55 protein-coding genes (2 of these 55 only partly in view) are annotated in these 55,983 nt (G+C 68.8%); 35 read left to right on the top strand and 20 right to left on the bottom strand.

Features of this window, described 5'->3' with window-relative positions; all coding sequences use genetic code 11:
• The 5 genes in view from ASF63_RS18530 to ASF63_RS18510 are tightly spaced (at most 34 nt apart) and all read left to right on the top strand, a layout consistent with a single transcriptional unit that may run on beyond the window.
• Positions 1–112, top strand: the end of a protein-coding gene (locus tag ASF63_RS18530) for a glutamine synthetase family protein (RefSeq protein ID WP_056517667.1). Its footprint begins 1,244 nt before the window's first position; only the last 112 of its 1,356 coding nucleotides appear in the window; its start codon lies beyond the left edge, outside the window; the stop codon is at positions 110–112.
• A complete protein-coding gene (locus tag ASF63_RS18525; RefSeq protein ID WP_056517665.1) occupies positions 93–845 on the top strand; it encodes a gamma-glutamyl-gamma-aminobutyrate hydrolase family protein in 753 nt (250 codons plus the stop codon). The genes ASF63_RS18530 and ASF63_RS18525 overlap by 20 nt, the downstream gene beginning before the upstream one ends.
• A complete protein-coding gene (locus tag ASF63_RS18520) occupies positions 842–2,203 on the top strand; it encodes an aldehyde dehydrogenase family protein (protein ID WP_056517664.1) in 1,362 nt (453 codons plus the stop codon). Before ASF63_RS18525 ends, ASF63_RS18520 begins: the two co-directional genes overlap by 4 nt.
• A 31-nt stretch (positions 2,204–2,234) precedes the next feature.
• Positions 2,235–3,014 (top strand): 3-oxoacyl-ACP reductase, encoded by a 780-nt coding sequence (locus ASF63_RS18515; protein ID WP_056517662.1) that lies wholly within the window; start codon positions 2,235–2,237, stop codon positions 3,012–3,014.
• 34 nt (positions 3,015–3,048) lie between these two features.
• Positions 3,049–3,777 carry a FadR/GntR family transcriptional regulator gene (locus tag ASF63_RS18510; RefSeq protein WP_056517661.1) on the top strand — a complete coding sequence of 243 codons (729 nt, stop codon included), beginning with the start codon at positions 3,049–3,051 and terminating at the stop codon, positions 3,775–3,777.
• A gap of 98 nt (positions 3,778–3,875) precedes the next feature.
• On the opposite strand, the gene ASF63_RS18505 is transcribed toward ASF63_RS18510, so the two are convergent.
• On the bottom strand, positions 3,876–5,264 hold the full coding sequence (locus ASF63_RS18505; protein ID WP_056517659.1) for an aspartate aminotransferase family protein: 1,389 nt from the start codon (positions 5,262–5,264) through the stop codon (positions 3,876–3,878).
• Between the two features lie 36 nt (positions 5,265–5,300).
• Positions 5,301–6,782: a CoA-acylating methylmalonate-semialdehyde dehydrogenase gene (locus tag ASF63_RS18500; protein WP_056517655.1), complete on the bottom strand. Its 1,482-nt coding sequence runs from the start codon at positions 6,780–6,782 to the stop codon at positions 5,301–5,303.
• A gap of 98 nt (positions 6,783–6,880) precedes the next feature.
• Between ASF63_RS18500 and ASF63_RS18495 the strand changes: the two genes are divergently transcribed.
• Complete coding sequence (locus ASF63_RS18495; RefSeq protein WP_235560865.1) at positions 6,881–8,419, top strand: PucR family transcriptional regulator; 1,539 nt, start codon at positions 6,881–6,883, stop codon at positions 8,417–8,419.
• Between the two features lie 15 nt (positions 8,420–8,434).
• Here the strand turns inward: ASF63_RS18495 and ASF63_RS18490 are convergent, their stop codons facing one another.
• The 6 genes from ASF63_RS18490 to ASF63_RS18465 form a co-directional block, all read right to left on the bottom strand.
• Positions 8,435–9,829, bottom strand: a complete 1,395-nt coding sequence (locus ASF63_RS18490) for an aspartate aminotransferase family protein (RefSeq protein ID WP_056517651.1) — start codon at positions 9,827–9,829, stop codon at positions 8,435–8,437.
• Positions 9,826–10,293, bottom strand: a complete 468-nt coding sequence (locus tag ASF63_RS18485) for an Lrp/AsnC family transcriptional regulator (protein ID WP_056517648.1) — start codon at positions 10,291–10,293, stop codon at positions 9,826–9,828. The genes ASF63_RS18490 and ASF63_RS18485 overlap by 4 nt, the downstream gene beginning before the upstream one ends.
• A gap of 88 nt (positions 10,294–10,381) precedes the next feature.
• Entirely contained in the window at positions 10,382–11,542 is a 1,161-nt protein-coding gene (locus ASF63_RS18480; protein ID WP_056517646.1) for an acyl-CoA dehydrogenase family protein, read from the bottom strand.
• Positions 11,539–12,297: an alpha/beta fold hydrolase gene (locus tag ASF63_RS18475; RefSeq protein ID WP_056517642.1), complete on the bottom strand. Its 759-nt coding sequence runs from the start codon at positions 12,295–12,297 to the stop codon at positions 11,539–11,541. The genes ASF63_RS18480 and ASF63_RS18475 overlap by 4 nt, the downstream gene beginning before the upstream one ends.
• Positions 12,298–12,351: 54 nt before the next feature.
• Positions 12,352–13,278, bottom strand: a complete 927-nt coding sequence (locus ASF63_RS18470; RefSeq protein WP_056517639.1) for a sugar kinase — start codon at positions 13,276–13,278, stop codon at positions 12,352–12,354.
• Entirely contained in the window at positions 13,275–14,483 is a 1,209-nt protein-coding gene (locus ASF63_RS18465; protein WP_200934049.1) for an MFS transporter, read from the bottom strand. Before ASF63_RS18465 ends, ASF63_RS18470 begins: the two co-directional genes overlap by 4 nt.
• Before the next feature lie 389 nt (positions 14,484–14,872).
• Here ASF63_RS18465 and nrdH point away from each other — a divergent pair, with 389 nt between their 5' ends.
• From nrdH to nrdF, 4 genes are all read left to right on the top strand, one after another.
• The gene (gene nrdH, locus ASF63_RS18460) at positions 14,873–15,106 is read left to right on the top strand and encodes a glutaredoxin-like protein NrdH (RefSeq protein ID WP_042537838.1); all 234 of its coding nucleotides are present in this window, start codon (positions 14,873–14,875) and stop codon (positions 15,104–15,106) included.
• A gap of 6 nt (positions 15,107–15,112) precedes the next feature.
• Positions 15,113–15,574 carry a class Ib ribonucleoside-diphosphate reductase assembly flavoprotein NrdI gene (gene nrdI, locus ASF63_RS18455; RefSeq protein ID WP_056517635.1) on the top strand — a complete coding sequence of 154 codons (462 nt, stop codon included), beginning with the start codon at positions 15,113–15,115 and terminating at the stop codon, positions 15,572–15,574.
• 20 nt (positions 15,575–15,594) lie between these two features.
• On the top strand, positions 15,595–17,715 hold the full coding sequence (gene nrdE / locus ASF63_RS18450) for a class 1b ribonucleoside-diphosphate reductase subunit alpha (protein WP_056517749.1): 2,121 nt from the start codon (positions 15,595–15,597) through the stop codon (positions 17,713–17,715).
• 80 nt (positions 17,716–17,795) lie between these two features.
• Positions 17,796–18,776 carry a class 1b ribonucleoside-diphosphate reductase subunit beta gene (gene nrdF, locus ASF63_RS18445; protein ID WP_045253201.1) on the top strand — a complete coding sequence of 327 codons (981 nt, stop codon included), beginning with the start codon at positions 17,796–17,798 and terminating at the stop codon, positions 18,774–18,776.
• Between the two features lie 68 nt (positions 18,777–18,844).
• Here nrdF and ASF63_RS18440 read toward each other — a convergent pair whose 3' ends face one another.
• The 3 genes from ASF63_RS18440 to ASF63_RS18430 form a co-directional block, all read right to left on the bottom strand.
• The gene (locus ASF63_RS18440) at positions 18,845–19,285 is read right to left on the bottom strand and encodes a hypothetical protein (protein WP_056517632.1); all 441 of its coding nucleotides are present in this window, start codon (positions 19,283–19,285) and stop codon (positions 18,845–18,847) included.
• Between the two features lie 73 nt (positions 19,286–19,358).
• Positions 19,359–20,705, bottom strand: a complete 1,347-nt coding sequence (locus ASF63_RS18435) for an MFS transporter (protein WP_082478361.1) — start codon at positions 20,703–20,705, stop codon at positions 19,359–19,361.
• A gap of 5 nt (positions 20,706–20,710) precedes the next feature.
• A complete protein-coding gene (locus tag ASF63_RS18430) occupies positions 20,711–21,151 on the bottom strand; it encodes a MarR family winged helix-turn-helix transcriptional regulator (protein WP_056517626.1) in 441 nt (146 codons plus the stop codon).
• Positions 21,152–21,233: 82 nt separating this feature from the next.
• Here ASF63_RS18430 and ASF63_RS18425 point away from each other — a divergent pair, with 82 nt between their 5' ends.
• The 12 genes from ASF63_RS18425 (at position 21,234) to ASF63_RS18375 (ending at position 31,746) form a co-directional block, all read left to right on the top strand.
• On the top strand, positions 21,234–21,971 hold the full coding sequence (locus ASF63_RS18425) for a copper homeostasis protein CutC (protein WP_056517623.1): 738 nt from the start codon (positions 21,234–21,236) through the stop codon (positions 21,969–21,971).
• Between the two features lie 80 nt (positions 21,972–22,051).
• Complete coding sequence (locus ASF63_RS18420) at positions 22,052–22,906, top strand: alpha/beta fold hydrolase (protein ID WP_056517621.1); 855 nt, start codon at positions 22,052–22,054, stop codon at positions 22,904–22,906.
• Between the two features lie 265 nt (positions 22,907–23,171).
• Positions 23,172–23,912, top strand: coding sequence for a DUF1684 domain-containing protein (locus ASF63_RS18415; RefSeq protein WP_235560864.1), 741 nt, complete (start codon positions 23,172–23,174; stop codon positions 23,910–23,912).
• A gap of 50 nt (positions 23,913–23,962) precedes the next feature.
• The gene (locus ASF63_RS18410; protein ID WP_056517615.1) at positions 23,963–25,012 is read left to right on the top strand and encodes a lipoyl protein ligase domain-containing protein; all 1,050 of its coding nucleotides are present in this window, start codon (positions 23,963–23,965) and stop codon (positions 25,010–25,012) included.
• The gene (locus ASF63_RS18405) at positions 25,009–26,046 is read left to right on the top strand and encodes a site-specific DNA-methyltransferase (RefSeq protein ID WP_082478367.1); all 1,038 of its coding nucleotides are present in this window, start codon (positions 25,009–25,011) and stop codon (positions 26,044–26,046) included. Before ASF63_RS18410 ends, ASF63_RS18405 begins: the two co-directional genes overlap by 4 nt.
• A gap of 63 nt (positions 26,047–26,109) precedes the next feature.
• Entirely contained in the window at positions 26,110–26,961 is an 852-nt protein-coding gene (locus ASF63_RS18400; RefSeq protein WP_157534444.1) for a hypothetical protein, read from the top strand.
• Entirely contained in the window at positions 26,958–27,557 is a 600-nt protein-coding gene (locus ASF63_RS18395) for a hypothetical protein (protein ID WP_056517609.1), read from the top strand. Before ASF63_RS18400 ends, ASF63_RS18395 begins: the two co-directional genes overlap by 4 nt.
• Before the next feature lie 40 nt (positions 27,558–27,597).
• Positions 27,598–29,064 (top strand): carboxylesterase/lipase family protein, encoded by a 1,467-nt coding sequence (locus ASF63_RS18390; protein WP_056517605.1) that lies wholly within the window; start codon positions 27,598–27,600, stop codon positions 29,062–29,064.
• A 102-nt stretch (positions 29,065–29,166) separates the two neighbouring features.
• Entirely contained in the window at positions 29,167–29,793 is a 627-nt protein-coding gene (locus ASF63_RS18385; RefSeq protein ID WP_056517601.1) for a DUF1349 domain-containing protein, read from the top strand.
• A 400-nt stretch (positions 29,794–30,193) separates the two neighbouring features.
• Complete coding sequence (locus tag ASF63_RS19515; RefSeq protein ID WP_235560863.1) at positions 30,194–30,337, top strand: hypothetical protein; 144 nt, start codon at positions 30,194–30,196, stop codon at positions 30,335–30,337.
• Between the two features lie 74 nt (positions 30,338–30,411).
• A complete protein-coding gene (locus ASF63_RS18380) occupies positions 30,412–30,858 on the top strand; it encodes a hypothetical protein (protein ID WP_157534443.1) in 447 nt (148 codons plus the stop codon).
• Positions 30,859–30,966: 108 nt separating this feature from the next.
• Complete coding sequence (locus ASF63_RS18375; protein WP_235560862.1) at positions 30,967–31,746, top strand: CPBP family intramembrane glutamic endopeptidase; 780 nt, start codon at positions 30,967–30,969, stop codon at positions 31,744–31,746.
• 156 nt (positions 31,747–31,902) lie between these two features.
• Here the strand turns inward: ASF63_RS18375 and ASF63_RS18370 are convergent, their stop codons facing one another.
• The 3 genes from ASF63_RS18370 to ASF63_RS18360 are packed head-to-tail and all read right to left on the bottom strand — an operon-like array spanning position 31,903 to position 34,149.
• Positions 31,903–32,250, bottom strand: coding sequence for a cupin domain-containing protein (locus ASF63_RS18370; protein ID WP_056517595.1), 348 nt, complete (start codon positions 32,248–32,250; stop codon positions 31,903–31,905).
• On the bottom strand, positions 32,247–33,653 hold the full coding sequence (locus ASF63_RS18365) for an NAD(P)/FAD-dependent oxidoreductase (RefSeq protein WP_056517738.1): 1,407 nt from the start codon (positions 33,651–33,653) through the stop codon (positions 32,247–32,249). The genes ASF63_RS18370 and ASF63_RS18365 overlap by 4 nt, the downstream gene beginning before the upstream one ends.
• Before the next feature lie 28 nt (positions 33,654–33,681).
• A complete protein-coding gene (locus ASF63_RS18360) occupies positions 33,682–34,149 on the bottom strand; it encodes an Lrp/AsnC family transcriptional regulator (RefSeq protein WP_056517594.1) in 468 nt (155 codons plus the stop codon).
• 100 nt (positions 34,150–34,249) lie between these two features.
• Here ASF63_RS18360 and ASF63_RS18355 point away from each other — a divergent pair, with 100 nt between their 5' ends.
• The gene (locus ASF63_RS18355; protein ID WP_056517735.1) at positions 34,250–35,683 is read left to right on the top strand and encodes a gamma-aminobutyraldehyde dehydrogenase; all 1,434 of its coding nucleotides are present in this window, start codon (positions 34,250–34,252) and stop codon (positions 35,681–35,683) included.
• Between the two features lie 10 nt (positions 35,684–35,693).
• On the opposite strand, the gene ASF63_RS18350 is transcribed toward ASF63_RS18355, so the two are convergent.
• Positions 35,694–36,221, bottom strand: a complete 528-nt coding sequence (locus tag ASF63_RS18350; protein WP_056517591.1) for a GNAT family N-acetyltransferase — start codon at positions 36,219–36,221, stop codon at positions 35,694–35,696.
• A 100-nt stretch (positions 36,222–36,321) separates the two neighbouring features.
• Between ASF63_RS18350 and ASF63_RS18345 the strand changes: the two genes are divergently transcribed.
• The 3 genes from ASF63_RS18345 to ASF63_RS18335 are packed head-to-tail and all read left to right on the top strand — an operon-like array spanning position 36,322 to position 39,688.
• Positions 36,322–37,461 (top strand): ROK family transcriptional regulator, encoded by a 1,140-nt coding sequence (locus tag ASF63_RS18345; RefSeq protein ID WP_056517588.1) that lies wholly within the window; start codon positions 36,322–36,324, stop codon positions 37,459–37,461.
• Entirely contained in the window at positions 37,458–38,366 is a 909-nt protein-coding gene (locus tag ASF63_RS18340) for a polysaccharide deacetylase family protein (protein WP_056517585.1), read from the top strand. Before ASF63_RS18345 ends, ASF63_RS18340 begins: the two co-directional genes overlap by 4 nt.
• The gene (locus tag ASF63_RS18335; protein ID WP_056517582.1) at positions 38,363–39,688 is read left to right on the top strand and encodes an MFS transporter; all 1,326 of its coding nucleotides are present in this window, start codon (positions 38,363–38,365) and stop codon (positions 39,686–39,688) included. The genes ASF63_RS18340 and ASF63_RS18335 overlap by 4 nt, the downstream gene beginning before the upstream one ends.
• A gap of 49 nt (positions 39,689–39,737) precedes the next feature.
• Here ASF63_RS18335 and galE read toward each other — a convergent pair whose 3' ends face one another.
• The 3 genes from galE to galT form a co-directional block, all read right to left on the bottom strand.
• Complete coding sequence (galE, locus tag ASF63_RS18330) at positions 39,738–40,715, bottom strand: UDP-glucose 4-epimerase GalE (protein ID WP_056517580.1); 978 nt, start codon at positions 40,713–40,715, stop codon at positions 39,738–39,740.
• Between the two features lie 61 nt (positions 40,716–40,776).
• On the bottom strand, positions 40,777–41,973 hold the full coding sequence (gene galK / locus ASF63_RS18325) for a galactokinase (protein WP_056517577.1): 1,197 nt from the start codon (positions 41,971–41,973) through the stop codon (positions 40,777–40,779).
• Complete coding sequence (gene galT / locus ASF63_RS18320; RefSeq protein WP_082478365.1) at positions 41,970–43,214, bottom strand: galactose-1-phosphate uridylyltransferase; 1,245 nt, start codon at positions 43,212–43,214, stop codon at positions 41,970–41,972. Before galT ends, galK begins: the two co-directional genes overlap by 4 nt.
• Positions 43,215–43,381: 167 nt before the next feature.
• Here galT and ASF63_RS18315 point away from each other — a divergent pair, with 167 nt between their 5' ends.
• The gene (locus ASF63_RS18315) at positions 43,382–44,332 is read left to right on the top strand and encodes a LacI family DNA-binding transcriptional regulator (protein WP_056517575.1); all 951 of its coding nucleotides are present in this window, start codon (positions 43,382–43,384) and stop codon (positions 44,330–44,332) included.
• A gap of 2 nt (positions 44,333–44,334) precedes the next feature.
• Here ASF63_RS18315 and ASF63_RS18310 read toward each other — a convergent pair whose 3' ends face one another.
• Both ASF63_RS18310 and ASF63_RS18305 read right to left on the bottom strand, forming a co-directional pair.
• Positions 44,335–45,423, bottom strand: coding sequence for a substrate-binding domain-containing protein (locus ASF63_RS18310; RefSeq protein ID WP_056517572.1), 1,089 nt, complete (start codon positions 45,421–45,423; stop codon positions 44,335–44,337).
• Positions 45,420–47,222, bottom strand: a complete 1,803-nt coding sequence (locus tag ASF63_RS18305) for a heparinase II/III domain-containing protein (RefSeq protein WP_235560861.1) — start codon at positions 47,220–47,222, stop codon at positions 45,420–45,422. The genes ASF63_RS18310 and ASF63_RS18305 overlap by 4 nt, the downstream gene beginning before the upstream one ends.
• 145 nt (positions 47,223–47,367) lie before the next feature.
• Between ASF63_RS18305 and ASF63_RS18300 the strand changes: the two genes are divergently transcribed.
• The 8 genes from ASF63_RS18300 to ASF63_RS18265 form a co-directional block, all read left to right on the top strand.
• Complete coding sequence (locus ASF63_RS18300; RefSeq protein ID WP_235560860.1) at positions 47,368–49,317, top strand: DUF2264 domain-containing protein; 1,950 nt, start codon at positions 47,368–47,370, stop codon at positions 49,315–49,317.
• A 41-nt stretch (positions 49,318–49,358) separates the two neighbouring features.
• A complete protein-coding gene (locus ASF63_RS18295) occupies positions 49,359–50,639 on the top strand; it encodes an ABC transporter substrate-binding protein (protein WP_056517569.1) in 1,281 nt (426 codons plus the stop codon).
• A 69-nt stretch (positions 50,640–50,708) separates the two neighbouring features.
• Positions 50,709–51,647 (top strand): carbohydrate ABC transporter permease, encoded by a 939-nt coding sequence (locus ASF63_RS18290; RefSeq protein ID WP_056313394.1) that lies wholly within the window; start codon positions 50,709–50,711, stop codon positions 51,645–51,647.
• Positions 51,644–52,549, top strand: a complete 906-nt coding sequence (locus ASF63_RS18285) for a carbohydrate ABC transporter permease (RefSeq protein WP_200934048.1) — start codon at positions 51,644–51,646, stop codon at positions 52,547–52,549. Before ASF63_RS18290 ends, ASF63_RS18285 begins: the two co-directional genes overlap by 4 nt.
• Positions 52,550–52,552: 3 nt before the next feature.
• On the top strand, positions 52,553–53,239 hold the full coding sequence (locus tag ASF63_RS18280) for a DUF624 domain-containing protein (RefSeq protein ID WP_056517566.1): 687 nt from the start codon (positions 52,553–52,555) through the stop codon (positions 53,237–53,239).
• Complete coding sequence (locus ASF63_RS18275) at positions 53,236–54,210, top strand: hydroxyacid dehydrogenase (RefSeq protein ID WP_200934047.1); 975 nt, start codon at positions 53,236–53,238, stop codon at positions 54,208–54,210. Before ASF63_RS18280 ends, ASF63_RS18275 begins: the two co-directional genes overlap by 4 nt.
• A gap of 170 nt (positions 54,211–54,380) precedes the next feature.
• Positions 54,381–55,544 (top strand): Gfo/Idh/MocA family protein, encoded by a 1,164-nt coding sequence (locus ASF63_RS18270; protein WP_056517563.1) that lies wholly within the window; start codon positions 54,381–54,383, stop codon positions 55,542–55,544.
• A gap of 2 nt (positions 55,545–55,546) precedes the next feature.
• Positions 55,547–55,983: the beginning of a dihydrodipicolinate synthase family protein gene (locus tag ASF63_RS18265; RefSeq protein ID WP_056517560.1), read on the top strand. 778 nt of this gene lie beyond the right edge of the window; only the first 437 of its 1,215 coding nucleotides appear in the window; the start codon lies at positions 55,547–55,549; the stop codon falls past the right edge of the window.

Below are 55,983 nucleotides of genomic sequence, written 5' to 3'. Positions count from 1 at the left end.
GTTCGGCGACGACGTGGTCGAGCACTATCTGAACCAGGCCCGCATCGAGGTGGAAGCCTACGACGCGGCCGTCACCGACTGGGAGCGCATCCGTGGCTTCGAGCGCCTCTGACCCCGCGCCGCTGATCGGCGTCACGACCTATCTCGAGCGCGCGCAGCAGGGGGTGTGGGATGTCAGGGCCGCGTTCCTGCCGGAGCAGTACCTCACGAGCGTGACCTCCTCCGGCGGCATCGCCCTTCTTCTCCCGCCCCAGGATCCGGATGCCGCGGACGCGGCGATCTCGGGGATGGACGGACTCGTGCTCTCGGGTGGCGCGGACGTCGCCCCCGAGCTCTACGGCGAGGACCGGCATCCGCTCACCGACCCCGCGAGGGTGGACCGTGACGCGTGGGAGCTCGCGCTCTTCCAGGCGGCCGAGCGTCGTGGCATCCCGGTGCTCGCCATCTGCCGCGGTCTGCAGCTCGTGAACGTCGCCCGCGGCGGCACTCTGCAGCAGCATCTGCCCGAATCGCTCGGTACCGAGAAGTACCGCATCGGCGGGGGAGTCTTCGCCGAGAACGACGTCGCGGTGTCGACCGACACACGCCTCGCCGACATCATCGGCGAGACCGAGATGCGGGTGCACAGCTACCACCACCAGGGCGTCGATCGCCTGGGCGAGGGGCTGGTCGCGGCGGCGCACTCCGACGACGGACTCGTGCAGGCCTTCGTCGACACGTCAGTCGGTCATATCGTCGGCGTCCAGTGGCACCCCGAGGAGAACGCCGAGGACCGGCGGCTCTTCACCGATCTCGTCTCACAGGCCCGCGCGTTCGCCGCGCGGCGGAAGGAGGACGCCCGATGAGCGCGTTCACAGTCATCAACCCGTCGACCGGCTCGGCGATCCGCGAGGTCGCGCGCGCCGACATCGGAGAGACGGATGCCGCGATCGCTCGTGCCGTCTCGGCTCAGCGCCGGTGGGCGGCACTCGCACCCGTCGCGCGGGCCGATGCGCTGCGTGCCTTCGCGCGCACGGTCGGGGCCGCGGTCGAAGAGCTTGCCCAGCTCGAGGTGCTGAACTCCGGGCATCCGATCGGCTCCGCTCGGTGGGAAGCCGGTCACGTCGCCCAGGTGCTCAACTACTACTCGGCCGACCCCGAGCGTCTCTCGGGTCGACAGATCCCGGTGGCGGGCGGACTCGACGTCACCTTCCACGATCCGTACGGCGTGGTCGGGGTCATCGTGCCGTGGAACTTCCCCATGACGATCGCGGCATGGGCGTTCGCGCCGGCGCTCGCCGCAGGCAACGCCGTGGTGCTGAAGCCGGCCGAGCTCACGCCTCTGACGGCCATCCGCCTCGGCGAGCTCGCCCTCGAAGCGGGCCTCCCCGAGGGGCTCTTCGAGGTCGTCACAGGCTCTGGCTCGGTCGTCGGGCAGCGACTCGTCGAGCATCCGGATGTGCGCAAGGTCGTGTTCACCGGCTCGACCGAGGTCGGCATCGAGGTGGCCGCCGGATGCGCCAGAGCGCTCAAGCCCGTCACGCTGGAGCTCGGCGGCAAGAGCGCCAACATCGTCTTCGCGGATGCCGATCTCGAGAAGGCCGTCGCGGCCGTTCCCGGGTCGGTGTTCGACAATGCCGGGCAGGACTGCTGCGCGCGCAGCCGGCTGCTCGTGCAGCGCTCGGTGTACGACCGGTTCCTCGAACTGCTCGAGCCGGCGGTCAAGGCGTGGCGGGTGGGCGACCCGTCGAGCGCGGATACCGACATGGGGCCGCTGATCTCGGCGGCGCACCGCGACACGGTGTCGGGGTTCCTCGACGATGCGAACATCGCGTTCCGGGGCAGCGCGCCCCAGGGCGACGGCTTCTGGTTCGCCCCGGCCGTGGTGCTGGCCGATCCGTCCGACCGGATCGCCCAGCAGGAGGTGTTCGGGCCTGTCGTCGCAGTGATGCCGTTCGACGACGAGGCCGATGCGATCCGTCTCGCGAACGACACCGCCTACGGTCTCGCCGGCTCGATCTGGACCGAGAGCCTCGGTCGCGCGGTGCGCGTCTCGCGCGGAGTGCAGAGCGGCGTGCTGTCGGTGAACTCGCACTCCTCGGTGCGCTACGCGACGCCGTTCGGCGGCATGAAGGCCTCGGGCCTCGGGCGGGAGCTCGGACCGGACGCCGCCGAGCACTTCACCGAGACGAAGAACGTCTTCTTCGCGACCGACGAATCCTGACCCGCATCCCCACCTGCAACGGAGAACACACATGACCATCGATCTGACCCAGCGCCTCAAGGACCGCGTCGCCATCATCACCGGCGGCGCGAGCGGCATCGGCTTCGCCACCGCCCAGCGGTTCGCCGCAGAAGGCGCGTTCGTCGTCATCGCCGACGTCGACCCCGCCACGGGAGAGAAGGCTGCCGCGGAGGTGGGCGGTGCATTCCGTCCGGTCGACGTCGCCGACGAGGGCAAGGTCAACGCGCTCTTCGACGGGGTCGCCGAGGAGTTCGGCCGCATCGACATCGCCTTCAACAACGCGGGCATCTCGCCCGCCGACGACGACTCGATCGAGACGACCGAGCTGCCGGCCTGGGATCGCGTGCAGGACGTCAATCTCAAGAGCGTGTACCTGTGCAGCCGTGCGGCGCTTCGCCACATGGTGCCGGCGGGACGGGGATCGATCATCAACACCGCATCCTTCGTCGCGCTGCTGGGGTCGGCGACCTCGCAGATCAGCTACACCGCGTCGAAGGGTGGAGTGCTCGCGATGTCGCGCGAGCTCGGCGTGCAGTTCGCGCGACAGGGGGTGCGCGTCAATGCCCTGTGCCCCGGACCGGTGAACACCCCGCTGCTGCAGGAGCTGTTCGCCAAGGATCCCGAGCGGGCGCAGCGCCGACTCGTTCATGTGCCGATGGGGCGCTTCGCCGAGCCGTCGGAGCTGGCCGCCGCGGTGGCGTTCCTCGCCTCGGACGACTCGTCGTTCATCACCGCGAGTGCCTTCGTCGTCGACGGCGGCATCACCAACGCCTACGTCACCCCGCTGTGATCCGCGCTCATGTCGCTGTGACAGGCTGAGAAGCATGAGCGAGCACCCTTCCGACGGCGATCTCGTCGAGGTGCGCCGGGCCGTCTACCGGCCCCTGCGCCGAGGCAACGCGCTCGAAGATGCGGTCGCTCGACTCGTGCAGACCATCCGCCTCGGCGTCGTCGCGCCGGGGGAGTCCCTACCGCCCGAACGAGAGCTCGCGGCATCGTTCGGCGTCAGCCGCGACACCGTGCGGGAGGCCATCCGCGAGCTCGCGGACACCGGATACCTGGTGCCCAAGCGCGGGCGGTACGGCGGCACGTTCGTCGCCGACCCGCTGCCGCAGCCCTCGGATGCCGGGGCCGTGACCGCTGCCGAGTTCGACGACGTGCTGGGCCTGCGGCGGGTGCTCGAGACCGGGGCGGTGCGCGCGGCCGCGAGTCGGACGCTGGATGCCGCGACCCGCGCCGACCTGTGGGCGCGGCACGAGGCCGCGCTGCCCGCCGGGCCCGAGGAGTATCGGCGCCTCGACACCCTGCTGCACCTCGCAATCGCCGAGGCTGCCGGCATCCCGTCGCTCGTCGCTCTCGTCGCCGAGAATCGGGCCGACGTCAACGCGTGGCTCGACACGTTCCCCTTGATGCCGCGCAACATCCAGCATTCGGGCGAGCAGCACGAGCGCATCGTCACCGCGATCCTCGCCGGTCGCCCCGACGCCGCGGAGGCCGCGATGCGCGATCACCTCGCAGGTTCCGAAGCGCTGCTGCGCGGATTCCTGATCTGAATCCGAGCGGGTCACGAGTTCGACCCGCACCGCTCCGGCGCGGGTCGTGCCACACGACCGGGATCTGCCGCTGGCGCGCGTCCCCGGTCGTGCCGCAGTCAGCTCGCTGCGGCCTCGTCGGCGACTGACAGAGCCTCATCGAGCACGGCGAGACCGCGCACCAGGTCGTCTTCGGTGATCACGAGCGGCGGTGCCACATGCATCCGGTTGAAGTGCGTGAACGGCCAGACGCCGGCCTTCTTCGCGGCGGCGGCGAAGGCGGCGACCGGCGCAGCATCCGCTCCGCTCGCGTTGAAGGGCACCAGGGGCTCGCGCGTCTCCTTGTCGCGCACGAGCTCGACGGCCCAGAAGAGGCCGCGACCGCGCACCTCTCCGACGCTCGGGTGGGTGTCGACCCAGCGGCGCAGCATCGGCTCGACGATGCGCTCGCCCAGGTCGCGCACGCGCTCGAGGATGCCATCGCGGCGGAACACCTCGAACGTCGCGACGCCCGCGGCGCACGCGAGCGGGTGGCCCGAGTACGTCAGTCCGCCGGCGAACGGCGTGGTGTCGAACGCCTTCGCGATGCGCTCCGAGATCACGACGCCGCCGAGCGGCACGTAGCCCGAGTTCACGCCCTTGGCGAAGGTGATGAGGTCAGGGCGCCCGTCGTACGCGTCGATGCCGAACCACTCGCCGAGACGGCCGAAGCCGACCATGACCTCGTCGGCGATGTAGACGATGCCGTAGCGGTCGCACAGCTCGCGCACGCCCTGCAGGTAGCCGGGCGGCGGCACGAGCACTCCGTTCGTGCCGACTACGGTCTCGATGATGATCGCGGCGATCGTCGCGGGTCCTTCGAGCTGGATCGTCTGCTCGAGGTGGGCGAGTGCGCGCTCGGACTCCTGCTCCGGGGTCTCGGCGTGGAACGGCGAGCGATAGAGGTAGGGGCCGAAGAAGCGCACGGCGCCCGAATCGGGAGTGCCGTTGGCCCAGCGCCGCGGGTCACCCGTCAGCGAGATCGCGGTCGAGGTCGACCCGTGATAGCTGCGGTACATCGACAGCACCTTGTGGCGGCCCGTCGACTGGCGGGCCATGCGCACCGCGTACTCGTTGGCCTCGGCGCCGCCGTTCGTGAAGAACACCTTCTCGAACCCCTCGGGCGCGACCTCGACGATCAGTCGGGCGAGCTCGCCCCGCACGTCATTGGCCATCGCCGGCTGGATGGTCGACAGACGCCCGGCCTGCTGCTGGATCGCGGCGACGAGATCGGGATGCTGGTGGCCGAGGTTCAGGTTCACCAGCTGACTCGAGAAGTCGAGGTAGGCGTTGCCGGCGTAGTCCCAGAACGTCGAGCCCTCGCCCGCCGCGACGGGAAGCGGGTCGATCAGGCCCTGGGCGCTCCAGGAGTGGAAGACGTGGCCGCGGTCATCCGCACGCACCTGCGCCTCGGCCTCGGGGGCCGGGAGCGGATGCGATGCGCCGCGCCGGTCGATGAAGTTCGTCATGTCTCGTGTCTCAGTTCTCGGTGTCTGCTCGGGAGCTCAGTGGTTGCTCGGGAAGCCCAGGTCGATCTGCGAGGGCGTGTGGTCGGGCCAACGCGTGGTGACCACCTTCGACCGAGTGTAGAAGTGCACCGACTCGGGGCCGTAGATGTGCGAGTCGCCGAACAGCGAGTCCTTCCAGCCGCCGAACGAGTACGCGCCGATCGGCACGGGGATCGGCACGTTCACGCCGACCATTCCCACCTCTATGTCGAACTCGTACTGGCGGGCGGTGCCGCCGTCGCGCGTGAAGATCGCGGTGCCGTTGCCGTACGCATTCGCGTTGACCAGCTCGACGGCCTCGGCGTAGGTCTCGACGCGCACGACCGAGAGCACCGGTCCGAAGATCTCGTCGTCGTACACCTTCATGCCGGGGGCGACCCGGTCGATCAGGCTGACTCCGATGAAGAAGCCCTCCGAGTCGAACTGCTTCGTCGTGCCGTCGACCACGACCGTCGCGCCCTCGGCGGCGGCGCCCGTGACGTACGAGGCGACGCGGTCGCGGTGCTCGCGGGTGATGAGCGGACCCATCTCGCTCGCGGCATCCGTGCCCGCACCGATCGAGAGGCCGTCGATGCGCGAGGCGATCGCGGCCACCAGGTCGTCGGCGATGTCGCCCACTGCGACCAGCACCGAGACCGCCATGCAGCGCTCGCCGGCCGAGCCGTAGGCGGCCGAGATCGCTGCATCCGCTGCGGCGTCGATGTCGGCATCGGGCATGACGACCATGTGGTTCTTCGCGCCGCCGAGCGCCTGCACACGCTTGCCCGCGTTCGCGGCGCGCTGGTAGATCGAGCGGGCGATGGGGGTCGAGCCGACGAAGCTGATCGCGTTCACACGCGGCGACTCGAGCAGAGCATCGACGGCCTCCTTGTCGCCGTGCACGACGTTGAGCACGCCGTCGGGAAGGCCCGCCTCATGGAAGAGCTTCGCGATCCAGACGGCCGCCGAGGGGTCCTTCTCGCTCGGCTTGAGCACGACCGTGTTGCCGCACGCGATCGCGGAGGCGACCATCCACAGGGGCACCATCACGGGAAAATTGAACGGAGTGATCGCGGCGACGACGCCGACCGGCTGCTTGACCGAGTGCACGTCGACACCACGCGAGACCTGCTCGCTGCGCTCGCCCTTCAGCAGGTGCACGAGACCGGCGGCGAACTCGACGTTCTCGATGCCGCGCGACACCTCGCCCGCGGCATCCGAGAGCACCTTGCCGTGCTCCGAGGTGACGATCGCCGCGAGCTCGGGCGTGCGCTCCTTGAGCAGCTGACGCAGACGGAAGAACACGTCGGCGCGCTTGATGAGGCTCGTCTCGCGCCAGGCGGGCAGAGCGGATGCCGCGGCGGTGATCGCGTGGTCGACCTCGGCGGTGGAGGCGAAGGCGACGTGCTTCGAGACCTGACCGGTTGCCGGGTCGAAGACCTCTCCCGTGCGCGCCGCGTCGGCGGTGTCTGCTCCATTGATGAGGTGACGGACGATCACGGGACTCCTTCGGGATGTGGGATCCGCATCGAACACTCTGACCGAGGGGCGATACGCTGGCTTCCTCCCATGATCACAGAGCACAAGGAGCATCTGCGGTGTCAGAACGTAGTGAGATCGGCGGCAATCGGACAGATCGTCCGACGGGCGCCGTCTTCCTGACGGTGGCTGATGTGCTCGCCGAGGCTGCGGTACAGCAGGGTGAACCCGACGTGCTCGTCGGCGGTGCGGCGCTCGATGCCGCGGTGCGCTGGGTGCACGTCTCCGACAGCGTAGGCGTCGCGCGACTGCTCGACGGCGGTGAGCTGCTGCTGACCACAGGCGCCGGGTGGCCTGTGGACGATGCCGAGCTGAGGGACTTCGCGTCGAGCCTGCATCGGGCGGGCATCGCCGGCATCGTGTTCGAGCTGAAGACCGCTCGGCAGGCGGTGCCGCAGCCGGTCGTCGACGTCTGCGCGACCGTGGGACTCGCCCTCATCGCCCTCACCCGCGAGGTCAAGTTCGTCGCCGTGACCGAAGCCGTGCACCATGCGCTGATCGCCGCGCAGACGCAGGCGCTGCGCGAACGGCAGCGTCTGCACGAGCTCTTCACCGCACTGAGCCTGCAGGGGGCTCCCGCCGACGTCGTGGTCTCCGAGACCGCTCGCGCACTCGGAGCCCCGGTCGTGCTCGAGAACCTCGCGCGCGAGGTGATCGCGACGGAGGGGCTCGAGATGCCGATCGCCGAGGTGCTTGAGAATCGCAGCGCTGCCGAGACGGTGCCCGTGCAGGCGCGCGGGATGCGCTGGGGCACGCTCCTCGCGCTGCCGGGCCCTGCGCATCCCGCCGGTCGGGTCACGGTGCTCGAGCAGGGCGCGACGGCCCTCGCCTTCGGATGCATCGCCGACGGCGGCGACGCGGAATGGTCGCTGCTGGCTCAGCGCGGAGTGATCGACGACCTGCTCGGTGCGCGCTTCGCGAAGGCCGAGGACATCGACGCCCGGCTGCGCGCCGGAGGGTTCGCGCTCCGAGGCCGCCACTGCCACGGGATCGTGGCACGGGGCAGCGGCTCGATCAGCGAGCTCGCCTACCGCGCGCGGCAGGCCGGCTTCGCGGTGATGGCCGCCCGCGTCGACGGCGATGACGTCGCGCTGCTGTCGGCGCCCGCATCCGCCGGGCTCTCCGACGAGGTGCTGCTGCGCGTCGCCGGCCCCGACCGGGCGGTCTTCGTGGGGCCGGTCGCCGATGACGTGATCGGCCTGCTCGGCTCTCTGCGTGCGGCGCGCGATCTGGCCGACAGCGAGCGGGCCGAGTCGGGTGCCCGAGTGCGCCGCGTCGACGACCGCCCGCTCGAGCGGCTCGTCGCCACGCTGCGCGACGATCACCGACTGCACGAGCACAGCGAGCGGATGCTGGCGCCGCTGATCCGTCATGACAGGGAGCGCCGCGGCGACCTGCTCGATGTGATCGCAGCTCTCGTCGCGCACCCTGGCAATCGCTCGGCCGCAGCGGCGGCCAGCCACCTGTCGCGGTCCGTGTTCTATCAGCGCCTCACGCTGATCGGCGACCTGCTGGGGGCCGACCTCGACGACGGCGAGACGATCGCGGCGCTCCACCTCGCACTGCTGGCGAGGCGGCGCACCGCGGCATCCGGCTGAGACGATCCGGCTGGGTCAGAGCACCGACTGGGCGTCGGAGAGGACGCTCCGCAGGATCTGCCCGATCTCGCGGAACTCGGCAGGACCGACCGTGAGCGGCGGCGCGAGCTGGATCACGGGGTCTCCGCGGTCGTCGGCGCGGCAGTAGAGCCCGGCCTCGAAAAGCGCGGGGGAGAGGAAGCCCCGCAGCAGCCGCTCCGACTCGTCGTCGTCGAACGTCTCGCGCGTCGCCTTGTCCTTCACGAGCTCGATGCCGAAGAAGTAGCCGTCACCGCGCACGTCTCCGACGATGGGCAGGTCGAGCAGCGTCTCGAGCTCGGCTCGGAACAGCGGCGAGTTCTCGCGCACGTGCTCGTTGAGCCCCTCCTCGTCGAAGATCGCGAGGTTCTCGAGTGCGACCGCCGCCGACACCGGATGTCCGCCGAAGGTGTAGCCGTGCGGGAACGAGACGTCGCCCTTCGAGAACGGCTCGTAGATCCGGTCGCTGATGATCGTCGCGCCGATCGGCGAGTATCCGCTCGTCATGCCCTTGGCGCACGTGATCATGTCGGGCACGTAGCCGAGACCGGTGCACGCGAACGTGTGGCCGAGCCGACCGAACGCGCAGATGACCTCGTCGGAGACCAGCAGCACGTCGTGGCGGTCGCAGATCTCGCGTACCCGGGCGAAATAGCCGGGAGGGGGCGGGAAGCATCCGCCCGAGTTCTGCACCGGCTCGAGGAAGACGGCAGCGACCGTGTCGGCTCCCTCGAACAGGATCATCTCCTCGATACGGTCGGCTGCCCAGCGTCCGAAGGCCTCGAGGTCGTCGCTCGGGCCGCCCATCTCGGCCGCGCGGTAGAAGTTGGTGTTCGGCACCCGGAAGCCGCCCGGCGTGACCGGCTCGAACATCGACTTCATCGCCGGGATGCCGGTGATCGCGAGGGCGCCCTGCGGAGTGCCGTGATAGGCGACCGAGCGCGAGATCACCTTGTGCTTGGTGGGCTTGCCCTGCAGCTTCCAGTAGTGCTTCGCGAGCTTGAACGCGGTCTCGACCGCCTCGCCGCCGCCCGTCGAGAAGAACACGCGGTTGAGGTCGCCGGGGGCCTCGTCGGCCAGTCTGTCGGCGAGCTCGATCGCCGCGGGATGCGCGTACGACCAGAGCGGGAAGAAGGAGAGCTCGGATGCCTGCTTCGCCGCGGCCTCGGCGAGGCGCCGGCGACCGTGCCCGGCGTTGACGACGAAGAGTCCCGAGAGGCCATCGAAGTACTCCTTGCCCTTCGAGTCCCAGATGCGGTGGCCATCGCCCTTGACGATGATCGGCACGCCGCTCTTCTCCATGGTCGACTGCCGGGTGAAGTGCATCCACAGGTGGTCCTTGGCCATCGCCTGGAGTTCGGCCTCGGACGGAGTCTGGCGTTGCGTGCTCATCTGGTCCCCCAGTTGTAGAGCTGCTTCTGCAGCTTGGCGTAGATGAAGGTCTCGGTCGACAGCACCCCGTCGATCGGGCGGATGTGGTCGTTGATCATCGCGAGCAGGTCTTCGTCGTCTTCGCACACGACCTCGGCGAGGATGTCGAAGGATCCGACCGTGATCACGACGTAGTCGATCGCGGGGATCTCGGCGATGGCCTCGGCGACGACGCGGGTGTCGCCGGAGACGCGGATGCCGATCATGGCCTGCCGGGGAAAGCCCAGTTGCATCGGGTCGGTGACAGCGACGATCTGCATCACGCCGGACTCCGTGAGGCGCTGCACCCGCTGCCGGACGGCGGCCTCGCTCAGGCCGACCTCTCGCCCGATGTCGGAGTACGAGCGTCGGCCGTCCTCCTGGAGCAGCTCGATGATCGTCTTCGCGACATCATCCAAAGGGGGGTGCTTCTTCGAGGACGGCATGATGCGATCCTCGCACCGGAGTGGTCTCTCTTCAACCGATTCCGCAGAATTTTCGAAGCGGCAGCCGGGAAACCGCAGAATACCGGGGCTAGGAGTCGAGTGGTCCCAACCATGCGCTCGCCGCGGTCGCATGCGCCGACTCGGGGTCGGAGGGGTGGAACGCGCCCGCCAGGACGTCGCGGTACAGCCGTGACAGCTCGTTCGACGAGAAGTACGAGCCGCCGCCCGCGACGAGCATCGCCTGGTCGACGACGTGCTTCGACATGGTGATCGCCCGATGCTTGACGCCCGAGAGCAGAGTGAACCAGCGGGCGCCGTTGTCGACCTTCTCATCGACGTCTCGGGCGAGCGCGGCGATCTGCGGAGGCAGGGCGTCGTAGGCGAGCCCCATATCGGCGATGCGCCAGCGGATGTCGGGGTCCTGGCTGTAGGCGGCGCCCGTCTTCTTCGAGCGGCGCTTCTGGGCGGTCTCGACCGCGAGGTCGAGCGCGCGCCGGGCGATGCCCGTGTACACCGAGGCGAGCAGGATCTCGAAGACCGAGAAGATGCCGAAGACGATGGGGTCGGGGTTCGGGCCCGGGTCGATGCGGCGCACCACGTGCGCGGCATCCGCCGTGGCTCCGTCGAGTCGAGTCGTCCTGCTCTGCGTGCCCCGCATGCCGAGGGTGTCCCAGTCGTCGCCCGTGACGACCGCATCGGTGCGCTCGACGAAGGCGAACACGAGCTTCGGGGCGTCGGCGCTCGTCGTGTCGAGGCCGTGCAGCCCGAGCTTCGTCCACACCGGCGCGAGGGAGGTGAAGATCTTGGTGCCGGTGAACGCGTAGCCGCCGTCGGCAGTGGGAACGGCATCTGTGTCGCTTCCGAACAGCACGAGGTCGTTGCCGCCCTCGCTGATGCCGAACGCGAAGACCTCTCCCGCGACCGCGCCGTCCTGCACGAACTCGAGGCCGGGCACGCCGCGGTCGGAGAAGACCTTGGCGACGCCCGTCCAGACGAGGTGCATGTTGATCGCGAGCGCCGTGGCCGGGGCGGCGGTCGCGAGGCGCTGCTGCAGGATCGCGGCCTGGGCGAGCCCCAGACCCGCGCCGCCGCGCTCGGCCGGCACGAGGATCGAGAGGTAGCCCGCGTCGCGGAGCTCGTCGAGGTCCTGCTGGGGGAAGGTGTTATCGCGGTCGTGGATCGGCGCCCGGTCGCGGATGCGCTCGAGCAGGTCGTCCGGGAGGAAGGCGGTCGGATCGAACGTGCTCATGCGAGTGCCTCTTCCAGCTGTCGGATGGTCTCCTCCGGCTTGTCGCGGTGCAGCGAGTGCCCCGATCCCGCGACCACCGACATCGTGATAAGCGGGTTCGATGCGAGCACGCCGGCCGCGACGTCACCGGTGAAGATGCTGTACACCGCGGGATCGGAGGCGATCACATGCGTGGGGACGGTCACCCGTGCGGCATCCGCCGTGACGTCCCAGGGAGTGTTCTGCCGGCTCGTCTGCTCGACCGCCCAGGCGCTCGTGCGGTGCACCGCGTCGACCTTGAGCTCCCAATCCTGCGGATGCCAGTGCGGATGCTCCTGCTGAACCAGCTCGACCCTGTTGTCGGCGAACGCGCGCTCCTGGCTCTTGCGCACGATCGTGGCGTCGCGACCGCCGACGAGGATCGCGGGGTCGAGGAGCACCAGTCGGCGAGTCCACTCGGGGGCGGATGCCGCGGCCACCGTGGCGGAGGCCCCGCCGAGCGAGTGGCCGACCACGGCATCCCACGGTCCGCCGCCCTCGGGCAGCGTGGAGGCGAGGTCGGCGCCGTACGCGGCGACCGAGTAGTCGAGAGCGCGTGGCGCATCGCCGTGGCCCCGCAGATCGATAGCGGTCGCGTGCCAGCCCATGTCGGCCAGAGCGGTGCCGAGGCGCCACATGAGTGCGCCGGACGAGCCGAGTCCGTGCACGAGGAGGACGCGGCGATCAGACGCCGGGTGTCCCCAGGAGATGCGAGGCAGCGAGAGCGGTGCGGGCATGCTCTCAGCCTACGACCGGGTTGCGCGGAGCAGCCCGGTCGCGCTCACGCGAGGTCAGATCAGCGGAGGCAGATCGCCGTGCGTCGTGAGCACCACGGCGGCGGCGGCGTGCCCTGCAGAGAGGCGGTCGGCGAGGCCGGCGCCGTCGAGGGTCGCGGCGAGGAAGCCCGCGGCGAAGGCGTCGCCGGCGCCGACCGGCTCGACGACATCGACCCGGGGAGCCGGCACGAACACCGGCTCGGCGTCGCCGTGGAACGCGGTCGCACCGACATCGCCGTCTTTGACGATCAGCAGCCCGCAGTGCGGGAGGCGCGCGCGGATCTCGGAAGGCGTCGCAGTGCCCCAGATGCGCTCGGCCTCGTCGCGTCCGACGAACGCGATGTCGGCGGCATCTGCGAGCCTGGCCAGCGTCTCGGCGGCGTCCTGCATGGTCCACAGCGCGCGACGGTCGTTGACGTCGAACGAGACGAGCGCGCCGGCGGCACGGGCGTCGATGTAGAGCTGGTCTACCATCGCTCGGCACGACGCTGAGAGTGCGGGGGTGATGCCGGTGGTGTGGACGATCCGGACGCCGGCGAGCTGTGCGGGGTCGAGAAACCCCGGACCCATCAGCGAGGCCGCCGACCCGCGGCGGTAGTAGTAGACGGAGGAGGACTCGACGCCCGGGTCCTTGAACATGACGCCGGTGGGAGCGTCCGCATCGGTCGTGACCCAGAGGTCGACGCCCCGGCGCGCGAGCTCGGTCGAGATGCGGATGCCGATCGGGTCGTCGCCGAGGCGCGACGCCCACGCGGCCCGGTGTCCTGCCGACACGAGTCCGACCGCGACGTTTCCCTCGGCGCCGGCGAGTCCCAGCGCTGCCGTCTCGGTCTCGGCGAGCGGTGCGCCGAGGGCCGTGACGAGTCCCATGGACTCGCCGATGCAGACGACCTCGGGGGCGATGGTCGAGTCGGCGGATGCGGGGGAGGAGACAGAGCTCATGAAGGGGTGACCGCCAGGGGTTCGGTGTCGGGGTGGGGGCTCGCGTCGCGATGACGCAGATCGGGGAACGAGCGGACGAACACGATCGAGACGACGAGTCCGGCCGCCGCGAACAGGGTCGCTGCGAGGTAGGCGCCACGGGGATCCGTCGCGTCGACGAGGAACCCGGCCACGGCCGATCCGGCGGCCGCGCCGATGAGCTGACCGGTGCCCGCCCAGCCGAACGCCTCGGCGGTCTCGCTGAACTTGACGCTCGCGGTCGTGATGGCGAACAGCACGGCCAGCGCCGGGGCGATGCCGATGCCGGCGACGATCAGCGTGCCGCCGAGCCAGAACTCGTTGAGCGAGAACATCGTGAGGGCGAGGCCGACTGTGACGATCGTGAGGCGGCGGGCCATCGCCCAGGGGCCGATCGGGATGTGGCCGAACGAGAGGCCTCCGGCGAGGCTGCCGACGGCGAACACCGCGAGCACCAGACCCGCGGCGAGGCTCCCGTGCTCGAACGTCGCGACGACCCCGACCTCGACGGCCGAGCAGGCGCCGATGAGCAGGAATCCGATGACGGTGGCGAGCAGCACCGGCGGCTTGAGGACGACCTTGCCGAGCGCGCTGCGGCTGCGCGGGATGCGCACGCGGCCGACCTCGGGGGAGAGGATGAACCACGCTCCGCCGCCGACGAGCACCGCGGCGACGAGGAGCAGCCCCTCTGCTGTACCCACCTGCGTCGACACGAGCGTGATCACGACAGGCGCCAGCACCCAGATGATCTCCTGCAGAGAGGCGTCGAGCGAGAAGAGAGGAGTGAGCTGTTTGGAATTCACGAGCTTCGGATAGATGGTGCGCACCGCAGCCTGCACCGGCGGAGTCGAGAGCCCGGCGATCATGCCGAGGATCATGTAGCCGGGAACGTTCAGGGGGAGCAGGGCGAGACCCAGCACCGCGACCACGCACACGCTGAGCGTGAGGGTGAGCACTCGGCGCATGCCCCAGGCGCCCATCCATCGACTCGTGATCGGGCCGGCGACGGCCTGGCCGACGCTGGTCGCGGCGAGCACGAGGCCTGCCGACCCGTAGGAGCCGGTCTGCTGCTCCACATGAAGCAGGATGGCGAGCGAACTCATGCCGTTGGGGAATCGAGCGGTCAGCTGTGCCGCGATCATGCGCGCCACCCCGGGCGTGCGAAGAAGGTCCCGATATCCCGCCACGGGTCAACGCTACCGGGAGCCGGCGGCGGCCGTCGAAGCGGCTCCTCGGCGACACGCCGCGACACGCCCAAACGGAGTTTCCACAGAAAATCCGATGTCGGAGGCCGGTCGTATCGTGCCACCTGTGGATGGATCTCTCACAGGTCGTTCCCAGCCGCGATTTCTCGCGGTTCGGAGGTGCCTCCGAGGGGCCTGAGCCTGTGGAAGAAACGGTGGAGAACCTGTGTTGTACCAGTGGAGAGCGGTGGAAAACTACACGTATGTAACTACTACCCCTAGTGGTCACCCTGAATGTCCGTACCTATATGTAGTATTGAGATCCCGGTGAGGGTCTACCGGAAAACAGCCTGATTCAGATGCAGGCCAGAGATTTGAGGGGAAGCGAAAAGATGTCGATCACGGTCTACACAAAGCCGTCCTGCGTTCAGTGCAACGCCACCTACCGCGCGCTCGACGCCAAGGGCATCGAGTACGAAATCCTCGACCTGTCGGAAGACGCAACCGCGCTCGAGCAGGTCAAGGCGCTGGGCTACATGCAGGCGCCGGTCGTCGTCACCGACGAGGGCCACTGGTCGGGCTTCCGCCCCGACAAGATCGACGAGCTCGCCTCGCGTCTGGCGTAATGAGCCATGAGCGCCGTCGCGACCGCCGCGCCGCTCCTGGTCTACTTCTCGAGCGCCTCGGGTAACACCGCGCGCTTCGTCGAGAAGCTCGGGCTCCCGGCCCGACGCATTCCCCTTCTCCGACAGCAGGAAGAACTCGTCATCGACGAGCCCTTCGTGCTGGTCACTCCCACCTATGGCGGGGGTGAGGGGCGCGGCGTCGAACGAGGCGCGGTGCCCAAGCAGGTCATCCGGTTCCTCAACGACGAGCGCAACCGGCAACACATCCGCGGAGTCATCTCTGCGGGCAACACCAACTTCGGCGACTCGTTCTGTCTCGCCGGTGACATCATCAGCCGCAAGTGCAACGTGCCTCACTTGTATCGGCTCGAGATCTTCGGCACACAAGACGATGTTGATCGCGTGAGCGACGGATTGGAGCGACGGTGGGTACCGCAGTTGACGAGCAGGCAGGAACCGACTCAGTGACAGACACGGTGGCGTTCAAGATGAACCCGACCTACGAGGGCCTGGACTATCACGCCCTCAACGCGATGCTTAACCTGTACGACGCGAACGGCAAGATCCAGTTCGACGCCGACAAGCGGGCGGCACGCGAGTACTTCCTGCAGCACGTCAACCAGAACACGGTGTTCTTCCACTCGCTCAAGGAGCGCCTCGACTACCTGGTCGAGAAGGAGTACTACGAGCCGGCCGTGATCGAGCAGTACTCGCTCGAGTTCATCCAGCAGCTCAACGACCTCGCCTACGGCAAGAAGTTCCGCTTCGAGACCTTCCTCGGCGCCTTCAAGTACTACACGAGCTACACGCTCAAGACGTTCGACGGCAAGCGCTACCTCGAGCGCTTCGAGGACCGCGTCGTGATGACGGCTCTCGGCCTCGCGGGCGGCGACGAGAAGCTCGCGGTCGCCCTGGTCGAGGAGATCATCTCCGGCCGCTTCCAGCCCGCCACCCCGACCTTCCTCAACTCGGGCAAGGCCCAGCGCGGCGAGCTCGTCAGCTGCTTCCTGCTGCGCATCGAAGACAACATGGAGTCGATCGCCCGCGGCATCAACTCCGCTCTGCAGCTCTCCAAGCGCGGCGGCGGCGTGGCGCTGCTGCTCTCGAACATCCGCGAGGCCGGTGCGCCGATCAAGCAGATCGAGAACCAGTCGTCGGGCATCATCCCCGTGATGAAGCTCCTCGAAGACAGCTTCAGCTACGCCAACCAGCTCGGAGCCCGTCAGGGTGCAGGAGCGGTGTACCTCAACGCGCACCACCCCGACATCATGCGCTTCCTCGACACCAAGCGTGAGAACGCCGACGAGAAGATCCGCATCAAGACGCTCTCGCTCGGCGTCGTCGTGCCCGACATCACGTTCGAGCTCGCCAAGAACGGCGAGGACATGTACCTCTTCTCGCCGTACGACGTCGAGAAGGTCTACGGCGTTCCCTTCGGCGACATCTCGGTCACCGAGAAGTACCGCGAGATGGTCGACAACCCGCGCATCAAGAAGACCAAGATCAACGCGCGCGAGTTCTTCCAGACCATCGCCGAGATCCAGTTCGAGTCGGGCTACCCGTACATCATGTTCGAGGACACGGTGAACAAGGCCAACCCGATCAAGGGCCGCATCAACATGTCCAACCTCTGCAGCGAGATCCTGCAGGTGAACACGCCGACCACGTACAACGACGACCTCTCGTACGACCAGATCGGCAAGGACATCTCCTGCAACCTCGGCTCGATGAACATCGCGCTGTCGATGGATGCCGATGACCTGGGTCAGACCGTCGAGACCGCCATCCGGGCGCTGAGCGCGGTCAGCGACCAGAGCCACATCCGCTCGGTCCGCTCGATCGAAGACGGCAACGACCGCTCTCACGCGATCGGGCTCGGCCAGATGAACCTGCACGGCTTCCTCGCTCGCGAGCACGTGCACTACGGCTCCGAAGAGGGCATCGACTTCACGAACATCTACTTCTACACGGTGCTGTTCCACGCGCTGCGCGCCTCGAACAACATCGCGATCGAGCGCAAGCAGGCCTTCGACGGCTTCGAGGACTCGACGTACGCGTCGGGGGAGTTCTTCGACAAGTACATCGAGCGCGCCTGGGAGCCCGAGACCGAGAAGGTCAAGGAGCTCTTCGCGGGCAAGCACATCCCGACGCAGGCCGACTGGGTGGCGCTGAAGTCGTCGATCCAGGAGCACGGCATCTACAACCAGAACCTGCAGGCGGTGCCGCCGACCGGCTCGATCTCGTACATCAACAACTCGACGTCGTCGATCCACCCGATCGCGTCGAAGATCGAGATCCGCAAGGAAGGCAAGCTCGGTCGCGTCTACTACCCGGCGCCGTTCATGACGAACGACAACCTGGAGTACTACCAGGACGCATACGAGATCGGCTACGAGAAGGTCATCGACACCTACGCCGCCGCCACCCAGCACGTCGACCAGGGCCTGTCGCTGACGCTGTTCTTCAAGGACACCGCCACGACGCGTGACATCAACAAGGCTCAGATCTACGCATGGCGCAAGGGCATCAAGACGATCTACTACATCCGTCTGCGTCAGATGGCACTGGAGGGCACCGATATGACGGAATGCGTCTCCTGCATGCTCTGAGGCGTCTCGTCTCTGCGTTTCGTCTCGCTCCGCTCGCTCAACGAACACCTTCGCTCAACGACCGACTCTAGGACTGCAACATGACTCCTCACCCCCCGATCAAGCTGGTCGACAGCGTTCAGGCGATCAACTGGAACCGCATCATCGACGACAAGGACCTCGAGGTCTGGAACCGTCTGGTGAACAACTTCTGGCTGCCCGAGAAGGTACCGCTGTCGAACGACATCCAGTCGTGGAACACGCTGACGCCAGACGAGCAGCTGCTCACGATGCGCGTCTTCACAGGCCTGACCCTGCTCGACACGATCCAGGGCACAGTCGGCGCCGTCTCGCTGATCCCCGACGCGATCACCCCTCACGAAGAGGCGGTGTACACGAACATCGCGTTCATGGAGTCGGTGCACGCGAAGAGCTACTCCTCGATCTTCTCGACGCTCGCGTCGACGAAGGAGATCGACGAGGCGTTCCGCTGGTCGACCGAGAATCCGAACCTTCAGAAGAAGGCTCAGATCATCATGGATTACTACCAGGGCGACGACCCCCTCAAGCGCAAGATCGCCTCGACACTGCTCGAGTCGTTCCTGTTCTACTCGGGCTTCTACCTGCCGATCTACTGGTCGTCCAAGGCGAAGCTCACGAACACGGCCGACCTGATCCGCCTCATCATCCGTGACGAGGCCGTGCACGGGTACTACATCGGCTACAAGTTCCAGAAGGGTCTCGAGAACGAGACCGAAGAGCGTCGCCAGGAGCTGAAGGACTACACCTTCAACCTGCTGTTCGAGCTCTACGACAACGAGGTGCAGTACACGCAGGACCTCTACGACGGTGTCGGCCTGACCGAGGACGTCAAGAAGTTCCTGCACTACAACGCCAACAAGGCGCTGATGAACCTCGGCTACGAAGCGATGTTCCCCTCGACCGTCACGAACGTGAACCCGGCGATCCTGTCGGCGCTCTCGCCGAACGCCGACGAGAACCACGACTTCTTCTCGGGCTCTGGCTCCTCCTACGTCATCGGCAAGGCCGAGGCCACGGAAGACGACGACTGGGACTTCTGAGTCTCGCTGAACGACACGAAGGGGGCGGATGCTGCGGCATCCGCCCCCTTCGTCGTGCAGTCCGCCGGTCAGGCCGGAGCGTCGTTCGGGTCGAGTGAGCGTAGCGCGTCTTCTTCGACCTCGTTGTCGGCCGTCAGCTGGTCCTCCGTGTGCTTGTCCCCGCCGAGCGCCGCGTCGCGGTCGGGGCTCGCGTCACCCTGGATGGCACCGCGCGGCGATTCGCCGTGCGAGCTGTCGCCCTGGATCGCGCCGCCCTGGGCTGCGCCCTGAGCGTTGCCGTCTTCGGCCTCGCCCTGGATGGCGCCTCGGGCTGCGTCGCCGTGCGAGCTGTCACCCTGGATCGCGCCGCCCTGCGCTGAGCCCTGAGCGTTGCCGTCGAGTTCGTCGGGCTCACGCCGCGCACCCGCCGTCGACTGTCCGTCGGGCGCCGTGTTGTGCTCGGGGTTCTGTGCGGGCGAACCCTCAGCGGGCTCTTCGGCGTGCGGGGTGCGTCCTGTGTTCTGGTCCATGCGGCGAACGTACGTCTGCCCCGGCCATGCGTGGAGGGCATTGACAAACCGCATCCACACGCTCAGAACGGGGTCAGTCCTTCTTCGACGTGCGGATCGGCGTCGTGACGGCCGCCTCGTCGCTGAACTCGACCGGGTCGGCCTTCTTGTCGAGCATCTCGGCTTCGTCGACGACGTTCAGCGGCCTGGTCTCATCGAGCGTCATCAGGAATCGGCTGTTCTCGGACCGGTGCAGACGACCGGAGGTGAAGACCCAGATCGCGCCGATCGCGCAGGCGACGAACCCGGCGGTACCGCCGAGCATGATCGCGCTGCGAGGGCCGAACGTGTCGGCGACCCATCCCGCGATGGGGGCTCCGACCGGGGTCGACCCCATGATGACCGCCATGTAGAGCGCGAGCACGCGGCCCCGGAGAGCCGGAGCCGTCGTCATCTGCACGTAGCCGTTCGCTGTCGTGAGCAGGGTCACGATCATGAACCCGGTGAACGTCAGGGTGACGGCATAAGAGATGTATGTCGGCATCGCCGCCGATATGAATGCGGCGATGCCGAATCCTCCGGCCGCCAGGATCACGACGCGCACCCTGGCGCGGTCGCGACGGGCAGCGAGCAGTGCGCCGGCGAGAGAGCCGATCGCGAGCACCGAGCTCAGCACGCCGTACCCGTCGGCGCCGGCTCCGAACTCGAGCGCCATGGTCGAGGCGAAGATCGGGAAGTTCATGCCGAACGCGCCGATCAGGAACACCGTCACGAAGACGACGCGAAGATCGCTGCGCCCCCACACGTAGCGGAAGCCTTCGGCGAGCCCGCCGGGGCGGCGGTTCTTCAGACGCGGCGCCAACTGGCCGGTGCGCAGCAGGAGCAACGCGACCAGCATCGCGAGGAACGTGACGGCATTCGCGATGAACACCCAGCCCGATCCGATCGCGACGATCAGCAGGCCACCGACCGCAGGGCCGATCATGCGGGCGAGGTTGAAGGATGCCGAGTTCAGGGCGACCGCGTTCGACGTGTCGCCCGACGAGACCATGTCGGAGACGAACGCCTGCCTGGCCGGTGCGTCGAACGCGTTGACGACGCCGAAGCCCGCGGCGAAGCAGAACATCATCGGCAGGGTCATGACGCCGTTGAGCAGCAGGACGCCCACGGCGATCGCGAGCAGCAGCAGCGCCGACTGCGTGGCCATCAGGATGCGCCGGCGCTCGAACCGGTCGGCGACCCAGCCGGTCAGGCTCACGAGCACGAGCGGCGGCCCGAACTGCAGCGCCATCGTGACGCCCATGGCCGCGGCGTCGTTGTCGGTGAGCTCGGTGAGCACGACCCAGTCCTGGGCGGTCGCCTGCATCCACCCGCCGATGTTCGAGACGAGGGCGCCGGCGAACCAGATGCGGTAGTTGATGTTCGAGAACGAACGGAACATCACGCTCATCGGTCGACCACCTTTCGCATAAGGGCGCTGGCTTCGCGCAGCGTCGCAAGTTCTTCCTCCGTGAAGTCGAGTTCGCCGAGCATGTCGGCCAGCAGCTCGTCACGACGCTTGATGGTCTGCGCGACGATCTCGGTGCCCGCGTCGGTGATGTCGACCTGCACGCGTCGCCGGTCTTCGGCATCCGGAGTGCGGACCACGTAGCCCTGCTCCTCGAGGCCGTTGATCATGTTCGTCATCGACGGTGCGGTGACGCGCTCGCGCTCGGCGAGGGCCGTGATCGTGCGGCGGCCGTGCATGCGCAGCGTGGCGAGCACGGCGAGCTGCGCATCGCTCATCGCGTCGACGGCTCGGGCGCATCGAAGGCGCCGTGCGAGTCGAAAAGTCGCCATGCGCAGGTCTGTCGCGGTGAGGTGGAGGGATTCATCAGACGCAGACATTACTTAGACAGTCTAAGTAATTTTCGGCAGAATCGGAAGTCGGATGCCGAGGCCGGCCAGAACCACAGGCCAGAATGGACGGGTGACCCGAACCCCCGCCATCGAAATCGCCGTCCAGGATCCTGCCGGAGTCCGCATCGCCGGAGTCGTCGGCGCCGCCCGCGTCGAACTCGCGCAGGCGCTGCCGCTCGGTGGCCTGACGCCCTCGCTCGCCACGATCGAACTGGCGGTCGAGGCCGCCCGCACCGCGGGGCCCGAAGTGCACGTGCTGATCCGCCCCCGTGCCGGCGGATTCCACTATGACGCTGACGAGATCGCCCTCTCGGAGCGCGATGTCCGCGCAGCGATCGAGGCCGGCGCCCACGGCGTCGTTATCGGCGCTCTCGATGCGGAGGGTCGCCTCGACCTCGACACGATGGCCCGGATGCGTGACGCCGCGGGCGGAGCATCCGTCACCCTCCATCGGGCGATCGACGTGACCGCCGACCCCGTCGCGACGCTCGTCGCCGCGCGCTCGCTCGGCCTCCGCCGCGTGCTCACTTCGGGTGGCGCCTCGGCAGCGATCGACGGCATCGACACCCTGCGCGCCCTGGTCGCCGAGGCCGCCGGTGAGATCGAGATCATGGCGGGCAGCGGAGTGGATGCCGCCAGCGCCGCCGCCCTCGCCGCGACCGGCGTCGACGCGCTGCACTTCTCGGCCAAGCGCACCGTGCACGAAGACGGCGGCGTGCGCATGGGCTCGGCCTCCGACGGTGTGGGCGGCTACGAGATCACCGACCTCGCGATCGCCCAGGGCCTCATCGCCGCGCTCGGCGCCTGACGCGCGCCGCGGACGGTGCCCGACGTGCGCCGCGGACGCGGGGCCTGACGCACGCCGCGCACTCTCAGTAGGGTGGGGGCGTGACGGATACCCGAGAATTCACGGATGCTGACGGCATCGCCATCGTCTACGACGTCCACGAGGCGGCGGGGGATGCGCGAGGAGTCGTGCAGCTGCTGCACGGTGTCGGCGAGCACGCGGGTCGCTACGGCGCGCTGATCGCGGCCCTCACCGAGGCGGGCTTCCACGTCTACGCCGACGATCACCGCGGACACGGCCGCACCGGCATCCGACAGCACGGGGGTCCGGCGAAGCTGGGCCGACTCGGCAAGGGCGGTCTGATCGCCGCCAAAGATGCCGTCTGGCAGCTCACCGGCATCATCAAGGACGAGCATCCTGATCTTCCGCTCGTGCTGCTGGGACACTCGTGGGGCTCGTTCCTCGCGCAGATGCTCGTGAACGACCACCCCGAAGCGTGGGACGCCGTGATCCTGTCGGGCTCGGCCCTTCGGATGCCCGGCTCGCTCAACGCCGCACCGTTGAACGCCCGCTGGGCAGCCGACGATGCGACGGGGCTCGAGTGGCTGAGCCGCGATCCCGCGGTATGGAAGGCGTTCGACGAGGACCCCCTCACCACCGACGTGCCGCTGCTGAAGCTGTTCGGCCCGATCGAGGCCGCGAAGCTCTACGGTCGACCCCGCAAGGACCTCGGCCGCGACATCCCGATGCTGCTCCTCGTGGGTCGCGACGACTCGGTCGGCGGCCCTCGGAGCGTGCACAAGCTCGCCGACGAGTACCGCACGCGCTCCGGGCTCACCGACATCACGACGCTCGTCTATCCCGATGCGCGTCACGAGATCTTCAACGAGCTGCAGCAGGACGAGGTCCGCGCCGACATCCTCTCGTGGCTCGACTCGCACATCCCCGCGCGCTGAGCCCCGCGCGGCGGAGCGGGCTTCTGTCCGGTCGTTGAGCGAGCAGCGAAGCAGCGAGACGAAACGTGGCGAGTGCGCGCAATCGGCTCACTGCGTTTCGTCTCGGTCGGCTTCGCCGTCCTTGCTCAACGACCGGGGTCGGGCGTCCTCTCGCGCGTCCGCGTGTTACGCCCCGTGAACGGGTGTTACAGCGGGTGAATCCGCGTGACGTCGACCCGACATATCGGTCTCTCCTGCGCATAGATTCGCGGCGAGAGGGAGGTGCGTGGTGGGTTTCGAAGACGAGTGGCGGGCGTGGCACGAGTCGCGCGAGCGGTATGCCGGCGCGGAGTACGGTCCGGCCGCGCTCGAGTCGACGAACTGGCTCATCACCGAGCCCGCTGCCGTGGAGGGGGTTCCGGGGCTGTGGGCGCTCACGGGAGACGGAGGGATCCGCGGCACTGATCTCGGCACCTCTGGCTCGGTCGTCACCCTGCGTGGCAGCGAGTCGCTGAGGCTCGGACGCCGCGAGCTGCGCGTGTTCGACCGCCGCGGCACGGTCGCCCTGCGGGTGTTCAACCCGAGGCGCCCCGAGCGCGAACGGTTCAGCGCGATCGACGCGTATCCGCCTCGGGAGGGCTGGCGGATCGCTGCGGTGTTCGAACAGACGCCGGGGGAGACGATCGCTGTCACGTCGATCGACGGACACGTCCACGATTCGGACCTCGCGGGCAGGCTGCACTTCACCCTCGACGGCGTCGCCGTGACACTCGCGGCCACTCGCACTCCGCAGGGTGCTCTGACGGCGGTCTTCGCCGACGGGACGAACGGCACCGAGACCTATCGGTTCCGCTTCCTGCCGATCGAGGAGCCGGCCCCAGACGGATCCGCATTCATCGACTTCAACCGTGCCTACCTGCCGCCGTGCGCGTTCTCGGACCAGTACGTCTGCCCGCAGCCGCCCGCCGGCAACCGCTTCTCGGCGCCGATCCGCGCCGGAGAGCGTGCGGTGGTACTCGGGCGCTGAATCCGCGGGTTCACCGCGCCGGTGCGACGACCGCGGCTTAAGCTGTAACCGTGCACGGTGAATACAAGGTTCCAGGCGGAAAGCTCGTCGTCGTCGACCTCGAGGTCGAGGACGGCAGGATCGCTCGCTTCCACCTCGCCGGCGACTTCTTCCTCGAGCCCGACACGGCTCTCGATGACATCGACCGGGCGGTGACCGGCCTGCCGGTCGAGACGGATGCCACGGCCATCGCCGCGGCGGTGCGTGGTGCCCTGCCCGAGGGCGCGCAGCTGCTCGGCTTCACCCCCGAGGCCGTCGGCACCGCGGTGCGCCGTGCTCTGGTGACGGCCCCCGGCTGGAACGACTTCGACTGGGAGATCGTGCACGAGAAGGCGGTCTCTCCCCGCATGAACCTCGCGCTCGACGAGGTGCTCACCTCTCGCGTGGGCGAAGGACGCCGTCGCCCGACGCTGCGCATCTGGGAATGGGACCAGTCGGCCGTCGTCATCGGCTCGTTCCAGTCGTACCGCAACGAGGTCGACCCCGAGGGCGCTGCCCGTCACGGCTTCGACGTCGTCCGCCGCATCTCGGGCGGAGGCGCGATGCTCATGGCCGCGGGGCAGATCATCACATACTCGCTGTACGTCCCGGCATCCCTCGTGCAGGGCATGACCTTCGCCGACTCCTATGCCTTCCTCGACGACTGGGTGCTGCAGGCGCTGCGTTCGCTCGGCATCGACGCGATCTATCAGCCGCTCAACGACATCGCGAGCTCGTCGGGCAAGATCGGCGGCGCCGCGCAGAAGCGTCTCGCGAACGGGGGAGTGCTGCACCATGCGACGCTCTCGTACGACATCGACGGTCAGATGATGACCGAGGTGCTGCGCATCGGCCGCGAGAAGCTCAGCGACAAGGGCACCACGTCGGCGGCGAAGCGGGTCGATCCGTTGCGCAGCCAGACCGGCCTCGCGCGGGCCGAGATCATCGAGCGCTTCAAGGACACGTTCCGCTCGCTGACCTCCGCCGAAGACGGCGCGATCACCGCCGACGAGTACGCCGATGCCGAGGCGCTGGTGGAGTCGAAGTTCGCCACCGACGCGTGGCTGCAGCGGGTTCCGTGACCGATCCCGCGCCTGAGCCGGAGGCTGCCCCGGAGAGGCCCGCCGATCCTGCTCCCGTTGATCCTGCTCCCGCTGATCCTGCTCCCATTCGCGGCGATGTCTCGATCCTCCAGGGCGACAATCTCGCCGCAGCGGCGACTCTTCCGTCTGCGTCTTTCACGCTCGTCTACCTCGATCCGCCGTTCAACACGGGTCGCGCGCAGGAGCGGCAGGTGGTCACCGCCCGTCGCACGTTCACCACTCAGCATGAGACTGACGCCGAGGGTGTCGAAGACCCGGAATCCCGCGGATCGGATGCCGCCGCAGCCCCCGTCGTGCTGAATTGTGAACCGGCGACGGCGCACTCCGAGGTGCGGCACGGGTTCCACGGCCACGCGTACGAGCGGGTGCGCGGCATGCTGCGCACCTACGACGACCGCTTCGACGACTACGGCGCCTTCTTGATGCCCCGGCTCGAGGAGGCGTGGCGGCTGCTCGCCGACGACGGCACGCTGTACCTGCACCTCGACTACCGCGAGGCGCACTACGCCAAGGTCATGCTCGATGCGGTGTTCGGCCGCGACTGCTTCCTCAACGAGCTCATCTGGGCATACGACTACGGCGCGAAGTCGCGTCGCCGCTGGCCCACCAAGCACGACACGATCCTCGTGTACGTGAAGAACCCGCGCGAGTACGTGTTCAACGCCGACGACATCGACCGCGAGCCGTACATGGCTCCGGGTCTGGTCACGGCCGAGAAGGCCGCCCGCGGCAAGCTGCCCACCGACGTGTGGTGGCACACGATCGTGCCGACGACCGGGCGTGAGAAGACCGGATACCCGACGCAGAAGCCCGAGGGCATCCTGCGGCGCATCGTGCGTGCATCGAGCCGCCCCGGCGACCGCGTGCTCGACCTCTTCGCCGGCAGTGGCACGACCGGCGCCGTCGCCTCGGCTCTCGGCCGCGACGCGGTGCTCGTCGACGACAATCCCGAAGCGGTGCGCGTGATGACCGAGCGGATGCCGCACGCCGAGGTCACGCGCGTCGGCGAGTAGCGCACGTACGAGGCCGTTCTTCGCAGGCACGTCGGCCGGAAGGCTGCGCGATAGGGTCGAAGCATGCGACGTATCCGGGGGGTTGTCGTCATTGCGTTAGCGGTGGCATTGGTGGGCTGTGCGGGGCAGGAGGGGGAGCAGGATCCTGCATCGGTCGACGCGATGCTCGAGGTCGAGAAGGTTCCCGGCGTCCTCGTCGCGCCGTACGAGAATCTCGTGCAGATCGATCCCGCCGCGCCGGAGGACGAGATCGTGACGACGGCGCTCGCGGTGCGCGACATCGTCGATGGGATGGGTGAGGACCGTCCGCGCGAACTCGCCATCGTCGCCGTGTATCCGGGTGACCCCTACGTGGATACGAAGTTCAGCACGACCACCTACGACGACCCCGATCGCTTCGCGGATGACGTTCGCCTGTGGGCGAGATTCCTCGACGACGGGTTCACCGAGGTCAGCTACGTCACGGCCACGGAAGGTGTGGGCCCCGGCACGCTGGCGGTGTTCTCGGAGGATCCGGGCGACGCCGGAGTGACGATGGCCGAAGCCTACGGTGCGCTCGAACAGGCCGTGAGCGAGCCGCCCTACTCCGATGCTCCGCCGTCGCTGTACGCCTCCGTCGATCGCGCCTCGATCTCGAACAGGTCGGGCCGCGTCGAACTGGGCGAGGGATGGATCGAACTGAGCGAGGATCTCGCGAGTCTGGACTACCTGACGAGCGCGAGGATGAGCCTCAATCCCGATGTGACCTGGGTCTCTCTGACCGGCACCGCCGACCTCACGGCCGAGCAGACGGCGCAGATCATGGCTGCGCTCACGAACAGAGGAGTGCTCGGGCCCGCCGTGAATGTGATCTACACCAACGTCACGGCACTGCCGAAAGACGGTAAGACCACGCTGTACGGAGTGGCCGAATGAGCCGGCGTATCGCGGCCTTCGCCGCCGCTGCCGTTATCACCACGCTGCTGTTCACGGGGTGCGCGCCCCACTATGCGACCCCCGACGAACGATCGGAATCCTTCGCTGAGCCCGTGTCGGAAGCGGTGAACGAGCTCGATTCCGCCCCTGACGATGTGCAGGTCAGGTCGTCGTCCGACGGAATTACGCTCGAAGCCTTCCTGGGCGACATGTCGTACGACGAGACGCGAGCATTCATCGAGGATGCTCTGCCGATCGTCGAAGACTCGCCGCTCGGCACCATGCCCGTGCGCGTGGTTCTCAGACACATGCAGGAGGGTGCGGAGTCGGGGTCTGCAACGCTCGAGTGGTTGGGGTACGACCCCGAGCGAGCCGATCGCTACTTCGCCGCGGTGCAGGTGTGGCTCGACACTCTGGCAGACCCCGGGGTGCAGTTCGACGAACCTTTCCAGGTGCAAGCCGTCGCCGTCTTCGGCGAGATCAGCGTGAACGACGACCGGGATGTCGACGCCTACAGCGCCGAGGTCATAGCGCAGCTGGAGCAGGCCGGATACGTCGAGCCGAGGATCGTCGCCACCGCGCGGCCGGCGCCGTAGTGTCGGCAGCGAAGAGCCTCGCCGTGAGAGTGTGAGGGGCATGACCGAGTTCGTCGAGGTGCAGACCGCTGCCGGGCGCGTTCGAGGGCGCTGGCGCCCCACCACGGGAGGGCGCGGGGCTGCGCGCTCGGCCGCTTTTCTCGGCATCCCGTTCGCAGAGGCGCCGATCGGTGCACTGCGATTCCGGGCGCCCGTGTCGAAGGCGCCGTGGGAGGGCGTGCTCCATGCACTCGATTTCGCCGCCACCGCACAGCGCGGCGACCCCGGGGTGACGCTGATCCCCGAGCCGAGCGTCGAGGGCGACTCGACCCTGAACGTCAACGTCTTCACCCCCGACCCCGCGGCAGCAGGACTCCCCGTGCTCGTGTGGATCCACGGCGGCGGCTACTTCGCCGGTTCCCCCGCGAGCCCCTGGTACGACGGGCGCAACTTCAACCGAGACGGCGTCGTCACCGTCTCGATCTCGTACCGGCTCGGATTCGACGGCTTCGGCTGGATAGAGGATGCCCCGTCGAACCGCGGCGTGCGCGACTGGCTGCTCGCGCTCGAATGGGTGCAGCAGAACATCGCCTCGTTCGGCGGAGACCCCGGTCGTGTGACGATCGCCGGGCAGTCCGCCGGTGGCGGAGCCGTGCTCACGCTGCTCGGCATGGAGGCGGCGCAGCACCTGTTCCACGGGGTCTATGCGATCTCGGGAGCGCTCGGAGACGTGTCGGCGCCGCGGGCCGAGGCATTCGGACGAGCGCTCGCCGCGGCAGCGGGCGTCGACCCCACCGTGGCCGGTCTCTCGACCGTGAGTGAGGATCGTCTGCTCGCCCTGCAGAAGAAGGCGACCCAGCTCGGGCCGTCGTCGATGACCACCATGATCGATGAGGGTCTGCCACTCGGGCCGGTGATCGACGGCGACCTTCTCGTAAGTCCGACCCCTGAATCTCTGCGTGCCGGCGTCGGTGCCGACAAGCCGCTCGTGATCGGCGCCGCCGACGACGAGTTCACCATGGCGTTCACGGGCCGCGCTGCGAAGGCGCTCCGATGGGTGCCACAGGCGGCTCTTCTGAATCGGCTCGGGCTGCCGGGCAGCATCCGGGCCGAGTATCTCGCCGCGAACGCCGACGTCGCCCGTCTCGGCAAGGCGCGGCTCGCGGGGCGGGTGCTCACCGACCGGATGTTCCGCGCCACAGTGCCGCGCATCGCCGCCGACCGAGGTGACGCACCGACCTGGCTCTACCGGTTCTCATGGCCGTCCGGGCACTTCGGCTTCGCGGAGCACTGCCTCGACGTGCCCTTCTTCTTCGACTGCCTCGACGGCCCGTCGATGGAGGCGCTGGCGGGCCCGAACCCGCCGCAGCAACTCGCCGACGAGCTGCACGGTGCCGCCGTCGCCTTCGTCACCACGGGCGATCCGGGCTGGACGCCGCACCAGGGGGATGCCGGGATCGTGCGCGTCTACGACCGGCCCACCCGCGACGTCGCCGATGCGTACGCGTCGGTGAAGGCGCTGCTCTGACATCGGACGTCAAGAGGCGGTGCCGGTGGTCGGATCAGCCACGGGAGGAGCGTGCGCAGTGCATCACTGTGCACGTGCACGGTGCCGCGCTAGCCTGATCGCATGACGGTACACATCCCCAGCATCGAGACCCCGTTCCGACCGTTCCCAGACGACCGGTGGTCGGTGGATCCTGCCTCGGGCAGCATCAGTGTGTCGAGCATTGCGGGCACCGACATCTTCACCGACCCAGGCGGCGACGACGGCGGACAGGTCACGTCGTCGACGCTGCACAACGCAGCAACGCTTCTGACCGATGCGCCCGCCGGCGACTTCCAGCTCAGCGCGCGCGTCAGCGTCCGCTTCGCGGGCACGTTCGATGCCGGCGTGCTGTTCTTGCGTCACGACCGTGAGACGTGGGCGAAGCTCTGCTTCGAGTTCTCGCCGCGCGGGCAGGGCATGATCGTCAGCGTCATCAACAATCGTGTGTCCGACGACGCCAACGCCTTCACCGTCGACGGTGATCACGTGCACCTGCGTGTATCTCGGAAGGGGACGGTCTTCGCCTTCCACGCTTCCTTGGACGGCGAACGGTGGGAGCTGGTCCGCGCGTTCTCGCTCCCCAACGGCCACAAGTCGCTCGAGGTCGGATTCGAGGCGCAGTCGCCCCAGAGTGACGGCTGCGACGTCACTTTCGACGAACCCCGCCTCGTCGAGCGCTCGATCTCGGACTTCCGCGACGAGACGTGAACCACCGTTCAAGTCCGATCGATCGCAGGTCCATCCCGAACGAGCCTGTCCTCGCGTCCACCATGGCCGATGACCGGAGATCAAGGCATAGCTCGCCGCCGACCTCGTCCACGAGCGGCATCGCTATGCCGCCGCAATCCGGAGTACTGGATGACGGTGGGGGCGGGGCCCGCCAAACTGCGGCCGGCTAGGCCGAGCATGCGAGTGCCGAAAAGTCCGATGAGCGTCGCTGCGGGTGGCGAGGGAGACACTGCGAACGATCCGTACGGCCCCACATTGGCACGTGACGGCAGGCGCGGCTGGTGCTTGAGAGCCACAACCCGGGAGTTCGGGCTGCCCGTGACCGTTCTGCGTCCTAGGCGTGGATCGCTGGCGGGCCCCGGCGCGAGAGGATGGTTCGGTGCCGATCTCCTCCGACCGCCCGGATTGCTTCCTCCTGCCGGCCGCCGACGCTGCGGCGATCCGGACACGCCCGGATCAGCTTCACCTCGTAACGCCCGACAGCGGAACTGACGCGTCGGCGATCATCGAGAGCCATCGGTGAGCGCGCGCTGCCCGTGGCAGGAAAGATGCGGGGGGGGTCTCGTCCCGATCGCCGGCGGTCTTGTGCTCGCGGCCGTGGCCGTCGTGGCGGTCGCGTCGCTCCGACTACCGCTTCGGGATGCGGCCATCGCCGTCGGGCTGCTGTTCGTCTTGGGGGCGATCGTGTCCGCGGTCATCGCTTCGCGCCGGATACCGGCCGCTCCCGTCCCGAACCCCTTGCCATCCGTATTGATCCATCCCCTTGTGGCGGCTGGCGCCCCGGCGGATCTGCCCGCGCGTGACATCGCGTTCGCGTCGCAGGTCTTCGACGAGCGGGACCGCGCCGAGGCCGACCTCCGGAAGGCCCGCGCCGACGCGCAGCTCACCGACGAGGAACGATATGTCTCCCCTGGCGACCGGTCGACCTGGTACTTCGGCCCGGAGGACCTGCCCCGCCTCGAGCGCACAGCAGGCGACGCTCGTAGGCGGTCTCGTGATGTCGCCGGCAGGCTCGGCATCGTTCTCGGTGCGGACCCCGCGTAACTGATGGTGGCGAACGCGAAGATGGTGGTCGATCCGGCGTCACCGTCTCCGTCGTGCACCGATATGTTGGGTGATCGGAATCCCCTCGCCGACGGAAAGCAGAACCTCATGCGCGTCACCCCTCGGGTCTGGATCGGCCTCGCGATCTACGTCGGCTATGTCGCGGTGATCTTCGTCGTGTCGAAACTGAGCGGGGTGGCGTACACCGAGATCGGCACCTCGGCCGAGTTCACCTGGCGAGGAGCGGTGCTCGACCTCGCGGTCGGGGCGGTGCTGCTCGCCATCACCACGTGGCTTCTGGGGTGGTGGAAGCCGGCGCTGTTCGAGCGCAAGCGCTCGCACCACAAGTGGCCGATCTTCGTGCCCGCGATCATGCTCGTCGTCGCGGTGGCGAACCTGTTCAACACCGACTGGTCGAAGTTCGACGCGTCATTCCTGCTGTCGCTGCTCGCCCTCGGCCTCGCCGTCGGATTCTGCGAGGAGCTGATGTCACGGGGGCTCTTGCTGACGGCCCTCCGCTCACGCCTCTCCGAGGTGTGGGTGTGGCTGCTCACGTCTCTTCTGTTCGGTGGGATGCACATCATCAATGCCGCGCTGGGCGCGCCCGTGGGGCCCACGCTCGGACAGGTGGTGCTCGCCGCGATGTCGGGCACGTGCTTCTACATCGTGCGTCGGGTGACCGGGTCGCTCATCTGGGCCATGGCTCTGCACGGCCTCTGGGATGTCTCGGTGTTCGCGGTCGGCTTCGCCCCGCTCGGCACCGCATGGGCGGCGTTCCTGAGCCCGGTGATCGGCATCCTCGCGGTCGCCGTCGTCTACTGGGTGATCAAGGGCGCGGATGAGAAGCCGGCCGTCGCAGCGACGGCGGCAGCATCCGCGCGAGCCTGAGTCGGAGCGGAGGTACGTCGAGAGGGCGTGGCGGAGTCGTTGAATACTGGTGCGGCGTGCGTTCCTGAGTAATAGTGGATGCATCACGATCAGCCCGTAGCCGAAAGGCGCGGGCTGATTTTCTTTTGAGGGATCGCGTGGTCACACCCCCGCGCGTCAGGCGATGTAGATCTTGCGCAGCGTCTCGGTGACGGTCCACACCGTGCGCTGGCCCGCGGCCAGGCGTACGACCGACCCGGGGTCGACCTCGATCGCGGGCAGCGCCGGCTCGACGAACTCGATGCGGGCGTGACCTGAGAGCACGACGAAGACCTCGTCGACCTCGGTGTCGGATGCCGTGCCCGGCGTCATCTCCCAGATGCCGATCTCGATCTCGCCGAGGGTCGCCAGTGCATGCGTCGCGGTGGTCGGCCGGCCGATCAGCACCTCGTCGGCGGGCAGCGGTGCGTGCGCGAGCGGCAGGGCCGCAGCATCCACTCCGGTCCCAGCAGCGAGCTCGCTCATGAGTCGAAGCCCATGCCGACGGCGTCGAGCGTCTTGAGGAAGAGGTTGCGCTTGCCCTCATTGTGATCGGCCCGGTTCATCGCCGCGCGCACGAGGTTGACGCCGATCGAGGCGACGGGCTCTGGGGGGAACGGGATCGGCTTCTCGCGCACCATCGCGAGCTCGGTGCGCTCGGTCGGCTCGCCCGACAGCTTGTCGAGCATGACGTCGGCGGCGAATCGCGCGGCGCCGACGCCGAGGCCGGTGAATCCGGTGGCGTAGGTCACTCGTCCCTTGCGGGCGGTGCCGAAGAACGCGCAGAAGCGGCTCGACGAGTCGATCGCTCCGGCCCAGCGGTGCGTGAACCGCAGGCCCTCGAGCTGCGGGAACGTCGTGAAGAAGTGCGAGGCCAGCTTGCGGTGGCTCTCGGCGCGGTCCTCGTATTCGGGGCGCACCTTGCCGCCGAAGTGGTACACCGCGTCGTAGCCGCCGAAGAGGATGCGGTTGTCGGCCGTGAGCCGGTAGTAGTGGAACTGATTGGCGCTGTCGGCCAGCCCCTGGCGGTTCGACCACCCGATCGAGTCGAGCTGCTCGTCGGTCAGCGGCTCCGTCATCAGCACGTAGTCGTAGACCGGAACGGTCATCAGGCGGTTGCGCTTGAGCAGCGAGGGGAAGACGTTGGTGGCGAGAGCCACGGCATCCGCTCGTACCTTCCCGCCGTCCCGCGTGACGAGCGTGATCGCGCTCGACCCGTCGCCGACGATCTCGCGCACCAGTGAGTGCTCATAGATCTCGACGCCCAACTCGACCGCGACGCGGGCCAGCTCGAGACCGAGCTTTGCCGGGTGCACGAGGGCGCATGCGTCGCGCTCCCAGGCGCCGGCGAGGAACGTGTCGGAGTGCACCTCGGCCTGCACGGCCTCGCGGTCGAGAAAGCCCTCCTCCTCGCGCAGCCACTCCACCTGGTGCGGCTCGACGGCCACGGCCAGCTGACCGGTGCGCTCGAAGTCGACATCCATGTCGTAGCGCTTCACGGTGCGTTCGATGCCGTCGAGGTTCTCGATACCCAGCTCTTCGAGGCGATCGATCTCGTCGGGCCAGCGGGTCAGGCCGTTCTCGTGTCCGTGCGTGAGGCTCGCCTCGCAGAATCCGCCGTTGCGGCCGGATGCCGCCCACGCGATGCGCGACGCCTCGAGCAGCACGACGCGTCGCTGCGGGTCGCGCTCCTTGGCCCGCACGGCGGTCCAGAGCCCGGCATACCCGCCGCCGACGATGGCGAGGTCGGCCGTGATGCTCTCGGTGAGGGCCGGGTGTGAGACGCGCTCGACGTCGTCGAGCCAGAACACGCTGAAGGCGGTGTCGCGCAGCGAGGCGTCGATCACTGCATCCGCGGGGCGGCGACGTTCGAAGACCGTGGTTCCCATGATCACTCCGTGTTTCCGGGCCCGCGCCTCAGCGCGTGCCCCAGTTGTAGAGGTCTTTGTAGAGGCCGGCGTAGAGCAGGCTCTCGGTGTGCGTGATGCCCGGAATCGTGCGGATGCGGGTCGCGATCAGGTCGAGCAGATGACTGTCGCTCTCGCACACGGCCTCGACGAGGATGTCGAAGGTGCCGAGCGTGACGACGACGTAGGCGAGCTCAGTGATCTTCGTCAGCTCTTCGGCGATGAGCCTCGGGTCGCCGGTGACACGGATGCCGATCATCGACATGCGGTTGAAGCCGAGCTGCATCGGGTCGGTCACCGCGACGATCTGGATGATGCCCGCCTCGGTCATCCGCTGCACGCGCTGACGCGCAGCCGCTTCGCTGAGCCCCACCTCTCGGCCGATCTCGGCATAGGGCCGACGTCCGTCCTCCTGCAGCAGCTCGACGATCCGCTTCGAGATGTCGTCGAGTACGGGCTGCTTCGATGTGGCGCTCATGTGTCGATATTGACAGGATCCTGCCCGTGAAGCAACTGATTCCATCGTTTGAATCAGAAGACTCTTCTGTATTCGTGATCCGGTCGCTAACATGGCCGTCATGGCCACAGAACTGCTTCAGAACTTCATCGGCGGGCAGTACGTTCCCGTGAGCGGGCAGGGGCGGATGCCGCTCATCGACCCCGTGAACGAGGAGACCTACGGAGAGCTGCCCGTTTCCGACACCTCTGATGTGGATGCCGCGTACGCCGCCGCATCCGCCGCGTTCCCGATCTGGCGTGACACGACGCCGGCCGACCGGCAGCTGGCGCTCTTCCGCATCGCCGACGAGATGCAGGAGCGCGCCGAGCAGTTCGCCGACCTCGAGTCGAAGGACACCGGCAAGCCGCGCGCGAGCCTCGTGACCGACGAGATCCTGCAGTCGATCGACCAGCTGCGGTTCTTCGCCGGTGCCGCCCGCAGCCTCGAGGGGCGCGCAGCGGGGGAGTATCTCGCCGGACACACCTCGTTCGTGCGCCGCGAGCCGATCGGCGTGATCGGTCAGGTCACGCCCTGGAACTACCCGCTCAACATGGCTGTGTGGAAGATCGCCCCCGCGCTCGCCGCAGGCAACACGGTCGTGCTGAAGCCCGCCGAATCGACGCCGCTGACGACGCTCCTGCTCGCCGAGATCGTCGCGCTGCACACGCCCGCCGGCACGCTCAACGTCGTGCTCGGCGACCGCGACACGGGGGTCGCTCTGGTCGAGCACCCGACCCCGCAGATGGTCGCGATCACCGGGTCCGTCCGCGCAGGCATGGCCGTCGCCCGGTCGGCGGCGAACGACGTCAAGCGCGTGCACCTCGAGCTCGGCGGCAAGGCGCCGGCGATCGTCTACCCCGACGCGAACCTCGACAAGGCGGCATCCGGCATCGTCACCGGAGCGTTCTTCAACGCGGGGCAGGACTGCACGGCAGCCACGCGAGTGCTCGTGCACTCGTCGGTGCACGACGAGTTCGTCGCGGCACTGGTCGAGAAGGCGAAGACGGATGCCCGCACGGGCGCCCCGCACGAAGAAGGAGTGCTCTACGGGCCCCTCAGCAGTGCGGCCCAGCTCGCCCAGGTGCAGGGCTTCGTCGACCGTCTGCCCGCGCACGCCACCGTCGAGACCGGCGGTCGGCGACAGGGAGACACGGGCTACTTCTTCGAGGCGACCATCGTGTCGGGTCTGCATCAGGACGACGAGGCGGTGCAGGGCGAGATCTTCGGCCCGGTGCTGACCGTGCAGTCGTTCGACACCGACGAGCAGGCGCTCGAGATGGCGAACGATGTGCCCTACGCGCTCGCCTCGTCGGTGTGGACGACAGATCACGCCCGCGCGATGCGCTTCTCGCGGGATCTCGACTTCGGGTGCGTGTGGATCAACACCCACATCCCGTTCGTGTCCGACATGCCGCACGGCGGATTCAAGCACTCGGGCTACGGCAAGGACCTCTCGCAGTACGGCTTCGACGACTACACGCGCATCAAGCACGTGATGTCGGCTCTCGACTGAGAGCCAGGGGTCAGGAGGCGGCGAGACGCTTGACCCTGCGGTGCTCCCGCAGGCTCAGGTCCGGCCGCTCCTCGACCTTGCTCGCGCCGTCGGCCTCCCAGCCGCGGCGCGCGTAGAACGCGTCGGCGCGCTCGTTGCCGTCGAGCACCCACAGGTAGGCGCGCGTGTGCCCAGCGCTCAGGATGCGCCGCTCGGCGGCGTCGAGCAGCGCGCGTCCGACACCTGTCGACCACTCGGCCGGGTCGGCGTAGATCCCGTAGACCTCGCCGTCGTCTGCTCCCTCCTCCTCGCGCCCCGAGCCGAAGGACGTCCAGCCGACGATCTCGCCCTCACGTTCGGCGACCAGGATGCCGAGGCTGGTGGGCAGCGGGTTCACGAAGATACGACGCCAGCCCTCGGCGCGTTCGGAGATCGAGAGCCGGTCGAGAGTCTCCTGGTCGATCAGCCCGCGATACGCCGCCTGCCAGGAGCGCACATGCACACCGGCGATCTGATCGGCGTCGTCGATCACTCCGTCACGGATCAGCACTGTCGTCATCCGACCACTCTACGAGCGCGTTCGAATGCATGTCAGAACCACTCGACCGGTGAGACACGATGTGTCATGCTGGGCGCACGTCGAATCCGGGGGGATCATCATGGCAAGACCACTGGCGGGCCCGCAGACCCTCTTACGCACCCTCAACGGTCGGGCGATCCTCGAGACGCTCGCCCGTCGAGGGCCGCTCACGCGAAACGAGCTCGTCACCGAGACCGGGCTCTCCCGCACCGCAGTGACGCAGGTGCTGCGGATGCTCGAGAGCGCGTCGGCCGTGGCCCCGGCCGGCGTCGATCGCGAGACGCGGGGACCCGCAGCCGGACGCGTGGCCTTGCATCCCCAGCTCGGACTCGCTGCCGCCGTGCACGTCGACGGGCATGCCGCCCACGTCGTTCTCGTCGACCCGACCGGCGCGGTGCGCGCGGAGCATCACGCGGCGTTCCCGGTGCGGGGAGATCGGGTGGAGCACATCGTCGATCTCGTCACCGCCTGCCGGCGAGTGGTCGCCGGACCCCTCGAGCTCGTGGTGGTCGGCATCCCTGGCATCGTCTCGGCAGACGGCGGCATCCGCGACGACCAGGGCCCAGACGGGGGTGCGTTCAAGAACGCGCTCTCGGAGCGTCTCGCCTGCCCGGTGCGCGTCGAGAACGACGTCAATCTGGCGGCTCTCGCCGAGCTGACCGCGGGCACCGGCGCAGATCTCGCGAGCTTCGCGCTGCTGCTGCTCGATGACGGACTCGGAGCGGGCATCGTGATCGACGGCATCCTGCACCGCGGGTTCTCGGGCGTCGCGGGCGAGGTCATGTACCTCCCGCAGACCCCTCTGCCCGTCGGCGCCCCCGTGCTCGGCGACGACGTGGTGCGCGACCTCGCACTCGGCAACGGCCGCGACCCCGAGCTCACGATCGATCAGCACCTCGAATCGGCGGCAGCCGGCGACCCTGCCGCGATCGCGATGGCCACCGAGATGGGGCGCCGCCTCACCCTCGTCGCCGGGAGCATCGCACTCGTGCTCGACCCCGAGGCGTTCATCCTCAGCGGATCCGCCGCGCACCCCGCGATGCTCGACGCCGTCGCCGACTACGCCGAGCAGCTCGCGCCTCAGCTGCCGCTGCGATTCGTCGTGTCGTCCTTCGGGCCCGAGGCGCCGCTGGTGGGGGCTGCAGGAGAGGCGGCATCCGCCCTTCGCGCGACCGTCTTCTCGCGCCTTCTCCCGAGATCGGACAGGAGCGGCAGATGATCTCCGACCTCGCCGACCGGCTCGGACTCCCGCCAGGAGCTCGAGCCGTGATCATCAACGCCGACGACTTCGGCATGTGCCACGCGGCCAACACCGCGATCGTGCAGCTGCTGGATGCCGGGCACATCGACTCCACGACGGTGATGGTGCCGTGCGCTTGGGCGCCGGAGGCTATGGCCTTCGCCGCCGCGCGCACCGACCTCGACATCGGCGTGCACCTCGTGCTCACCAGCGAGTGGACCGACTACCGCTGGCGCCCGCTCACCGGCACGGGAACGAGTCTGGTGGATGCGGCCGGATACTTTCCGGCGGGTGCCCTGGAGGTCGAAGAGCATGCGTCGACCGACGATGTCGCCGCCGAGATCGCTGCCCAGCTGCAGGCGGCGCTGGATGCCGGGGTCGACGTCACCCACCTCGACAACCACATGGGGTCGGTCTACGGGCTGCTGACGGGGCGTGACTTCCTGCGACCGGTGTTCGAGCTCGCCGCACGCCACGGACTGCCGTTCCGGCTGCCGCGGAGCATGGAGGGCACCGGCACCGACGTCGCCCTGCAGTCGAAGCTCACCGAGGCCTCCGCGGCGGCGGATGCCTTCGGCGTCGAGATCATCGACCGGCTGTGGAGCCATCCGTTCGAAGAGGTGCCCGGCGAGTCGTACGAGCAGGTGCGCGACGGCTTCATCGCACTGCTGCGAGCCGTGCCCGCCGGTGTGACGGAGATCTACCTGCATCCGATGGTCGACGACGACGAGCTGCGCGCGGCCGTCGACTACGCCGCCGTCAAGCGGGGGCACGAGCTGCGCCTGCTCTCGGACCCTGCGGTGCTGCAGGCGATCGCTGACGAGGGACTGGTCCGGCTGGGGTGGCGCGACCTGCGCGACCTGCAGCGGAGAGAGAGCGTATGAGTTCGCTGACGACGCGTCTGCGCGACCGACGGTTGGATGCCGTGCCCACGAGGGCGCAGGCGATCGCGTTCGGAGCATCCGGATTCCCGACCCAGCTCATGGCGCAGACGTTCTCGGCGTTCGTCGTCTACTTCTATGTCACGCGCCTCGGCGTCGAGCCGACCTGGGTGGCTGCAGCGATGATCGCGCACGGCGTGCTGAACGCGGTGCTCAACCCCGTGGTCGGCGCGGTGTCCGACCGCATCCGCACGCCGTGGGGCCGCCGCATCCCCTGGATCGGTCTCGGCATCGTGCCGCTCGTCGTGGCGTTCGCGCTGGTGTGGATGCCACCGGAGTTGCCCGCCGCAGGTCTCATCGTCTGGTTCCTGGTCGTCGTCGCGGTCTACGACATCGCTTTCGTTGTCGTGGTGCTGAACATCTCGGCGCTGTTCCCCGAGATCTTCCGCACCACCGAAGAGCGTGCCCGGGGCAACGTCCCGCGCCAGATCTTCGCGATCCTCGGAATGGTGCTGGGCACCGCGGGCGCGCCCGCGCTGTACGGGTCGATCGGATGGCCGGGCATGGCCATCGTGCTCTCGGCCGTCTGCCTGGTGCTGCTCGTGTGGTCGTTCTTCGGCGGCATGATCGAGCGCCAGGTGCCGGAGGCGGCATCCGAGGCGATGCGCTGGAGCGACCAGCTGAAGTACACGTTCGCGAACCGGGCGTTCGTGCCCTACGTGCTCGGCTCGCTGTTCATCCAGACGGCGATCGCCGTGATCCTCGCGGCGATCCCGTTCTACGTGCGGTACTCGCTGGGGGCGCCCGAGGGCGAGGGCAGCCTGCTGCTCGGCGCCATCTTCGTCACCGCGATCCCGTCGATCGTGCTGTGGAGCGCGGTCGTGCGGCGCACTTCACCGCGCTCGGCACTGCTGTGGAGCGTCGCGGTCTTCGGCATCGCGATGCTCGGCTTCCTGCTGCCCTCGAACGTGCTGGCGGCGGCACTCGTCGGCGTCGCGGTGGGAGTGGGCGTCGGCGGTCTGCTGCAGCTGCTCGAGGTGGTGCTCGCCCAGATCATCGATGAGGATGCCACGCGCACAGGCCACCGACGAGAGGGTGCCTACTTCGGGGTCAACGGCTTCGTGGTGCGCGGTTCCGTCGTGCTGCAGGCCGTCGTCGCGGCGGTGGTGCTGACGGCATCCGGCTTCGATGCGTCACTGGGCGATGCGCAGCCCGAAGCGGTCGACGGCGGCATCCGCGTGATGGTCGCTGTCGTGCCGATGGTCTTCGCCGCCCTCGCCTGGCTCTGCTTCTGGCTCTACCCGATTCGCACCAGAGACCTCTGAGGCCGCACGTTTCGTCTCGCTGCGCTCGCTCGACGACCGGGGCTGCAGATCAGGAGGCGGACTGACGCGCCTCCCAGCCCGTCCGCACCATCTCATCGACCGAGTACCGCATCTTCCAGTCGAGGTCGCGGGCGGCGAGTTCGCCGGTGGCGACGATGCGGTCGGGGTCGCCGGCACGGCGGGGGCCGATCTCGGGCGTGAAGTCGATGCCGGTGACGCGTGCCACGGCATCCATGATCTGCTTCACGCTCAGGCCGTCGCCGGAGCCGAGGTTGTAGGCCGCCTCGATCGACTCGCCCGCTGCGAGGCGCTTCGCCGCAGCCACGTGGGCGGCGGCGATGTCGCCGACGTGCACGTAGTCGCGCACGTTCGTGCCGTCTTCGGTGTCGTAGTCGTCGCCGTTGATGCGCGGGGTCTTGCCGGCGATCAGCGCCTCGAAGACGATCGGGAACAGGTTGTGCGGGCTGACGTCGTAGACGGTCGGGTCAGCGGATCCGACCACGTTGAAGTAGCGCAGCGACGTGTGGCGCAGCGGGGTCGCCGAATCGGCGGTCGCGATCGCCTGGTCGCGCAGCAGCCATTCGCCGATGAGCTTGGATTCGCCGTACGGGCTCGCGGGCTTCTTGGCGGTGTCCTCGACGACCAGCGCGACATCAGGGGTGCCGAAGACGGCGGCCGAGGAGGAGAACACGATGTTGCCGACGCCCGCGGCCTCCATCGCCTCGAGGATCACGCGGGTGCCTTCGACGTTCTGCGCGTAGGTGTGCAGCGGGCGCTGCACAGAGACACCGGCGTACTTGAACCCGGCGACGTGGATGACGCCCTCGGCGCCGTGGTCGCGGAGCGTCTTCTCGACGAGGTCGCGGTCGAGGATCGAACCCTGCACGAACGGCACGCCCTCGGGCACGAACGACGCGACGCCGCTCGAGAGGTCGTCGAGGATGACGGGTGCGAGCCCCGCATCCGCCAGTGCGCGTACGACGTGCGAGCCGATGTATCCGGCGCCGCCGGTCACGATCCAGGACATGGTGCTCCTCAGGTGGTGGAGAGTTCAGTATTTCAGGGCGGGCCCGCTGAGCCTGACCGCGTCAGGCGTCGCGGTGCGCGCCGGCCGAGGGGGTGACGGTGAAGATCACCGGAGCGGTGAAGGAGGATGCTGCGAACGCCGCGTTCACGGCATCCGTCACGTGCTGCACGGCATCCTGCTCGATCAGCGCGATGGCCGCGCCGCCGAAGCCGCCGCCGGTCATGCGGGCACCGATCGCACCGGCGGCGAGGGCGGCCTCGACCGCGGTGTCGAGCTCGGGCACCGAGATCTCGAAGTCGTCCCGCATGGAGGCATGCGAGGCGACGAGCAGGTCGCCGATCGCGCGGGCTCCCTCTTCGCGCAGCACGCGCACGGTGTCGAGCACGCGCTGGTTCTCGGTGACCACGTGGCGCACCCGACGGAAGGTCACGTCGTCCATGAGCTCCTCGGCACGCGGCAGGTCGTCGACCGAGACGTCGCGCAGGCTCGGCACGCCCATGATCGCCGCTCCTCGCTCGCAGGCGGCGCGGCGCTCGCCGTAGCCTCCGGTCGAGTGGGCGTGCTTGACGCGCGTGTCCATCACGAGGATCGCGAGGCCGGCTTCGGCGATGCCGACGGGCACGAGGTTGGCGTCGAGCGAGCGGCAGTCGAGGAAGATCGCCGCGTCGGGCTCGCCGAGCATCGAGGCCATCTGGTCCATGATTCCGGTCGGGGCGCCGACGGCCTCGTTCTCGGCACGACGGCCGACCCGGGCGAGAGCGATGCGGTCGAGACCGGCCTCCCACAGCTCGTTGAGAGCGGATGCCGTGGCTCCCTCGATCGCGGCGGACGACGAGAGCCCCGCGCCGACGGGCACGTCGGAGGCGATCGCGATGTCGAGGCCGGCGCCGGTGATGACCGCGTCGGAGGCGCCCTCGGCCTGGCGCAGCGCCCACGCGACGCCGAGGGGATAGGCGGCCCACTCGGGCACTGCCGGTGCCTTGCCGGTCGGAGTGGGGAAGAGCTCGGCGAGCTCGTCGATGGCGACCTCGACCGGCTCGTCGGCGAAGGTCGAGGCGACGCGGATGCGGCGGTCGTCACGGGGGCCGACGGCTGCGACGGTGCGGTGCGGGATCGCGAACGGGAGCACGAATCCGTCGTTGTAGTCGGTGTGCTCGCCGATGAGGTTCACACGGCCGGGGGCCGACCAGACGCCGGCGGGTGCACAGCCGGTGAGCTCGGTGAAGAGGGCGGTCGCGGCGTCGTCGGTGGTGGTCATGCGGATGCCTCGTCTGCGGTGTCGGTGCTGTCTGTCGGTGCGGTGTCGGCGCTCTGTGCGTGCGCGGCGTCTGCGGTGTCGGCCGCGTGCGCGGCGTCTGCCTTCGCGATGGCCTCGCGGATGCGGGCGGCGCCCTGTTCGGGGGTGACCTCGGCGGCCCAGGCCCACATCGCGGCCTCGGAGCCGGCGAGGAACTTGAGCTTGTCGGCGGCACGGCGCGGGCTCGTCAGCTGCAGGTGCAGGCGCACGCTGTCACGACCGACGTTGACCGGGGCCTGGTGCCAAGCGGCGATGTAGGGGGTCGGGGTGTCGTAGAGCGCGTCGACGCCGCGCAGCAGGCGCAGGTAGAGAGGGGCGAGCTCGTCGCGCTCGGCATCCGTCGTCTCGGCGAAGTCCGCGACGTGGCGGTGCGGCATGAGGTGCACCTCCAGCGGCCAGCGGGCGGCGAAGGGCACGAACGCGGTCCAGTGCTCGCCGCGGAAGACGACGCGCTCGGATGCCTGCTCGGACTCGAGGATGTGCTGGAAGAGCTCGGGCGCCGTGCGGTCGATCGACTCGAGCACGCGGGTGGTGCGCGGCGTCACGTAGGGGTAGGCGTAGATCTGTCCGTGCGGGTGCGGGAGCGTGACCCCGATCGCTTCGCCGCGGTTCTCGAACGGGAAGATCTGCTCGATGCCCGGCAGCTTCGAGAGGGCGGCTGTGCGGTCGGCCCAGGCCTCGATGACCGTGCGGGCGCGTGTGACGGACTGCGTGCCGAAGGATCCGGTGTGCTCGGGGCTGAAGCACACGACCTCGCAGCGGCCGACCGAGGTGCGGGTGCGGCCGAGCCCGAGGGCTGAGAGGTCGTCGAGCCCGCGGGGAGGGTTGCTCGCCTCGGGGGCGATGCCGGTCGCCTCGGCCAGGGCGGGGCCGAAGGCGGGGGAGCGGTTCTCGAACACCGCGACGTCGTAGAGCGAGGGAACCTCCGACGGGTTGGTCGGCGACTGCGGGGCCAGCGGGTCGGCGTCGGCGCTGGGCATCATGACGCGGTTCTGGCGGTTCGCGGCGACCGTGATCCAGTCTCCCGTGAGCACGTCGAGGCGCATCGTGGCGGTCTCGCCCCGAGGGTCGAGGGTGCGGGAGTCGACCGCGCGCTCTTCGCCGAGCGTCGTGTCGGGGTCGTCGAAGTAGATCAGCTCGCGGCCGTCGGCGAGCGTGGTCGCGCGCTTCGTGATTCCGGCGGCGAGGGTCTCGGTGCGCATCTCAGCAGAGTCGATCGTGTTCACGTAAACATGGTACGCACATCGCCGTGGTAACGTCAACATTGCTGAGTTGCGAACGCGAGATGGGGGTGCCTGCGGTGGATGACGACCTCCCGCGCGACCCCAGCCGGCCTCGGCGTCGGCGCCCCTCGTCGGGCCGTGTGTCGATGGCGATGGTCGCCTCCCGCGCCGGGGTCTCAGGCCAGACGGTCTCGCGCGTCGTCAACGACAGCCCCCGCGTCGACCCGATCACCCGCGAGCGCGTCGAGAAGGCCATGGTCGAGCTCGGATACCGGCCGCACCGAGCAGCGCGCGCGCTGCGCACAGGCCGCTCGCAGACCATCGGACTCGTCGTCACCACGCTCGCGACGGTGGGCAACTCGCGCATGCTGCAGGCCACGGCCGAGGCCGCTGCCGAGCGTGGCTATGCCCTCACCCTCGTGACCGCGGGCGAGAACGTCGCCGACGCGTTCGAGCGCCTCGCCGAGCAGGAGGTCGACGGCGCGATCGTGCTGAACGAGGCCTCAGCCCTGGTGCCGGCGGCCGAGCGGCCGGCCGGACTGCGGCTCGTGGTCGTCGACGCCCCGGGGGCGGCCGACCTCGCCGTCGTGCACAGCGACCATGTCGGCGGCGCCGCCGCAGCGACCGCGCACCTGCTGAGCCTCGGACACGAGACCGTGCACCATCTCGCGGGCCCCGCAGATTCGTTCGCCGCGGCCGAGCGCGAGCGCGGCTGGCGTGAGACCCTTCTCGCGGCTGGCGTCGAGCCGCCGATGGTCGTCCGTGGTGATTGGTCTGCTGAGGCAGGGTTCGCTGCGGGCGACGCGCTGGGCGCAGCATCCGCCGTGTTCTGCGCCAACGACCAGATGGCGCTGGGGCTGCTGCGCGCGCTCGCCCAGGCGGGGCGCCGGGTTCCGGAGGACGTCAGCGTGATCGGCTTCGACGACGTGCCGGATGCCGCCAACTACCGCCCGCCGCTCACCACGATCCGTCAGGATTTCACCGCTCTCGCGCACCGCGCCGTCGACCTGCTCGTCGCCGAGATCGAGGGCACGCCGGGCGCCGGAGCATCCGCAGTCGTGCCGACGCTCCTGGTCGAGCGCTCCAGCACCCGCTGAGGTCAGGCCGGAGGCGCCGACGATTCCCTGGCGTGCATCGTCGGGCTCAGCGACACCCGATGCACCGGACGTGACGGGTCGGCGATGCGCTTGGCGAGAAGGTCGATCGCTGCGGCGCCGACGGCGGCACGCGGAGGGCTGACCGCGCTGAGTGCGGGGGTGAAAAGCTGAGCGACCTCGTCGTCGTAGGCGACGACCGAGAGGTCTTCGGGCACCGAGAGCCCGCGGTTGAGTGCGATGTCGATGAACGCCATGGCCTCGGGGTCGGAGTGGATGAGCAGCCCCGTCACCCCGGCGTCGAGCGCCTTGTCGATGGCCGCGTTGACGGCGGTCGCGAAGCCCGGCCCGTTGCGGTCGGGGAAGAGGCTCTCGAAGTGGTCGGCCGGCGCGAGTCCGAGCTCCTCGCAGGCCGTCGCCCATCCGGTGACGATCTTGCGGCCGGTGGGAGACTCCCGCGACAGGATGAGGCCGATGCGGCGGTGGCCGAGGCTGGCGAGGTGGCGTGCGGCGAGCACCGCTCCCAGGGCGTGGTCGGTCGTGACGTTCTCGACGGGCGCGCGGTCGGGGAGCACCACGGCGTCGCGCTCGACGAACACCGCCGGGATGCCGGAGGCGTCGAGCCACTGCACCACGTCCTGCGCGTGGGTCACATCGGGGTTGGGCGCGACGATCAGTCCGCGGATGTCGTCGGCGGCGATGAGGCGCTCGAGCACCGGGCGTTCGTCCTGCAGCTCGTACGAGGCTCCGCGCAGCACCAGTCGAAGTCCGCGCTTGCGTGCCTCGGCCTCCATGCCCCGCACGACACCGGGCCAGTAGTACGCGAGCGACGGCACCAGCACACCGATCGCGCCGCCGACCTGCGCGGGCACCGGCTCGTCGACGCGCGCAGCCTCGGCTGGCACCGCCCCACCGTGCACGCGCTCGAGACGCCCTTCCTCCTCGAGCTGCTGAAGGTCGCGACGCAGCGTCACGGGCGCGACTCCGAGCTCTTCGGTCAGGCGCGAGACCCGCACGATCCCGTCGCGTTCGAGGGCGGCGAGGATGTGCGCGTGACGCGCGGGCGCCAGCGGAGCGTGCTGCTGATCGGTCATCGGTCGTCCTCGCTGTCACCCGTCCCCGGGGTGGCGTCGTCTCTTTCTACCGTGATCCACGCACGATCGTGCGCGCTCACGTCCAGTTCGATGCGGGTGAGTCGCTCGCCCCACACATCGCTCAGCATCGGGTCGTCGAGCACGCGCACCGTGTGCGCGGAGCGGATGCCGGCGGGCCAGCGGATCACGACGGGCGTCGCTCCGTCGAGCGGCGCGACCCGAATGCCGTCATCGAGGGCGGATACGGTGCCGGCGACGACGAGGTTGAGGGTGGTCGGGCCGTCTGAGAGGCGGCCGTTCCACGCGTCCGAGACCTGCACGACCCTCTCCGCACGGTCGAGGGCGGCGGTGCGCCGCCACGCGAGCCCGTCGAGCGCGTAGGCGGCGCTGAGGTCGAGAGTCAGCGACGAGACGGCATCCGTCACCGAGGCCTCGACCGCGGTGGCGGCGAACTCCCGACCCGGTGACTGGTCGACGCCGGCGATCGTGGGGGTGTTGTGCCACGCGCTCTGCATGGTCCAGATCGAGTACCGGTCGGGCCCGAACGTGGCCTTCGTGTACGTCGGACGCCCCGCGTCGACGATCACGGGAACCCCGTCGGACGTCACGATGAACGACCCGACGTCGTTGTGGTTGTGGTGCTCGGCGTTGTGCCCGCCCTTGACCACGAGGCCGAGACCTGCGGCCGATCCCGCACGTTCGCGGGCGAGCAGCATCTGGGTCGAGGGCAGCCACACGTCGCGCGGAAGGGGAGGGGCTGCCGGGGCGGCGGCGAGCCAGTCGGCATCGGTCAGCTCCTGGACGAGACGCCCGAGTCCGGCGAACTCCGACGGAACTGCGTCGCGGTGCGAGGCGGCGTGGGCCGCGGCATCCGCATCGCCGATCCGCAGGGCGGCGCGGTGCAGGGCGTGCCAGGGGAGATCTGCAGGCGGGCGAGCCTGCCCGTCTGCGAGGTTGGCGTACCAGTCGCCGCCGAGGTGGCAGCGGTGCGGGAACGCGACGGTCTCGCGCAGTCCGGCGAGGTCGGGGCGCGACCGGTTCGTGGCGTACTCGAGCAGATCGAGCGCCTCGAGCGCGCGGCAGGCGCCGTTCCACCAGTACGAATAGCCCTCGTCGATCGCGCCGTCGTCGGGCAGCGAGACGAGGTAGCGATCGAGCCCCTCGACGGCCAGGTCGATGATGGGGTCGGGGCGCTCGTGCAGCTGCACGGCCGCGGTGAGGACTGCCGAGTGGATCCACGGATTCCAGTTGTGCACGTCGCCGTCGAGCCCCAGCCAGTGCCAGTCGCGGCGCTCGACGAAGGGACGGAAGACGCGCACCTGCGCCTCATGCCGGATGCGGGAGCGGATGCCGGGGGCGCGCGAGTCGAGCTGCGCGCCGAGCACGTGGTCGATCCACGCGAGCTGGGCGACGACCTCGCCGGCGCCGAGGTCGAGGAACGGGTCGGTGACGGTCGCGAGCACGCTGCCGTGCCTGTCGAACGTGTCGTCGTGGGCGGGCCAGCACCACGAGCTCTGCTCGCACAGCAGCTGCACCCCGTCGACGACCTCGTCGATCCACTGCTCGTCGAGAGTCACAGCCGCGGTGATGACGGCGCGACTGAGCCGATGCTGGCGGGCGAAGGCCGGATTCTCCCAGGCGACGCGATCGCCGTCGCGGTGCACGCGGGCCGCCTGACTGGCGAGGGGCTGCGGCCAGGGAGTACCGAGGTCGGCGTCGGCGCGGGCGCGCAGATCGGCCGCATCGATGTGCGACCAGGCGGCGCGATCATCGGCGGTCGGCGCGGGGAGCGTGTTCACGCACTCAGCATAACTGATCGAAAATGATCGATCTAGCATTATTTGAGTCTTGTCTTGATCGAAATGCGGTGATAATCTCCCAACGATCGCAAAGAGACGGCATCCGTCGCGGTCCACCTCGAAGCAGTCTTCAAAGGAGAACCCTGTGACGTACGAGAGCACCGTCGCCCCGACGGCGACGAGCCCCCGCGAGGCTCAGTGGTCTCTGAACGCGGAGTGGTCTCGCGACGACCTGGTCGCGTACGCCGACCGACTGCTCGCGGCCGTGCGTCCGTGGGCCTCCGAGAACAACGCCCGCATCACACTGCCCGGCGCCTCGGGCGGATACGGAATCGACGTCGACGGCCTCGAGGGATTCGTGCGCACCTTCCTGCTCGCGGGCTTCCGCATCGCGGGTGCACGCGGCGAAGGGGTCGACGACCTCATCGACTTCTACTCGCGCGGCATCGTGGCCGGGGTCGATCCTGCGAGCCCCGACCGGTGGGTGCGGCTCGACGAGCATGCACAGGCCAAGGTCGAGGCGGCGTCGATCGCCCTGATCCTCGACATGACCCGCCCCTGGATCTGGGATCGCCTCGACGAGACCACTCAGCACCGCATGATCGACTACCTCGCGCCCGTCGTGGGCGACGACAGCTACCCGAAGAACAACTGGCTGTGGTTCCGCGTCGTCGTGCAGACCTTCCTGCGCTCGGTGGGTGGCCCGTGGTCGCAGGCCGACATCGATCAGGACCTCGCGCAGCACGACTCGTTCATCCGCGAGGGCGGGTGGATCTCCGACGGCGACGACCGCTCGTACGACCACTACGTCGGCTGGGCGCTGCACCTCTACCCGGTGCTGTGGTCGCAGATGCAGGGCGCCGCCGAGCTCGAGGGCGGTCGGACCGCGGACGATCTCGCCCGCCTCGACACGTTCCTGCAGGACGCGATCGCCCTCGTCGGCGCCGACGGCGCTCCGCTGATCCAGGGCCGCAGCCTCGTCTACCGCTTCGCCGCGGCCGCCCCGTACTGGGCCGGTGTCATCGCCGAGGTCCCGTCGGTTCCCGCCGCGCAGCTGCGCCGCGCGGCATCCGCCATCGTCCGCCACTTCGCCGAGAACGGCGCCCCCAACGATCAGGGGCTCCTTGACCTCGGATGGCACGACGAGTGGCGCCGGCTCGCGCAGAACTACTCCGGCACGGGATCCCCGTACTGGGCGTCGAAGGGCCTGCTCGGCATCGCCCTCCCGGCCGACCACCCGGTGTGGTCGGCACCCGCCGAGCCGCTGCCCGTCGAGAGCGCAGACGTCCTCCGGGTCGTCGAAGCCCCGGCGTGGATCATCTCCGCGACGACCGATGACGGCATCGTCCGGGTGATCAACCACGGAGCCGACCATGCGCGACCCGGTGACCTCGTGGGGGACTCGCCGCTCTACGCCCGCCTCGGCTACTCGACGGCTGCGAGCCCCCTGCTGAACGGCGACGCCTGGGCAGAGCCCCTCGAGCAGTCGGTCGCACTGCTGCACGCCGACGGTCGGGCGACTCATCGTGCCGGCATGCGCGTGCAGAGCATCCGTCGCGACGGGGATGCGGCGATCGCCGGATCCGAGGCGACCGCGCACTGGATCGCACCGGCCGCGACCCAGACCCGACACGGCTCCGGCATCACGGGCGACGTCGAGGTCGCCGGAACCGTGACCACCTGGTCGATCGTGCGCGGTGCATGGGAGGTGCGAGTCGTGCGCATCGACCGGATCGAGGCGGATGCCGCCCCCACCGCCCTGCGCATCGGCGGCTGGGCGCTCGCCGCCGATGCCGTCGACGACACCGTCTCGGAGACCGTGGCCGCTGCGAGCGCCCGCGGTCGACACAGCACCATCGTCGCGCTCACGCCCGGGGGAGTGCCCTCGATCGAGAACCGGCGCGACGCGAGCCCGCTCGGCGCAGCCGCATCCGTCCCGGTCGTCACGTCCCCGGTCTCGACGGGTGAGTGGATCGCGACCGCGGTGCACCTGTCCGACCGCGCCGCGGCATCCGCCCCCACCGTCCGCATCGACGGCGACGACGTCGCCGTGGTGTGGCCCGATTCCACCACCACCGAACACCGGCTCGCCTGAGCCGTCATCCCGACCCGCAATTGCAAAGGAGCAGTATCCCCATGAACCGCAAGATCCTCGCCGCCGGCAGCATCGCCGCCGTCGCGGCCCTCGCCCTCGCAGGCTGCTCCGGCAGTAGCGACGCCGGAGAGAGCACCGACCCCGACGCCCCCGTCACGCTCACCCTGTCGGGCTGGAGCATCGACACCACCCCCGAGTTCCAGACGCTCGCCGACGCCTTCACCAAGGACCACCCGAACGTGAAGATCGAGCTCAAGGAATACGACGCGGCCGAGTACAACACCCTCGTCACCGCCGACCTCGCCGCAGGGTCCGGCCCCGACATCATCACGCAGAAGGAGGTCAAGTACGTCACGACCTTCCAGGAGGGCGGCCAGCTGCTCGACGTCTCGGACGTGGCTCTGCCCGACGGCATCAGCGGTGCGGACTCCTACGAGGTCGACGGCGCCGCCTACGCCGTGCCGTACCGCCAGGACTCCTGGGTGCTCTTCTACAACAAGGCCCTGTTCGCAGCGGCCGGCGTCGCCGAGCCGGACGGATCGTGGACGTGGGAGGACTACGCGGATGCCGCGGAGGCGCTCACCACCGACGCCTCCAAGGGCACGTACCTGCACCGCTGGCAGTCGACCGTGCAGGGCTTCGCGAACGCGCAGACCGACACCAGCGTGCTCGACGGCGACTTCAGCAACATGAAGGACTACTACGACAACACGCTCGCGCTGCAGGATGCCGGCGACCAGGTCGACTTCAACACTTCGACCGCGAACCAGCTCACCTACCAGGGCGAGTTCGGCACGCAGAAGGCCGCGATGATGCTGATGGGCACGTGGTACACCGCCACCCTCATCGCGCAGCAGGCGTCGGGCGAGGCGAACGACTTCGAGTGGGGCATCGCTCCCGCACCGCAGCTCGACGAGAAGACCACGGGCACCGACAACACCCCGGTGACGTTCGGCGACCCGACGGGCTTCGGCATCAACGCGAACATCGACTCCGCCAAGGCCGACGCCGCCAAGCAGTTCCTCGAGTTCGCCGCATCCGAGGAGGGCGCGCAGGCGCTCGCCGAGATCGGGATCACTCCGGCGCTCACGAACGACGCCGTCGTCGAGTCCTACTTCGCGGTCGAGGGTGCGCCGACGGATGATCTGTCCAAGTTCGCCTGGTCGACGCACGAGGTTCTTCCCGAGAACCCCACGTCGAGCAAGACGGCGACGATCCAGGGGATCCTCGCCGACCTGCACACCGCAGTCATGTCGGGCTCTGTGTCAGTGGACGACGCCATCAAGACCGCCGAGGACCGCGTGAAGAACGAGGTCGGCTGATCCACTCGGGGGCCGGCCGCCGGTCGGCCCCCGACATCGCCCTCGCGCAGCATCCAGGAGACGAGAGACATGACCACCACCGAGGCCCCGAGCCGCGACGCGGCCCCGCCGCAGACGAAGCTGCCCCGCAGACGCTCGGCACTGCGTCGCCGCAATGCCCTGATCGGCTGGAGCTTCATCCTGCCGAACTTCATCGGGTTCGGGTTCCTGACCCTGCTCCCGGTGCTGATCCTCTTCTACATGGCGTTCACGAACTGGAACGTCTTCGGCAAGGCCGACTGGGTGGGGTTCGCGAACTTCCAGCGCCTGATGGGCGACGGCAGCTTCCACATCGCGTTCTGGAACACCATCTACTACTCGGTGATGCACATCCCGCTGACGATCGTCGTCTCGCTCGGGCTCGCACTGCTGCTCAACAACAAACTCCGCGGCGTCGCGTTCTTCCGCACGGCCGCGTTCTTCCCCTACATCACCTCGATCGTCGCGATCGCCGTGGTGTGGAACCTGCTCTTCAGCCCCGACTACGGCCCCATCAACGAGGTGCTCCGGGCGATCGGCATCTCCGAGCCTCCAGGCTGGCTCACGTCGTCGGAGTGGGCGATGCCCGCCGTCGTGATCGTCAGCACCTGGCGCGACATGGGCTACTACATGATCCTCTTCCTGGCGGGCCTGCAGACGGTGCCGCGTGAGCTGCACGAAGCCGCGCGCGTCGACGGCGCGAACGTGTGGCAGCGCTTCACGAACGTCACGATCCCGTCGCTGCGGCCCACCATGTTCTTCGTCACCGTGATGCTCACCATCAACTCCTTCAAGATCTTCGACCTGATCCTCGTCATGACCGACGGCGGCCCCGGCCAGTCGACCCTGGTGCTGTCGCAGTTCATCTACAAGAAGGGATTCGAGGAGTCGCAGTTCGGCTACGCATCCGCCGCCGCCGTGGCGCTGTTCTTCCTCTGCATCCTCGTGACCATCGGCCAGTTCCTCTGGAACAAGAAGCGGAGCGCATGATGACCGAGACCCAGGTCCTCGTCACGGGGGGAACGCTGCGCAAGCTCAACACCCCCGCCCCCGCCGGCCGCGTGCGCACCAGGCTCACGGTCGGTCGCACCCTCGGCTACATCGCCCTGATCATCGCGGCGGTCGGCTTGCTCGCACCGTTCTTCTGGATGGTCATGAGCTCGCTGAAGAACGCCAACGAGGTGTTCTCGGTGCCCGTCGTCTGGGTTCCCGAGACGTTCGTGTGGCAGAACTACATCGACATCTGGACGAAGTCGAACATGCTCGTCTGGATCCGCAACACCCTGTTCCTGGCCGTCAGCGTGACGTTCCTGCAGGTGCTGACCGGATCGTTCGCCGCCTACGGCTTCGCGCGCATGAAGTTCGCCGGCCGCGACATCCTGTTCCTCGTCTACATCGGCACGATCGCTGTGCCGTGGCAGTCGTACATGATCCCGCAGTTCATCCTGCTGTCGAATCTGAAGGTGTCGAACACGCTGTGGGCGATCATCCTGCTCCAGGCGTTCGGTGCGTTCGGGGTGTTCCTCATGAAGCAGTACTACGAGACGATCCCCGAAGAGCTCAGCGAGGCCGCGCGTCTCGACGGGCTCAGCGAGTACGGCATCTGGCGACGCATCATGCTGCCGCTGTCGGTGCCGGCCATCGCGAGCCTCACCCTGCTCACGTTCGTGAACACCTGGAACGACTACCTCGGGCCGCTGATCTATCTGCGGAACCCCGACCTGTGGACGATCCAGCTCGGACTCAAGAGCTTCGTCTCGAACCTCTTCGACACGAACTACGCGCTGCTGTTCGCCGGACTCACGATCTCGGTCGTGCCCATCGCGATCATCTTCCTGCTCGGGCAGAAGTACTTCGTCGAGGGCATCGCCACCAGCGGGCTGAAGGGCTGACCGATGAAGCGCATATCGCATGATGCCTGGGCCACGATCCTCGGGGTCGTCTACCTGGGCCTGATGGTGAACTTCCTCGTGCTCGTCGCGGCGTCACCTCTCGTCGTGCTGCTGATCACGACCGATCCCGCGCTGTCGTGGCCGCTGCTGGCGCTCGCGGCTCCGCTGGTCGCTCCGGCGCTGACGGGCGCGTTCACGGCGTTCCGCGAGTTCGGCCGCGGCGAGCCCCAGGTGGTGCGCTCGTTCCTGCGGGGCTGGAAGGCCACGGCACGCAAGGGCCTGCTGATCGGCGCGGCGGCGACGGCATCCGTCGTGGTGCTGCTCGTCGACGTGCGCGCGGTCAGCGCGTCGCCCGCCTCGGTCATGATCGTCCCGGTGCTCGCCCTGCTCACCGTGGTCGCCGTGGCGACCGCCCTGGTGGCTCTCGTCGCGCTGGCCGAAGAGCCGGGCGCGCGGATGCGCGACATCGTCAAGGCGGCGCTGTATCTGTGCGTGCGGCGCTGGTACCTCACGGCGCTGTCGCTCACCGTGCTCGGAGTGCAGGTCGGACTGTTCACCACGATGCCCGCGATCGCGATCGGCCTGACCTGCGCGCCCGCCCTCTACGTGGCGTGGGCGAACAGCCGCTACACACTGCGGCCCGTGCTCGATGTCGACGAGGCGCGCGAGATCGAAGGAGCGCGCGCGTGACCGTCCGTACCGCGATGAGTCCCGAGGTGTTCGCTCTGCTCTTCGATGAGGCGCGTCTGCAGCGCCTGCGCACCCTGGCTCCGTCGCCGCAGCTGGCGATCGACGGGGGTGACCTGTCAGACACCGAGATCCTGCTCACCTCGTGGGGAGCCCCGCGCCTCGACGCCGAGCTTCTCGACCGGATGCCGCGGCTGCGCGCCGTGGTGCATGCCGCGGGCAGCGTGCAGCAGCTGGTGTCCGACGAGCTGTGGGAGCGGGGGATCACCGTGACCTCGGCCGCCGACGCCAATGCCGTACCGGTGGCCGAGTACACGTTCGCGACGATCATCCTCGCCTTCAAACGCGCCTTCGTGCACATGCGCTCGCCCTCGACCGTGCTCGAATGGCGCGACCTGGTCGGCTCGACCCGATACGGCAGCGTCGGTCGCACGGTCGGCATCGTCGGATTCTCGCGGATCGGGCGCAGGGTGGTGCGGATGCTGGGGCAGCTCGACGACATCCGGATCATCGTCGCCGACCCGTTCGTCTCCGCGCAGGCGGTGGCCGACGCCGGAGCCGAGCTGCTGCCCCTCGACGACATGCTCGGTCAGGTCGACGTGCTCTCGCTGCACGCGCCGGCGCTGCCTGAGACGAGGCACATGATCGGTGCGGCCGAACTCGCGGCGCTCCACGACGGCGCCACCGTGATCAACACGGCGCGCGGGTGGATCCTCGACCATGAGGCGCTGCTCGCCGAATGCGAATCGGGGCGACTGGATGCCGTGCTCGACGTCACCGAACCCGACCCGCTGCCGACCGATTCGCCGCTGCGGACGCTGTCGAACGTCGCTCTGACCCCTCATATCGCCGGGTCCATGGGCAACGAGGCGCGGCGCCTCGCCGATTCGGCCCTCGACGACGTCGAGGCGCTGCTGCACGGCGGTGTGCCGTCGCAGGTGATCACCCGCCTCGACATGGAGTTGAGTGCATGAGGGCGGGTGTCGGGGTGAGTCGGACCTGGTAGATCCGGAGAGCGTTTTCCGCATCCGCTTGCGCACCGGGCCGCGGCATGGCATGCTGTCGGAAAGCGCTTACCGGTACACGTGACCCACAAGTTTCCCCGCAGAGCGTGCGGGATCTGAGAGAAGAGAACGGACCAGCAATGTCACAGGCGACAACCCGAGAGATCGGGATCATCATGAACGGCGTCTCCGGGCGCATGGGCTACCGCCAGCACCTCGTGCGCTCGATCCTCGCGATCCGCGACGCGGGCGGCGTCGAGCTGCCCGACGGATCCCGCATCACGGTGAAGCCCCTGCTGGTCGGCCGCAACGAGGCCAAGCTCGCTGAACTCGCCGCGAAGCACGGCATCGAGGACTACACGACCGATCTCGACGCGGCGCTCGCCGACCCGAAGTGGGAGATCTACGCCGACTTCCTCGTGACCAAGGCCCGTGCCTCGGCCCTTCGCAAGGCGATCGCGGCAGGCAAGGCGATCTACACCGAGAAGCCCACCGCCGAGTCGCTGGAAGAGGCCCTCGAGCTCGCGCGCCTCGCCGATGAGGCCGGCGTCAAGACCGGCGTCGTGCACGACAAGCTCTACCTGCCGGGCCTGCAGAAGCTCAAGCGCCTGATCGACTCGGGCTTCTTCGGCCGCATCCTCTCGGTGCGCGGCGAGTTCGGATACTGGGTCTTCGAGGGCGACTGGCAGCCCGCTCAGCGCCCGAGCTGGAACTACCGCACCGAAGACGGCGGCGGCATCATCGTCGACATGTTCCCGCACTGGAACTACGTGCTCGAGAACCTGTTCGGCGAGGTCAAGAGCGTCTACGCGCAGGCCGCCGTGCACATCGCCGACCGCTGGGACGAGAACGGCGAGCACTACACCGCCACTGCCGAGGATGCCGCGTACGGCATCTTCGAGATCGAGGGCGGCATCGTCGCCGAGATCAACTCCAGCTGGACCGTGCGCGTGAACCGCGACGAGCTCGTCGAGTTCCAGGTCGACGGCACTCACGGGTCGGCCGTGGTCGGACTCTTCGGCGCCAAGATCCAGCCGCGCAACGCGACGCCGAAGCCCGTGTGGAACCCCGACCTCGAAGACAGCCACGACTACGACACCGACTGGCAGAACGTGCCCACGAACGACGTCTTCATCAACGGCTTCCGTCAGCAGTGGGAGGAGTACCTGATCTCGTTCGTCGAGGGCACGAAGTACCCCTTCGACCTGCTCTCGGGGGCCCGCGGCGTCCAGTTCGCCGAGGCGGGTCTGACCTCCAGCGCCGAAGGCCGCAAGGTCGCGCTCGAGCCGCTGACGCTGGGCTGAGCATGACCACTCTCCGACTTCTCGACGCCGCGGGTGCGGTGACGGATGCCGAGCTGCGCGAGGGCGGCGGATACTCCCGTCCGTCCTCGCCGCTGCACAGCCGCGTCGCCTACGCCGCAGCCCACGTCGTGCCCAAGGTGCACGCCGACAACACTCCGGGGCAGCCCGCCGACATCGACTGGGACTCGACGCTCGCCTTCCGTCGCAACGTCTATTCGTGGGGTCTCGGTGTCGCCGACGCGATGGACACCGCGCAGCGCAACATGGGCCTCGATGCCGCGGCGACGCGTGAGCTCATCGCCCGCAGCGCCGAGGTCGCCCGTGAGGAGGGCGGCTCGGTCGTGGTGGGCGTCAACACCGACCACGTCGCCGAGTCGCACATCTCGCTCGACCAGGTGATCGACGCCTACAAAGAGCAGCTGCACTTCACCGAAGAGCA

It is taken from the genome of Microbacterium sp. Leaf320 (assembly GCF_001423485.1).
Taxonomy (GTDB): domain Bacteria; phylum Actinomycetota; class Actinomycetes; order Actinomycetales; family Microbacteriaceae; genus Microbacterium.
Note: the sequence above shows the minus strand (reverse complement) of the source record. Positions and strands in the feature narration are given on the sequence as shown.

Excerpts from the sequence above, each read along its gene's own strand:
- ASF63_RS18520 (WP_056517664.1), top strand. The coding sequence starts at position 842 with ATGAGCGCGTTCACAGTCATCAACCCGTCGACCGGCTCGGCGATCCGC.
- ASF63_RS18515 (WP_056517662.1), top strand. The coding sequence starts at position 2,235 with ATGACCATCGATCTGACCCAGCGCCTCAAGGACCGCGTCGCCATCATC.
- ASF63_RS18510 (WP_056517661.1), top strand. The coding sequence starts at position 3,049 with ATGAGCGAGCACCCTTCCGACGGCGATCTCGTCGAGGTGCGCCGGGCC.
- ASF63_RS18505 (WP_056517659.1), bottom strand. The coding sequence starts at position 5,264 with ATGACGAACTTCATCGACCGGCGCGGCGCATCGCATCCGCTCCCGGCC.
- ASF63_RS18490 (WP_056517651.1), bottom strand. The coding sequence starts at position 9,829 with ATGAGCACGCAACGCCAGACTCCGTCCGAGGCCGAACTCCAGGCGATG.
- ASF63_RS18485 (WP_056517648.1), bottom strand. The coding sequence starts at position 10,293 with ATGCCGTCCTCGAAGAAGCACCCCCCTTTGGATGATGTCGCGAAGACG.
- ASF63_RS18480 (WP_056517646.1), bottom strand. The coding sequence starts at position 11,542 with ATGAGCACGTTCGATCCGACCGCCTTCCTCCCGGACGACCTGCTCGAG.
- ASF63_RS18475 (WP_056517642.1), bottom strand. The coding sequence starts at position 12,297 with ATGCCCGCACCGCTCTCGCTGCCTCGCATCTCCTGGGGACACCCGGCG.
- ASF63_RS18470 (WP_056517639.1), bottom strand. The coding sequence starts at position 13,278 with ATGAGCTCTGTCTCCTCCCCCGCATCCGCCGACTCGACCATCGCCCCC.
- nrdH (WP_042537838.1), top strand. The coding sequence starts at position 14,873 with ATGTCGATCACGGTCTACACAAAGCCGTCCTGCGTTCAGTGCAACGCC.
- nrdI (WP_056517635.1), top strand. The coding sequence starts at position 15,113 with ATGAGCGCCGTCGCGACCGCCGCGCCGCTCCTGGTCTACTTCTCGAGC.
- nrdE (WP_056517749.1), top strand. The coding sequence starts at position 15,595 with ATGAACCCGACCTACGAGGGCCTGGACTATCACGCCCTCAACGCGATG.
- nrdF (WP_045253201.1), top strand. The coding sequence starts at position 17,796 with ATGACTCCTCACCCCCCGATCAAGCTGGTCGACAGCGTTCAGGCGATC.
- ASF63_RS18440 (WP_056517632.1), bottom strand. The coding sequence starts at position 19,285 with ATGGACCAGAACACAGGACGCACCCCGCACGCCGAAGAGCCCGCTGAG.
- ASF63_RS18435 (WP_082478361.1), bottom strand. The coding sequence starts at position 20,705 with ATGTTCCGTTCGTTCTCGAACATCAACTACCGCATCTGGTTCGCCGGC.
- ASF63_RS18430 (WP_056517626.1), bottom strand. The coding sequence starts at position 21,151 with ATGTCTGCGTCTGATGAATCCCTCCACCTCACCGCGACAGACCTGCGC.
- ASF63_RS18400 (WP_157534444.1), top strand. The coding sequence starts at position 26,110 with ATGCGACGTATCCGGGGGGTTGTCGTCATTGCGTTAGCGGTGGCATTG.
- ASF63_RS18395 (WP_056517609.1), top strand. The coding sequence starts at position 26,958 with ATGAGCCGGCGTATCGCGGCCTTCGCCGCCGCTGCCGTTATCACCACG.
- ASF63_RS18390 (WP_056517605.1), top strand. The coding sequence starts at position 27,598 with ATGACCGAGTTCGTCGAGGTGCAGACCGCTGCCGGGCGCGTTCGAGGG.
- ASF63_RS18385 (WP_056517601.1), top strand. The coding sequence starts at position 29,167 with ATGACGGTACACATCCCCAGCATCGAGACCCCGTTCCGACCGTTCCCA.
- ASF63_RS18375 (WP_235560862.1), top strand. The coding sequence starts at position 30,967 with ATGCGCGTCACCCCTCGGGTCTGGATCGGCCTCGCGATCTACGTCGGC.
- ASF63_RS18370 (WP_056517595.1), bottom strand. The coding sequence starts at position 32,250 with ATGAGCGAGCTCGCTGCTGGGACCGGAGTGGATGCTGCGGCCCTGCCG.
- ASF63_RS18365 (WP_056517738.1), bottom strand. The coding sequence starts at position 33,653 with ATGGGAACCACGGTCTTCGAACGTCGCCGCCCCGCGGATGCAGTGATC.
- ASF63_RS18360 (WP_056517594.1), bottom strand. The coding sequence starts at position 34,149 with ATGAGCGCCACATCGAAGCAGCCCGTACTCGACGACATCTCGAAGCGG.
- ASF63_RS18355 (WP_056517735.1), top strand. The coding sequence starts at position 34,250 with ATGGCCACAGAACTGCTTCAGAACTTCATCGGCGGGCAGTACGTTCCC.
- ASF63_RS18350 (WP_056517591.1), bottom strand. The coding sequence starts at position 36,221 with ATGACGACAGTGCTGATCCGTGACGGAGTGATCGACGACGCCGATCAG.
- ASF63_RS18345 (WP_056517588.1), top strand. The coding sequence starts at position 36,322 with ATGGCAAGACCACTGGCGGGCCCGCAGACCCTCTTACGCACCCTCAAC.
- ASF63_RS18340 (WP_056517585.1), top strand. The coding sequence starts at position 37,458 with ATGATCTCCGACCTCGCCGACCGGCTCGGACTCCCGCCAGGAGCTCGA.
- ASF63_RS18335 (WP_056517582.1), top strand. The coding sequence starts at position 38,363 with ATGAGTTCGCTGACGACGCGTCTGCGCGACCGACGGTTGGATGCCGTG.
- galE (WP_056517580.1), bottom strand. The coding sequence starts at position 40,715 with ATGTCCTGGATCGTGACCGGCGGCGCCGGATACATCGGCTCGCACGTC.
- galK (WP_056517577.1), bottom strand. The coding sequence starts at position 41,973 with ATGACCACCACCGACGACGCCGCGACCGCCCTCTTCACCGAGCTCACC.
- galT (WP_082478365.1), bottom strand. The coding sequence starts at position 43,214 with ATGCGCACCGAGACCCTCGCCGCCGGAATCACGAAGCGCGCGACCACG.
- ASF63_RS18315 (WP_056517575.1), top strand. The coding sequence starts at position 43,382 with ATGGCGATGGTCGCCTCCCGCGCCGGGGTCTCAGGCCAGACGGTCTCG.
- ASF63_RS18310 (WP_056517572.1), bottom strand. The coding sequence starts at position 45,423 with ATGACCGATCAGCAGCACGCTCCGCTGGCGCCCGCGCGTCACGCGCAC.
- ASF63_RS18295 (WP_056517569.1), top strand. The coding sequence starts at position 49,359 with ATGAACCGCAAGATCCTCGCCGCCGGCAGCATCGCCGCCGTCGCGGCC.
- ASF63_RS18290 (WP_056313394.1), top strand. The coding sequence starts at position 50,709 with ATGACCACCACCGAGGCCCCGAGCCGCGACGCGGCCCCGCCGCAGACG.
- ASF63_RS18285 (WP_200934048.1), top strand. The coding sequence starts at position 51,644 with ATGATGACCGAGACCCAGGTCCTCGTCACGGGGGGAACGCTGCGCAAG.
- ASF63_RS18280 (WP_056517566.1), top strand. The coding sequence starts at position 52,553 with ATGAAGCGCATATCGCATGATGCCTGGGCCACGATCCTCGGGGTCGTC.
- ASF63_RS18270 (WP_056517563.1), top strand. The coding sequence starts at position 54,381 with ATGTCACAGGCGACAACCCGAGAGATCGGGATCATCATGAACGGCGTC.